This window comes from Pseudomonas sp. O230 (assembly GCF_045447035.1).
Classification (GTDB): domain Bacteria; phylum Pseudomonadota; class Gammaproteobacteria; order Pseudomonadales; family Pseudomonadaceae; genus Aquipseudomonas.
Map to the genome: position 1 here is coordinate 230,685 of NZ_JBJGXN010000009.1, position 57,671 is coordinate 288,355.

At 59.6% G+C, this 57,671-nt stretch carries 52 protein-coding genes (2 of these 52 cut by a window edge); 26 read left to right on the forward strand and 26 right to left on the reverse strand.

The window, feature by feature from the left end:
• Window positions 1–548, forward strand: partial view of a helix-turn-helix domain-containing protein gene (locus tag ACI77H_RS20800; protein ID WP_407013598.1) — the 3' portion only. Its footprint begins 286 nt before the window's first position; 548 of the gene's 834 nt are visible here — the last part of the coding sequence; the start codon falls outside the window, past its left edge; it ends in the stop codon at window positions 546–548.
• An 8-nt stretch (window positions 549–556) separates the two neighbouring features.
• On the opposite strand, the gene ACI77H_RS20805 is transcribed toward ACI77H_RS20800, so the two are convergent.
• The gene (locus tag ACI77H_RS20805; RefSeq protein WP_407013599.1) at window positions 557–1,144 is read right to left on the reverse strand and encodes a LysE family translocator; all 588 of its coding nucleotides are present in this window, start codon (window positions 1,142–1,144) and stop codon (window positions 557–559) included.
• 85 nt (window positions 1,145–1,229) lie between these two features.
• The gene (locus ACI77H_RS20810) at window positions 1,230–2,561 is read right to left on the reverse strand and encodes a PLP-dependent aminotransferase family protein (RefSeq protein ID WP_407013600.1); all 1,332 of its coding nucleotides are present in this window, start codon (window positions 2,559–2,561) and stop codon (window positions 1,230–1,232) included.
• A gap of 102 nt (window positions 2,562–2,663) precedes the next feature.
• Between ACI77H_RS20810 and ACI77H_RS20815 the strand changes: the two genes are divergently transcribed.
• A complete protein-coding gene (locus ACI77H_RS20815) occupies window positions 2,664–3,560 on the forward strand; it encodes a DMT family transporter (protein WP_407013601.1) in 897 nt (298 codons plus the stop codon).
• A gap of 45 nt (window positions 3,561–3,605) precedes the next feature.
• On the opposite strand, the gene ACI77H_RS20820 is transcribed toward ACI77H_RS20815, so the two are convergent.
• The gene (locus ACI77H_RS20820; protein ID WP_407013602.1) at window positions 3,606–5,006 is read right to left on the reverse strand and encodes an O-antigen ligase family protein; all 1,401 of its coding nucleotides are present in this window, start codon (window positions 5,004–5,006) and stop codon (window positions 3,606–3,608) included.
• Between the two features lie 337 nt (window positions 5,007–5,343).
• Here ACI77H_RS20820 and ACI77H_RS20825 point away from each other — a divergent pair, with 337 nt between their 5' ends.
• From ACI77H_RS20825 to ACI77H_RS20840, 4 genes are all read left to right on the forward strand, one after another.
• Window positions 5,344–6,426: a bifunctional transcriptional activator/DNA repair enzyme AdaA gene (locus ACI77H_RS20825; RefSeq protein WP_407013603.1), complete on the forward strand. Its 1,083-nt coding sequence runs from the start codon at window positions 5,344–5,346 to the stop codon at window positions 6,424–6,426.
• Window positions 6,427–6,459: 33 nt separating this feature from the next.
• On the forward strand, window positions 6,460–7,272 hold the full coding sequence (locus tag ACI77H_RS20830; RefSeq protein ID WP_407013604.1) for an isocitrate lyase/phosphoenolpyruvate mutase family protein: 813 nt from the start codon (window positions 6,460–6,462) through the stop codon (window positions 7,270–7,272).
• A 5-nt stretch (window positions 7,273–7,277) separates the two neighbouring features.
• Window positions 7,278–7,895: a DNA-3-methyladenine glycosylase family protein gene (locus tag ACI77H_RS20835; RefSeq protein ID WP_407013605.1), complete on the forward strand. Its 618-nt coding sequence runs from the start codon at window positions 7,278–7,280 to the stop codon at window positions 7,893–7,895.
• A gap of 245 nt (window positions 7,896–8,140) precedes the next feature.
• Window positions 8,141–9,730 (forward strand): lactate dehydrogenase, encoded by a 1,590-nt coding sequence (locus tag ACI77H_RS20840; protein ID WP_407013606.1) that lies wholly within the window; start codon window positions 8,141–8,143, stop codon window positions 9,728–9,730.
• Window positions 9,731–9,890: 160 nt separating this feature from the next.
• On the opposite strand, the gene ACI77H_RS20845 is transcribed toward ACI77H_RS20840, so the two are convergent.
• The 3 genes from ACI77H_RS20845 to ACI77H_RS20855 form a co-directional block, all read right to left on the reverse strand.
• Window positions 9,891–10,988, reverse strand: coding sequence for an extracellular solute-binding protein (locus tag ACI77H_RS20845; protein WP_407013607.1), 1,098 nt, complete (start codon window positions 10,986–10,988; stop codon window positions 9,891–9,893).
• 2 nt (window positions 10,989–10,990) lie between these two features.
• The gene (gene aguA / locus ACI77H_RS20850) at window positions 10,991–12,100 is read right to left on the reverse strand and encodes an agmatine deiminase (protein ID WP_407013608.1); all 1,110 of its coding nucleotides are present in this window, start codon (window positions 12,098–12,100) and stop codon (window positions 10,991–10,993) included.
• A 100-nt stretch (window positions 12,101–12,200) separates the two neighbouring features.
• The gene (locus ACI77H_RS20855; RefSeq protein ID WP_407013609.1) at window positions 12,201–13,085 is read right to left on the reverse strand and encodes a LysR substrate-binding domain-containing protein; all 885 of its coding nucleotides are present in this window, start codon (window positions 13,083–13,085) and stop codon (window positions 12,201–12,203) included.
• A 259-nt stretch (window positions 13,086–13,344) separates the two neighbouring features.
• On the opposite strand from ACI77H_RS20855, the gene ACI77H_RS20860 reads away from it, so the two are divergent.
• The 4 genes from ACI77H_RS20860 to ACI77H_RS20875 all read left to right on the forward strand — a co-directional run bounded on the left by ACI77H_RS20860 (window position 13,345) and on the right by ACI77H_RS20875 (window position 17,595).
• Window positions 13,345–13,776 carry a PaaI family thioesterase gene (locus tag ACI77H_RS20860; protein WP_407013610.1) on the forward strand — a complete coding sequence of 144 codons (432 nt, stop codon included), beginning with the start codon at window positions 13,345–13,347 and terminating at the stop codon, window positions 13,774–13,776.
• Between the two features lie 25 nt (window positions 13,777–13,801).
• Window positions 13,802–14,290, forward strand: coding sequence for a GFA family protein (locus tag ACI77H_RS20865; RefSeq protein ID WP_407013611.1), 489 nt, complete (start codon window positions 13,802–13,804; stop codon window positions 14,288–14,290).
• A 108-nt stretch (window positions 14,291–14,398) separates the two neighbouring features.
• Window positions 14,399–16,648 carry a TonB-dependent siderophore receptor gene (locus ACI77H_RS20870; protein WP_407013612.1) on the forward strand — a complete coding sequence of 750 codons (2,250 nt, stop codon included), beginning with the start codon at window positions 14,399–14,401 and terminating at the stop codon, window positions 16,646–16,648.
• Between the two features lie 158 nt (window positions 16,649–16,806).
• On the forward strand, window positions 16,807–17,595 hold the full coding sequence (locus tag ACI77H_RS20875) for a MipA/OmpV family protein (RefSeq protein ID WP_407013613.1): 789 nt from the start codon (window positions 16,807–16,809) through the stop codon (window positions 17,593–17,595).
• Window positions 17,596–17,728: 133 nt separating this feature from the next.
• Here ACI77H_RS20875 and ACI77H_RS20880 read toward each other — a convergent pair whose 3' ends face one another.
• The 3 genes from ACI77H_RS20880 to ACI77H_RS20890 form a co-directional block, all read right to left on the reverse strand.
• Window positions 17,729–19,015 carry an ATP-binding protein gene (locus ACI77H_RS20880; RefSeq protein ID WP_407013614.1) on the reverse strand — a complete coding sequence of 429 codons (1,287 nt, stop codon included), beginning with the start codon at window positions 19,013–19,015 and terminating at the stop codon, window positions 17,729–17,731.
• Entirely contained in the window at window positions 19,016–19,723 is a 708-nt protein-coding gene (locus ACI77H_RS20885) for a winged helix-turn-helix domain-containing protein (RefSeq protein WP_407013615.1), read from the reverse strand.
• A gap of 229 nt (window positions 19,724–19,952) precedes the next feature.
• The gene (locus tag ACI77H_RS20890) at window positions 19,953–20,561 is read right to left on the reverse strand and encodes a tRNA-(ms[2]io[6]A)-hydroxylase (protein WP_407013616.1); all 609 of its coding nucleotides are present in this window, start codon (window positions 20,559–20,561) and stop codon (window positions 19,953–19,955) included.
• A gap of 159 nt (window positions 20,562–20,720) precedes the next feature.
• Between ACI77H_RS20890 and ACI77H_RS20895 the strand changes: the two genes are divergently transcribed.
• Complete coding sequence (locus ACI77H_RS20895) at window positions 20,721–21,584, forward strand: universal stress protein (RefSeq protein ID WP_407013617.1); 864 nt, start codon at window positions 20,721–20,723, stop codon at window positions 21,582–21,584.
• A 100-nt stretch (window positions 21,585–21,684) separates the two neighbouring features.
• Here the strand turns inward: ACI77H_RS20895 and ACI77H_RS20900 are convergent, their stop codons facing one another.
• Window positions 21,685–22,155, reverse strand: coding sequence for a DUF1289 domain-containing protein (locus ACI77H_RS20900; RefSeq protein ID WP_407013618.1), 471 nt, complete (start codon window positions 22,153–22,155; stop codon window positions 21,685–21,687).
• A 408-nt stretch (window positions 22,156–22,563) separates the two neighbouring features.
• On the opposite strand from ACI77H_RS20900, the gene acnB reads away from it, so the two are divergent.
• On the forward strand, window positions 22,564–25,173 hold the full coding sequence (gene acnB / locus ACI77H_RS20905) for a bifunctional aconitate hydratase 2/2-methylisocitrate dehydratase (protein ID WP_407013729.1): 2,610 nt from the start codon (window positions 22,564–22,566) through the stop codon (window positions 25,171–25,173).
• Between the two features lie 83 nt (window positions 25,174–25,256).
• On the opposite strand, the gene ACI77H_RS20910 is transcribed toward acnB, so the two are convergent.
• Together ACI77H_RS20910 and ACI77H_RS20915 are read right to left on the reverse strand one after the other, a co-directional pair.
• Window positions 25,257–26,918, reverse strand: coding sequence for a SulP family inorganic anion transporter (locus tag ACI77H_RS20910; RefSeq protein ID WP_407013619.1), 1,662 nt, complete (start codon window positions 26,916–26,918; stop codon window positions 25,257–25,259).
• A gap of 314 nt (window positions 26,919–27,232) precedes the next feature.
• Entirely contained in the window at window positions 27,233–28,513 is a 1,281-nt protein-coding gene (locus ACI77H_RS20915) for a serine/threonine transporter (protein WP_407013620.1), read from the reverse strand.
• Between the two features lie 370 nt (window positions 28,514–28,883).
• On the opposite strand from ACI77H_RS20915, the gene ACI77H_RS20920 reads away from it, so the two are divergent.
• From ACI77H_RS20920 to ACI77H_RS20940, 5 genes are all read left to right on the forward strand, one after another.
• On the forward strand, window positions 28,884–29,267 hold the full coding sequence (locus ACI77H_RS20920; protein ID WP_407013621.1) for a tautomerase family protein: 384 nt from the start codon (window positions 28,884–28,886) through the stop codon (window positions 29,265–29,267).
• A 28-nt stretch (window positions 29,268–29,295) separates the two neighbouring features.
• Entirely contained in the window at window positions 29,296–29,868 is a 573-nt protein-coding gene (locus ACI77H_RS20925) for a TetR/AcrR family transcriptional regulator (protein WP_407013622.1), read from the forward strand.
• A gap of 112 nt (window positions 29,869–29,980) precedes the next feature.
• Complete coding sequence (locus ACI77H_RS20930; protein ID WP_407013623.1) at window positions 29,981–30,946, forward strand: 2-hydroxyacid dehydrogenase; 966 nt, start codon at window positions 29,981–29,983, stop codon at window positions 30,944–30,946.
• A gap of 143 nt (window positions 30,947–31,089) precedes the next feature.
• Entirely contained in the window at window positions 31,090–32,157 is a 1,068-nt protein-coding gene (locus tag ACI77H_RS20935) for a phosphotransferase family protein (RefSeq protein WP_407013624.1), read from the forward strand.
• Window positions 32,158–32,195: 38 nt separating this feature from the next.
• Entirely contained in the window at window positions 32,196–32,963 is a 768-nt protein-coding gene (locus ACI77H_RS20940) for an SDR family oxidoreductase (protein ID WP_253427666.1), read from the forward strand.
• 91 nt (window positions 32,964–33,054) lie between these two features.
• Here the strand turns inward: ACI77H_RS20940 and ACI77H_RS20945 are convergent, their stop codons facing one another.
• The 5 genes from ACI77H_RS20945 to ACI77H_RS20965 all read right to left on the reverse strand — a co-directional run bounded on the left by ACI77H_RS20945 (window position 33,055) and on the right by ACI77H_RS20965 (window position 39,514).
• A complete protein-coding gene (locus ACI77H_RS20945; RefSeq protein WP_407013625.1) occupies window positions 33,055–34,071 on the reverse strand; it encodes a hypothetical protein in 1,017 nt (338 codons plus the stop codon).
• Between the two features lie 465 nt (window positions 34,072–34,536).
• Window positions 34,537–34,788, reverse strand: coding sequence for a DUF1652 domain-containing protein (locus tag ACI77H_RS20950; RefSeq protein WP_407013626.1), 252 nt, complete (start codon window positions 34,786–34,788; stop codon window positions 34,537–34,539).
• Between the two features lie 188 nt (window positions 34,789–34,976).
• Window positions 34,977–36,473 (reverse strand): PAS domain S-box protein, encoded by a 1,497-nt coding sequence (locus ACI77H_RS20955; protein WP_407013627.1) that lies wholly within the window; start codon window positions 36,471–36,473, stop codon window positions 34,977–34,979.
• A 131-nt stretch (window positions 36,474–36,604) separates the two neighbouring features.
• Window positions 36,605–37,888 (reverse strand): Zn-dependent hydrolase, encoded by a 1,284-nt coding sequence (locus ACI77H_RS20960; RefSeq protein WP_407013628.1) that lies wholly within the window; start codon window positions 37,886–37,888, stop codon window positions 36,605–36,607.
• A 141-nt stretch (window positions 37,889–38,029) separates the two neighbouring features.
• Window positions 38,030–39,514 carry an NCS1 family nucleobase:cation symporter-1 gene (locus ACI77H_RS20965; protein ID WP_407013629.1) on the reverse strand — a complete coding sequence of 495 codons (1,485 nt, stop codon included), beginning with the start codon at window positions 39,512–39,514 and terminating at the stop codon, window positions 38,030–38,032.
• 550 nt (window positions 39,515–40,064) lie between these two features.
• Here ACI77H_RS20965 and hydA point away from each other — a divergent pair.
• From hydA to preA, 3 genes are all read left to right on the forward strand, one after another.
• A complete protein-coding gene (gene hydA, locus ACI77H_RS20970) occupies window positions 40,065–41,504 on the forward strand; it encodes a dihydropyrimidinase (protein ID WP_407013630.1) in 1,440 nt (479 codons plus the stop codon).
• A 161-nt stretch (window positions 41,505–41,665) separates the two neighbouring features.
• On the forward strand, window positions 41,666–43,033 hold the full coding sequence (locus ACI77H_RS20975; RefSeq protein WP_407013631.1) for an NAD(P)-dependent oxidoreductase: 1,368 nt from the start codon (window positions 41,666–41,668) through the stop codon (window positions 43,031–43,033).
• The gene (gene preA / locus ACI77H_RS20980) at window positions 43,034–44,308 is read left to right on the forward strand and encodes an NAD-dependent dihydropyrimidine dehydrogenase subunit PreA (RefSeq protein WP_407013632.1); all 1,275 of its coding nucleotides are present in this window, start codon (window positions 43,034–43,036) and stop codon (window positions 44,306–44,308) included.
• Window positions 44,309–44,423: 115 nt separating this feature from the next.
• Here the strand turns inward: preA and ACI77H_RS20985 are convergent, their stop codons facing one another.
• Window positions 44,424–45,044 carry a TetR/AcrR family transcriptional regulator gene (locus tag ACI77H_RS20985; RefSeq protein WP_017339437.1) on the reverse strand — a complete coding sequence of 207 codons (621 nt, stop codon included), beginning with the start codon at window positions 45,042–45,044 and terminating at the stop codon, window positions 44,424–44,426.
• A gap of 146 nt (window positions 45,045–45,190) precedes the next feature.
• Here ACI77H_RS20985 and copC point away from each other — a divergent pair, with 146 nt between their 5' ends.
• The 6 genes from copC to ACI77H_RS21015 all read left to right on the forward strand — a co-directional run bounded on the left by copC (window position 45,191) and on the right by ACI77H_RS21015 (window position 50,987).
• Complete coding sequence (gene copC, locus ACI77H_RS20990; protein WP_407013633.1) at window positions 45,191–45,556, forward strand: copper homeostasis periplasmic binding protein CopC; 366 nt, start codon at window positions 45,191–45,193, stop codon at window positions 45,554–45,556.
• A gap of 3 nt (window positions 45,557–45,559) precedes the next feature.
• Complete coding sequence (gene copD, locus ACI77H_RS20995) at window positions 45,560–46,417, forward strand: copper homeostasis membrane protein CopD (protein ID WP_407013634.1); 858 nt, start codon at window positions 45,560–45,562, stop codon at window positions 46,415–46,417.
• A gap of 259 nt (window positions 46,418–46,676) precedes the next feature.
• Window positions 46,677–47,975, forward strand: a complete 1,299-nt coding sequence (locus ACI77H_RS21000) for an OprD family porin (protein ID WP_407013635.1) — start codon at window positions 46,677–46,679, stop codon at window positions 47,973–47,975.
• A gap of 271 nt (window positions 47,976–48,246) precedes the next feature.
• Window positions 48,247–49,065, forward strand: a complete 819-nt coding sequence (locus ACI77H_RS21005) for an NAD-dependent epimerase/dehydratase family protein (RefSeq protein ID WP_407013636.1) — start codon at window positions 48,247–48,249, stop codon at window positions 49,063–49,065.
• Between the two features lie 53 nt (window positions 49,066–49,118).
• Window positions 49,119–50,012, forward strand: coding sequence for an SMP-30/gluconolactonase/LRE family protein (locus ACI77H_RS21010; protein ID WP_407013637.1), 894 nt, complete (start codon window positions 49,119–49,121; stop codon window positions 50,010–50,012).
• Window positions 50,013–50,108: 96 nt separating this feature from the next.
• A complete protein-coding gene (locus ACI77H_RS21015; RefSeq protein ID WP_407013638.1) occupies window positions 50,109–50,987 on the forward strand; it encodes an aldose 1-epimerase in 879 nt (292 codons plus the stop codon).
• Here ACI77H_RS21015 and ACI77H_RS21020 read toward each other — a convergent pair.
• From ACI77H_RS21020 to ACI77H_RS21055, 8 genes are all read right to left on the reverse strand, one after another.
• Entirely contained in the window at window positions 50,972–52,699 is a 1,728-nt protein-coding gene (locus ACI77H_RS21020) for a NahK/ErcS family hybrid sensor histidine kinase/response regulator (protein WP_407013639.1), read from the reverse strand. The genes ACI77H_RS21015 and ACI77H_RS21020 overlap by 16 nt on opposite strands.
• On the reverse strand, window positions 52,683–53,846 hold the full coding sequence (gene ercA, locus ACI77H_RS21025; protein ID WP_407013640.1) for an alcohol dehydrogenase-like regulatory protein ErcA: 1,164 nt from the start codon (window positions 53,844–53,846) through the stop codon (window positions 52,683–52,685). The genes ACI77H_RS21020 and ercA overlap by 17 nt, the downstream gene beginning before the upstream one ends.
• Window positions 53,847–54,046: 200 nt before the next feature.
• A complete protein-coding gene (pqqE, locus tag ACI77H_RS21030; RefSeq protein ID WP_407013641.1) occupies window positions 54,047–55,189 on the reverse strand; it encodes a pyrroloquinoline quinone biosynthesis protein PqqE in 1,143 nt (380 codons plus the stop codon).
• Window positions 55,167–55,439, reverse strand: coding sequence for a pyrroloquinoline quinone biosynthesis peptide chaperone PqqD (gene pqqD / locus ACI77H_RS21035; RefSeq protein ID WP_407013642.1), 273 nt, complete (start codon window positions 55,437–55,439; stop codon window positions 55,167–55,169). Before pqqD ends, pqqE begins: the two co-directional genes overlap by 23 nt.
• Window positions 55,436–56,188: a pyrroloquinoline-quinone synthase PqqC gene (gene pqqC, locus ACI77H_RS21040; RefSeq protein WP_407013643.1), complete on the reverse strand. Its 753-nt coding sequence runs from the start codon at window positions 56,186–56,188 to the stop codon at window positions 55,436–55,438. Before pqqC ends, pqqD begins: the two co-directional genes overlap by 4 nt.
• Window positions 56,189–56,312: 124 nt before the next feature.
• Window positions 56,313–57,227 (reverse strand): pyrroloquinoline quinone biosynthesis protein PqqB, encoded by a 915-nt coding sequence (pqqB, locus tag ACI77H_RS21045; protein ID WP_407013644.1) that lies wholly within the window; start codon window positions 57,225–57,227, stop codon window positions 56,313–56,315.
• Window positions 57,228–57,282: 55 nt separating this feature from the next.
• Entirely contained in the window at window positions 57,283–57,354 is a 72-nt protein-coding gene (gene pqqA, locus ACI77H_RS21050; RefSeq protein WP_003253598.1) for a pyrroloquinoline quinone precursor peptide PqqA, read from the reverse strand.
• 260 nt (window positions 57,355–57,614) lie between these two features.
• A protein-coding gene (locus tag ACI77H_RS21055) for an aldehyde dehydrogenase family protein (RefSeq protein ID WP_407013645.1) crosses the window boundary here: on the reverse strand, window positions 57,615–57,671 show its end. The gene runs 1,464 nt beyond the window's last position; the window shows 57 of its 1,521 coding nt (coding positions 1,465–1,521); its start codon lies off the right edge, out of view; its stop codon occupies window positions 57,615–57,617.

The window sequence follows — 57,671 nt, forward strand, 5'->3', positions numbered from 1 at the left end:
ACGTCGCGACGCCGTGGCTCACCGACTTGCAGCATCAACTGGGGTTCAGCAGCGACTTGGCGTTTCGACGGTTTTCCATCACCCATACGTCTGACGCCAGCCTGTTTGTCGGCCTGAAGGCGTTGTACGAAATACTGGTCGACAGCGAGCAGGACGTACTGAGCAAACACAGCGCGGCGGTCGAGTTCTTCACTGAAGTGCAGCAACGACTCAACCCCGGCGATCACCCCCTGCGCGAGCCCAATTTCAAACTGGAGCGCGCCGCTGACTACATCCGCGACAACTGCACGCAACTGCTCAAACTCGAAGACATTTGCGACGCCGCGCAACTGTCGCCGTCCTATCTGATCCGCGCCTTTAAACAGCATTACGGCATGACGCCCCATGCGTTCCTGGTCAATCGACGCATCCAGTTTGCCCAGGATCGATTGCGCAGCGGCAAGCTGATCGCCGACGTGGCACTGGAAGCAGGGTTTGCCGATCAGGCGCATTTTCAGCGGGCGTTCAAACAGCATCTGGCGGCGACACCGGGGCAGTATCGCGGCTGAATGTTCGATCAAGGCAGTAACAGATACATCGCGCTCATCGCCAGCAAGAACGCCATGACCCGGTTGAACACGCGCATCCCCGCCGGGTTGTTCAGATAGCCGCGCAAAAAAGTCCCGGCGTACGCCCAGCAGCCGACGGACAGGTAGCAGATCACCAGATACACCGCGGCAAACTGCCAGACCAGCCGCGCCTCGCCGTCCGCGACAAACGCGCCCATGCCGGCCACGCAGGCCAGCCAGGCTTTCGGGTTGAGCCATTGCATTACGGCGCCATACAGCATCGACGGCGCCCGCGCTGAATCCTTGGCGTCGAGTTGCCCGTTGTCCGCTGCCAGTTTCCACGCCATGAACAACAGAAACGCCACACCGGCCAGTTGCACCACCCGCGTCAGCGCCGGCCATGCCTGCAACACTTCATGCAGCCCCAACCCCATCAATATCAGTAGTAACACAAAGCCCAGTGTTGCGCCGGCCACGTGGCGCTGACTGGCGCGAAAACCGAATTGCGCGCCGGAACTCAACGCGACAATGTTCACCGGTCCCGGTGTAATCGAGGCCACCAGGGCAAACGCTGCCATCGAAATAATCAGACTCATTGCATACCTTCTTCAATTCAGTTGAACCAGGCCTCAAGGTAAGGTGCGAGTTGGTCCACGTATTGAAGAAAACTGCCCACCCGTTCTAGGAATAAGCGCCGACCACCCGTTTGACCTTGATCAGCGCAGATCGAAGCGAATCCATGTCCACCGACCCTAGCGCCAACCGGATTGCATGCGGGACGTGGACAGAGGTCGCAAAAGGTTCGGCGGTGGAGACGGCGACTTGCTCGTGCATCAACTCCATTGCGATCTGATCCGCTCTGGCGTCTTCCGCCAGTGGCAACCACAGAAAGTACGAATTGGGATGAGTCATGCAGCGCAGTCCTTTCAGCAGATCGGCGGCCATGGCTTGTCGGGCCTGCGCGTCCGCACGCTTTTGTGCTTCCAGTTGGCTCACGGTTCCATCGTCGAGCCATGCGCAGGCAATCGCCGTCATCACGCCGGGGGTGTTCCAGGTGGTGGCCCTGATTGCACGCTCAAGCGCAGGCACTTTCTCGACGGGCGCAGCGACGAAGCCCACGCGCAGACCCGTGGCGACATTCTTGGAGAACCCCGACACATAGACAGTCCGTTCCGATGCCAATTCAGCTACCGGTGCCGGGGCGTCTTCGACCAGAAAGGCGTACGCGGCATCTTCAATAATCAACAGGTCATGCTGGCGCGCAATCGACACGAACCGGTTGCGCCACTGAGCGTCCATAACCCAGCCCAGCGGATTATGCAGCGTCGGCATGGTGTAGACGGCCCGCACCGAGCGGCGCCGGCAAAGTGCTTGCAATGCATCGAGATCAGGCCCGGTCTCCGTGGCGGGAATGGGCACGATTTCCAGGTGCAGCGATTCGGCCAGCACTTTGAAACCGGTGTAGGTCAACGCATCCGCCGCGATCACATCACCCGGTTTGAGCAACGCCATCATCGTCACCGCCAAGCCATGCTGGGCACCGCTGACGATCAATACCTGTTCGGCCTGGACGTTCAACCCGCGTGAGACCAGATGGTTCGCAATCGATGCGCGCTCATGCAGGCGCCCGGCATGGGGTTGATAGCGCAAATGAGATTCCAGGTCGCCGGACAACGCGAGTTGACGCAAGGCCGTTCGCAACAGATCCGCCTGACCGGGTAATGACGGGTAGTTGAAGTTGAGATCGGCCATACCCACGGCAACCACGTGCTGGCTGACGCCTTGGCCGGGGGGAAGCGATGTCTCCCTGACGAACGTGCCCCGCCCGGTTTCACCACTGACCAGGCCCATCGCCTCAAGCTCTGCGTAAACGCGGCTGGCGGTCACCAGGGCCAACCCGTGCTCAGCGGCGAGCTTGCGATGGGTTGGCAGGCGCGCACCGGGCGGCAAATGTCCTGAGCGGATGTCTGCGGCAAAGGTGTCGACGAGCGACTTGTAGCGCAAGCGAGGCATAGGGCGATGTATCCATGACAATTTTTTGATTGTCTTTATAGTCGGCCATACGATGCGCTCAAGGCAACCCGCCACTTTAACCCTCTGTCGAGTGTGACCTCAATGGAACGCGTATCGAACCTGCACAGCCAGCCCCAGGAAAAGACCACCAACGGGTGGATCAACGGATTGATCGGCGTAGTGATTTTCAGCGGCTCGCTACCGGCCACGCGCGTGGCGGTGCTGGAATTCGACCCGGTGTTCCTGACCGTCGCACGGGCAACCATCGCCGGCGTTCTGGCGCTGTGCATGCTGTGGCTGTTCAAGGAAAAGCGTCCTGCAAGGAACCAGCTGTTGCCGTTGTTCATCGTGGCCATGGGCGTGGTAGTCGGCTTCCCTCTGTTGACGGCGCTGGCGCTGCAATACGTGACGTCGGCGCACTCGATCGTCTTCGTGGGTTTGTTGCCACTCGCGACCGCCGTGTTTGGCGTGCTCCGCGGTGGTGAGCGGCCACGGCCGGTGTTCTGGTTTTTCTCGGTCCTGGGCAGTCTGCTGGTGGTGGGATTCGCCGTGTCCCAAGGACTGACTGCCTCACCTGAAGGCGACCTCCTGATGCTGGCGGCGATCCTAGCCTGCGGCCTCGGTTATGCCGAAGGGGCGAAACTGTCCCGGACACTGGGTGGCTGGCAGGTGATTTGCTGGGCATTGGTGCTGTCGCTGCCGGTTATGGCGCTGTTGACGTGGTGGCTCGCACCCGCATCATTCTCGGGTATCAGCACACCGGCCTGGTTCAGCCTGGGATACGTGTCGCTGTTCAGCATGCTGATCGGTTTTGTTTTCTGGTATCGCGGGCTGGCGCAGGGCGGGATTGCCGCGGTCGGGCAGCTTCAACTCTTGCAGCCGTTTTTGGGCTTGGCGCTGGCGGCGACCTTGCTTCGCGAGCAGGTCAGCATCGGCATGCTGGCGGTTACCGTGGCCGTGATCCTGTGTGTTGCCGGGGCAAAAAAATTCGCGAAGTAATGGCTATGAATGGTGGAACCGCACACGTCTTTAACGATGTGGACGTCACTGACGTGATGTATTTATCAGAACAAAAAAACGTTTTTCTATCGCCACCGCGGTGATGACGAGATACATCATAAAAACCGGCTGGCGAAGTATGAAATGCGCGCCGGAAAACACGATCAACGCGAGGAGCAACATGAGTGAAAACGGATCTTTGGCTTTAATTGCACCTATAACCAACCATAATAAAGTCGCCGCAAACAAAGCAACCCCGACAACACCTACTTGAGTAAGCATATCTAACAACAAATTGTGAGCCTCATGCTTTTGGCCGGGCATATCCAGATAGGAAAACGCCCCTGGCCCATGACCAAATATGGGCGACAACTTCCAAACATCCACTGCGTGTATCCACAACATTTTCCGCACGCCTACTTTATTTGGATCAAGCCCTACTCCAAACACGGAATCAGATCGCCCAAAAGCGGGCGCTACTGAGTCTGTTTGACTTACTTGCTTGCTATCACATTCACAATCAAATTGATCGAGGTGGATTTGCGTTGGTATCGCCTGTTCAAACACGTCCGTATTGACGTCCTCAACGCTGACAACCGGATCGGAAGACAACGATTTCATTTGTGCCTGAACGGCGTCGAAAAATGGCTGACCCACGCCGTCAAAAAAACATTTGAAAACAACAAATGCAAGCAGGAAAGCCAGGAGCATGGTGGTGAAAAATCTCCAATTAATATTTTTCAACCAGCACGAGACCAACACTGTCAGCAGAGGAATTCCGATGCACCAAGCCAGCAGCAGTGCATCGCTTCTGACACAAAAACCTAAAAAAAATAGAAACCAGAGAAAGACGAACGTCTTTACGATCCGCACTTTTGAACAGTACTGGCCTTGAGAAATTGCCGCCAGCCAGAACGGAATCGGGAGCAGAAAAAGTGCAAGCTGGTTAGGGTTAACCGACCATGCCGCTACTCGTGAGGGATAAAAATCCGTATTCACTCCCAATCTATCTGACAGCCAGATATCCCCTGAAAAAAACAACGACAGTGGGATAAACAGTAGAAAAACAGGAATGGTAATTATTGCCCGAAGGTATCTGTGAAATTCAAATCTTTCCAAATCGGCAGCATAGCCCAACACCACCACTGTAAAACAGGCCACATAAAAATAAGCAGCACCCGTGTAAATCCGACCTTCGCCGCGCTCAGAGCCTGTTATATAACCCGCCACAGCAGTCACAATAAAAAAAGCCCAAAACAAAATTAGTGGGTGTTTAAAGTGCGACAGGAATTTGTTTTTAACAATCAGCACAATCGCCAAAAATAAAACAAAAAGTTCCGAGACGCCGACAGGCAGACCCGGAACGCGAAGCATCGTTGAAACCGATAAAAACGCGACCAGCGCCGCAACCACCGGAGCAACCGAAACTAACTTTTCATTAAACATGGAAGGATGATTCTCATTGACTAGTCACAGCAAATTATTCTGCATACACAAAATGTCATATTCTTAATGCGTTAGGATTTAGGTCTGATCCTAAAAATTGGTGGGATTTTTCTTTAACAGTTGTAGGAGTTTTCTCCGAAGAAAATGCAACTGCCCGATATTTGCAGTAAGGCTGCGAAAAGCATTACCGATTGGGAGAGGCTCAGCTCTTTGCACTTGCCACTCGGATGCGCGCTGGAAACCGAACTGAACCGCATCGAAGGGTGATGATGATTGACCGCAATTCTCTGTCGATTTTCCGGTGGAGCCCCCGGCCAACGCGCCTTATGCTCAGCCCATGAACCTACAGAACGCTGTGCTTCCGCCCCACGCCGAGATGGTCCGCGCCATGCTCGAACGAGACACTACCTACGAGGGGGTGTTTTTTACTGCGGTCAAAACCACCGGCATCTTCTGCCGCCCCAGCTGCACGGCGCGCAAACCGAAACCGGAGAACGTCGAGTTCTTCGCCCATGCCGATGACTGCCTGTCCGCCGGCTACCGCGCCTGCCTGCGTTGCAAACCGCTGGACGCGGCCGCCATCGCGCCGGACTGGGTACAGAAGCTGCTCCAGTCGGTGGACGCCGATTCCGAGCTGCGCTGGACCGATGCCCAGTTGCTGGCCGAAGGCATCGAGCCACTGAAACTGCGACGCTGGTTCAAGCAACATTTCGGCATGACCTTCCATGCATGGTTGCGCACCCGACGCCTCGGCATGGCGCTGGGCGGGATCAAACAGGGCGATTCCATCGACAGCGCAGCGTTCGATTCCGGCTACGAATCCCTGAGCGGGTTTCGCGACGCCTTCCAGAAATCTTTTCACATCACTCCCGGTCGTGCGGCCAACAGCGAGCCCTTGCTGTTCACGCGCCTGACCACGCCGCTGGGGCCGATGATCGCCATGGCCGAACGGCGCGGGCTGGTGCTGCTGGAGTTTCTCGACCGTCCGGCGCTGACCCGGGAAGTCGAAGCGTTGCAGAACCGTCATGGCTATGCGGTCGCGCCCGGGCACAACGTTCACTTACAGCAGATCGAAACAGAGCTGGCGCTGTATTTCGCCGGCAAACTGACCGAATTCAAGGTGCCGCTGCACTTGCCAGGCACCGAATTCTCCCGGCAGGTCTGGGCCGAACTGGCGAAAATCCCCTACGGCCAGACCAGCACCTACGGCACCATCGCCGCGCGGTTGGGCAAACCCGGTGCCAGCCGCGCCGTGGGCCTGGCCAACGGGCACAACCGCCTTTCGATTGTCGTGCCCTGCCACCGGGTGATCGGCGCGGACGGCTCCTTGACGGGCTATGGTGGAGGACAACCGCGCAAGGCGTTTCTGCTCAGACTGGAAAACGCTGCGGTGCAGGTCACGCGACAACTCGCGTTCTGACTCATGGCTGTTTTTCATAAGGAAGGAAATTCGATGAACACGCTCGACCAGCAATTCCACAGGCTGCATCAGGACGGTCTGCTGATTCTCACCAACGTCGCCGATGCCGCCGGGGCGCGCATCGTCGAGCAACTGGGCTGCAAAGCCGTGGCCACCAGCAGTGCGGCAGTTGCCTGGTCTCACGGTTACGCGGACGGCAATGCCCTGCCCCTCGAACGCCTGGTCTCGACCATCGAATCCATCGCCCGCGTGATTTCCCTGCCGCTGACCGTGGACATCGAGGCCGGCTATTCCGATGACCTGACGCGGGTTGCCGAGGTGATTGATGCGGTGATCGCTGCCGGTGCCGTCGGGATCAATATCGAAGACGGTGCATCCCCGCCCGAGCTGCTGGCCCGCAAGATCGAAATCGCCCGTCAGGTTGCCGAGCGCCGCGAGGTGAAGCTGTTCATCAACGCCCGCACCGATGTGTACCTCAAGAGCCTTGTGCCGGCCGAAGACCGCGTCGCGGAAACGCTCAAACGCGCGGCGCTGTATCAGGCGGCGGGTGCTGACGGGCTGTTCGCGGCAGGTGTTTCGGCGGAGTACGAGATTGCCGCGCTGTGCAACGGCACCTCGCTGCCGGTGAACATACTCGCGTTGCCGGGCTTACCCGCCCCGCACACGTTGAAAGCCCTGGGTGTGCGGCGTTTGAGCGCGGGTTCCGCCATCGCCGAGTTTCTGTACGGCGCCATGGCAGGCCTGGCCAAGGGTTTTCTGGAGACCGGCAAACTCGACAGCAGCCAACTCAAGGCCTTTACGTACGGGGAAGTCAACGCCCTGCTGAAATCAGTCGGAAACGCTTGATCGTCATGCCCGATCGCTATCGGCCCGCGACCCGGTTTCTGGCATCCATTGACGAAGACTGGGCGCGCCACATCAAAGCCATCGGCCCTTGCCTGCATCAACCTCATGCGGCTCGCGACCCGTATGAGTCGCTGGTGCGGGCCATTGCCTATCAGCAACTGCACGCCAAGGCCGGGGATGCGATTGTCGGGCGACTCCTGGCGTTGTTTCCTGCGGCCACGTTTCCGCGGCCCGAACAGATTCTGGCGAGCGGGTTTGATCAGCTGCGCAGCTGCGGCTTTTCCGCCAGTAAAATCGCGACCATTGAGGGCATCGCTCAAGCGGCGCTGGACGGCGTGGTGCCGGACTACGAAACGGCGCTGGCCATGGACGATGAAGCGCTGATCGAGCAGTTGATTACCTTGCGCGGCGTTGGCCGCTGGACGGTGGAAATGCTGCTGATTTACAGCTTGGAGCGCCCGGACATTCTGCCAGCGGATGATTTTGGGGTGCGCGAGGGCTATCGGCGGTTGAAAGGCCTGGAGATGCAACGGACGCGCAAGCAGATGATCGAGATCGGCGCGGCGTGGCGCCCGTATCGGACGGTGGCGGCGTGGTATTTGTGGCGGGTGCCGGCCAAATAGTCCGCGTTATCGTTCTTCGTCGGAACGCCGCCCGGAGCAAGCCTGCTCCCACAGAGATCTGGGTGTACGCAATAACTGTACTCGCACATAACCTGTGGGAGCGGCGGTACGACGATTCGACTTGCTCGCGAAGGGGCCCGCCCATTCACCACACATCCAGACCCACCGGCACTCGCACCTCAAGTTGTGAAACCCCTTGCCGATAAGTGCTGTAGGAAACTACTGGCACTCAGCATGGAGCAGCAATGACCGTCATCTCTTCAATCTCTTCCTTGCCGCCACTGGCGGTCGCCAGGCTTGCTGCCACCCAGCCCGCCGTTGGCGCTACCACCGAATCAACAGCCGCCCTGTCCTCCCCCGCATCGATTGTCACCTTGCATCAAGATAACAACACCATCAATGCGCAGACTTACACCTCCCGGGGTGTCATTGTGGAGCCTGATGCTCCGCTTGCCTGGGAATACACGCAGCCTGACAAAGTGTCGTTTCGGATGGGTGGCAACTTCGCAAGCGCTTCAGCCAGCAGCCGGTTCCGGGGGCTGGGTGAGACACTGCTACTGCAGCTGGCGCAGTCCAACCAGAACATCTCCCAGTTGGTCATTCGCTCACCGACCGGGCGGGCGCTCGAGCCTGCAGAGTTGGCGGCAGCCCAAGCCAGGATCCACAGTGGCGTTGCCGACAACAGCATCAACCTGACCCTGAAAACAGCCAGCGGCAAAACCGTCCAGATCACCCTGTCCAGTCAGGATAACGCGCTGGCGGTGCAGGCTCAGGTCCAGGGCGGCGAACTCAGCCAGGAAGAACTTACTGCGCTTGGCGCCATGGCCGAAGGATTTGAATCGGCCATTCAAGGCCTCACCGCCGTTCCACCGCAACTCAAGCTGGAGGCGCTGGCTCAGTTCGACACTGACGTGTTTTCCTCGGTCGACCTGACCACACGGTTCAAGCTCGACGATGACAGTACGCAGAGCTTTGAGCTGCATGCCGACGCAAGCCAGCGCCAGGTACGCATGAGCGGCGCGGCGGGCGATTTCGACATGTCCGTGGACCTGAAAAACGCCGCCATCCTCGGCGACAGCAATCAGCAATCCAAGGCGCTCGCAGGATACCTGCGTCAAATAGAAGCGGCGCGCGTACGAGGCGACGGCGACCAAAATCTGCTGTCGATGTTCGAGAGTGCATTCAAGACTGTGCACAGCAACTACCCGGAAAGCCGCGCGGCTACCGGACTGCAGGCGCTGACGGCAATCAAACTGACAGACACCGACCGCCGCGTGCTCACCGGCCTCGCCGACTTCAGCGCGACGGTCACCGAGAAGACAGTGAACAGTAATCCTGCACGGCCTCTCGAACTCGACTCGTTCACCTATGGCTTATCGCAGGCCACGCAATCCAAAGGTCAGGATCAGTTAAATCGCAAGGTCGTCCAGCATCAGCAATCGCATCTGACAGCCCAATACCATAAGCCACTGTATGCCGGCCAAAAGCTGGATCTGACGGATGACCCACAATCTCAGAACTATCAGTACTACCAGATCGACGATCAGGCCAGCAGCACGAGCAGCATCGGCTATGTCAAAGGTAAGTTGGTCGAAGCATCCGTCAGCCATTCGGCAAGCCAGTCCATGCGTATTTCCAAATATGTAATGGGGCGTCTGGATGAAGATACCGTGACGCCTGTCTCGTCCTCGAAGACGCAAAATCTCCTCGGTCTTCTGCAACAGGCACTGCAAGAAGACAAACTGGCGAAACAGGGACGGGGTACGTCAAACGCCTTCGCCGCTCTTCAGGACAAGGTGATGTTGGTAAGCAGCCCGATGGAGATTAAGGGCTGACCCGAAAATCCGGGTATCGGTGGCGTTCAGTGGGACCGCGTTATCGTTCATCGCTAGCAGCCCAGCTCCCACAGGGGTCTCATGAACGCTGGAGATCCACTGTGGGAGCTAGCCTGCTAGCGATGGCGCCGGCACATTCACCACACATTGAAAATGCCAGTCACAACCCGGACTTCAACCGACTGAACGCCCGAATCAACGCCCGATTGAACGCCTTGCCATTGTCATTCTTGCTATACAACGAAGCCCTGACGGCCGCCGACGGATACGTGCCCGGATCATTACGAATCGCCGGATCGATCAAGTCATCCGCCGCCGTGATCGCATTGGCGTAATGGATGGTGTCGGTGATCCGCGCAATCACTTCCGGCGTCATCAGGTAATCCATCAACGCCAGACCGGCCTCGGGATGCGGCGCATCCTTGGGAATGACCATGGCATCGAACCAGATCAGCGTCCCTTCCTTCGGTATCCGGTAAGTCAACGTGAACGGTTTTTTCGCGGCCTCTGCCTGGCCTGCCGCGATGGCCACGTTGCCGTTCCACGACATCGCCACGCAGGTGTTGCCGTTGGCGAGATCACTGATGTTGAGATCATTGTCGAAATAGCGGATGTAAGGCCGGATCTTCGCCAATTGCTGCTCGGCCAGCTTCAGGTCATCGAGGTTCTGGCGGTTGATGTCCAGCCCCATGTACTTCATCACTGCAGCGAACACTTCGTTGGGATCGTTGAGCAAACTCACGCCACAATCGGCGAATTTCGATACCACTGCCGGGTCGAACAGCATCGCCCAGCTGTCGGTTGGGGCGTCTGGCAAACGCTTTCTGATCGCCTCTTGCTGATAGCCCACGCCAGTGGTGCCCCAGGCGTAAATCCCGGCGTAACGATTGCCCGGATCGAACACCGCCATGTGCTGGCGGAACTCATCACCGACGCCGGCAAAGTGCGGCAACCGTTGCGGGTTCAACGTTTGAATCGCCCCGCTCTGGATAGCCCTGGACAAATGCTGACCCGCCGTCAGCACCAGGTCATAGCCACTGCGGCCGGTGAGCAGTTTGGTTTCGACGGTCTCCAGGGAATCGAAATGATCGGCGACCACGTGAATGCCGGTCTTCTTCTCGAAATTGGTCAGGGTATCCGGGGCCAGGTACTCGCCCCAGATGTACAGGTTCACCACCGGTCTGGCGCTGTCGGCGGCCTGCACACACAAGGGTGCAAGCACCAGCAATAACGCTTGAGCCAGTTTGTGCAGGCCCATGATCACACTCCTTTGCCGGCGTATTGCGGCATGGTGATGCACGCGACGTTACCGCCGCCGAGGAGGATTTCCCGGGAGTTTTCGATGCCGACGATCTTGTGCTGCGGGAACAGCTCGGCCAGTGTCGCCAACGCCACCTGATCGTTCCGATCGCCAAACAGCGGCACCACGATCGAGGTGTTGCCAGCGTAGTAGTTGATGTACGACGCGCAGATTTTGGTCCCGGCCTGACGGGTGTGGGTGCTGTCTTGCCGGTCCAGGCCTTCGGCTTCTTCCGCGGTCCATTCCAGCACGTCGGGTTGTGGCAGTTTGTGTACGCTCAACTCGCGGCCACGGCTGTCACGGGTGCTGCGCAGGACGTCGTAGGCTTCCTGATAGATTTCCCATTGCGGGTCATCGCGATTGTCGGTCCATTGCAAAACCACCTCACCGGGACGCACGAAGCACGCGAGGTCATCGACGTGACCGTCGGTTTCGTCGAACTTGCAACCACGCGGCAGCCAAATCACTTGCTCGGCGCCGAGGTAGTCCGTCAGCCGCCGGGTGACTTCTTCCTTGCCCAGGTGCTGGTTGCGATTACGGTTGAGCAGGCATTGTTCGGTGGTGAGGACGCTGCCCTGGCCGTCGCTCTGGATACCACCGAGTTCGGCGATCAGCGGTGCGCGGTAGCGGTCGAAACGTTCGATTTCGAGGATTTTGCTGGCGATCTGGTCGTCCTTGTCCCATGGGTAGTACAAACCACCGTCGAGGCCGCCATAGGCGTTGAATTCGAAGTCGACGCCGCGCACTTCGCCGCTGGCGTCATTCACCACAAAGCACGGGCCGCTGTCGCGGAACCAGGTGTCGTTGCAGGTCATTTCCACCACGCGCACTTGCGGCGGCAACTGACGGCGCGCCGTGGCGAATTGCGCGGCGGAGGCACACACGGTGACCGGTTCACTTTGAGAGATGGCGGTGACGATCTGCACCCAGACTTTCTGCGCCGGCTTGGCCCCGTTGCGCCAGACATCGGTGCGCTCCGGCCAGCCGAGCCAGCAACCGGCCTTGGTTTCAAACTCGCCGGGCAGGCGGAAGCCGTCTTGTTTGGGGGTGGATTCGAGCAAACGTGCCATGGTCAAACCTCATCAGCAGGGATTGGAATGACCACAGGCTAAGGTCGTCGGCGCCCTCCTCGCCAACGATGATTATTTCGGAATACTTGAATTCAACTCATCAATCGATCAACTGATCGTTGAACCATTCAAGCATCTGCGCCACGGCCGGACGCTCCAGGCGCACTCGTTCACACACCAGCGCGTATTGGCCCAGCGCGGTCATGCTTGAAGTAAACGGCCGGACCAGCCGACCGCTGAGCAGATCTTCCTGCGCCGTCAGGTTATCGCCCATCGCCACACCCTGACCCTGGGCCGCAGCCTCTAGCGCCAGCCCGGCATGGGCGAAATACAACTGTCGTTCGGGGCGTTGATCGCCGGCATGACTGGTGAGCCACGCGGTCCAGGTCTTGCCGTCCTGATCGTCGTGCAGCAGGCAGTGGCGCGCCAGGTCTTTCGGGGTTTTCAAAGTGCCCTGATTGAACAGGCCGGGGCTGCACACCGGGAAGAATTGCAAGGCCGGCAACGGCTTGACGAAGTACGTGCTGCTGTCCACCGGGCCGGTGCCGTAGGTGATCGCCAGGTCGATGTCTTCGCCAGGCGCGGTGGCATCGATCGGTTGTTCGTACAGGTGCAAGGTGATGTGCGGGTAGCGCGCGTAGAAATCCGTGAGGCGACGCATCAACCACTTTTGCGCCAACTCCGCCGTCACCGCCAGGCGCAACACCGCCAGCGACGACGGATCGCGCAGTTCCTCGCAGGCCTCGCCGATCAGTTCGAAGGCTTGCTGCAGGCTTTGCATCAGGCGCCCGGCGGCCATGGTCGGACGGATTTGCCGGCCTTCGCGGATGAACAGAGACACGCCCAGTTGCTCTTCGAGCTGGCGGATCTGATGGCTGACGGCGCTGTCGGTGACGCACAACTCTGCGGCGGCCCGGCCGAAGTGGGCGTGGCGGGCGGCGCATTCGAAGGTTTTCAGTGCGGCCAGTGAAGGTAATCGGCGCATGTGTTTGATCCTGTTTGCGAGGTGTTCATGCTGACCCGGCCATCGGTGGGCGTCCAGTCAGACCGCGTTATCGTTCTTCGCGAGCAAGCCCGCTCCCACATTTGATCTCCAGTGTTCACGAAATCTTTATGGGAGCGGGCTTGCTCGCGAAGAGGCCTGAATATTCACCATAAATCCACCCGCCCATCACCCTCCTTTATCCACCATGACATCCCCCCGAGCCCGGCGCATGTTGATGCCTCAACCGGAGGGATTGGCCATGCTTGATGAACTCAAAAAGATCAATTCAACGTCCGCCTTCAACCGCTGGGCCGGTTTCGACGTCACTCGCACCGAGCCGGGCGTGGTTGAACTGACCATGGCTTTTCGCGAGGCGGACATGGCGCAATACGCAGGCTTCCTGCATGCCGGCCTGATTGGTGCGCTGCTCGATACCGCCTGTGGGTTTGCGGCCGGAACGGTCGCTGGCAATGTCCTGGCGTCGCATTTTTCGGTGAATTGCCTGGCACCCGCCGTCGGTGAAGTGTTCATTGCGCGCGGCCAGGTGGTGAAGGCCGGCAAGAAGCAGGTGTTTGCCCGCCGAACTGTTCGCACAAACCGGGGATCAGTTGAAGCGGGTGGCAACCGGCGATGCGATCCTGGTGCCGATCCAGCAGTGAACCACCGGTTTTCGGGGCGGTCAGGGAAGTAACAGCCAATCATTTGGAGGTTCTGCCATGCGACTCGAAGGCTCCTGCCACTGCGGCGCCGTGTCGTTCAGTCTGATCAGCGCCCACCCCTACCCGTACCAACGTTGCTATTGCTCGATCTGCCGCAAGACCCAGAGCGGTGGCGGTTACTCGGTCAACATCGCGGGCGATGCCGCCAGCCTCAAGGTGCACGGTCGCCAATCCATCGCGATCTATCACGCGCGACTCAAGGACGAAAGCGACAAACGCGCCCACCGCAGCACGGCAGAGCGGCACTTCTGCTCGGTGTGTGGCTCGGGCTTGTGGCTATTCAGCCCTGAATGGCCGGAACTGATTCACCCGTTCGCCTCGGCCATTGATACGGCGCTGCCGGTGCCACCCGAGTACACGCAGATGATGCTCAATTCGAAAGCGCCGTGGGTGGAGGTCCCGGCGCATGCCGGTGATCGGCAGTGCGAGATCTGGCCCGAGGAGTCCATCGCACAGTGGCACGAGCGACTGGGGCTGACTCGCTAATCAAAACCGCGATTTTTTTTGCACACGGCAGTTCCCCTTTGCGTTTTTCGTTCGGTTAACCCTCAGAAGCCTTTCACTTACCGATCGATTCGATACAAAGGGATCTCCATGTCGCACCCACTTGCCGCGCGTTTCCGTTTTGCTCTGTGCCCCTTGGCTCTGGCCCTTCCGGCCGCTCTGCTGAGCCTGGCCTCCACCGCCCATGCCGCCGAAACGGCCACCGGAAAAACGGCAGCCAAGGACGATGGCGTGCTGCAACTGGGGGCGACGAACATCGAGGGCGTCGCCTTGGGCGCGACCACCGAGGACACCCATTCCTACACCACCGGCTCAACGTCTTCGGCCACGGGCCTGCCTTTGTCGATCCGCGAAACACCGCAATCGGTCACGGTGATTACCCGTCAGCAGATGGACGATCGCGGCGTGCAAAGCATCAGCGACGCGTTGCGTAATACCCCCGGTGTTTCGACGCAGAAGTACGACAGCGACCGTACCGAGTTTGCCGCCCGCGGCTTTGCCATCACCAACTTCCAGTACGACGGGGTCAACCAGCCTTACGACGGTGTTTATGGGGAAAACCCGAACAACAGCGACGACTCGGCCAGCCTTGACCGCATCGAGGTGATCAAGGGCGCAACCGGCTTGATGACCGGCTCGGGCGACCCCTCCGCCAGCGTCAACCTGATCCGCAAGAAGCCGACCAAAGAGTTCAAGGCTTCGATCAGCGGCACTGTCGGTTCGTGGGACAGCTACCGCACCACGGGCGATGTTTCCGGTTCACTGACTGACTCGGGCAACGTGCGCGGGCGCTTTGTCGGCGTGTACCAGGACAAGGATTCCTACATTGACCATTACAGCCAGAAGAAAGACCTGTACTACGGCATCCTCGAAGCCGACCTGACCGACGATACCCTGCTGACGTTCGGCATCGACAAATCCAGTGCCACCCCTCGCGGCAGCTCCTGGACCGGTAACACGACGTACTTCTCCGACGGCGGCCGTACCGATTTCTCGCGCAGCTTCAACCCGGCAGCTGATTGGAGCCGTCGCGATTTCGACGAAATCAGCTACTTTGCCTCGCTGGAACAAGCATTGGCCAACGACTGGAAGTTCAAAGCCAGCCTCAGCGAGAAAACCACCGATCACGATACCCAACTGGCCTCGGCCAGCTATGGCAATCCGGACCGCGCGACCGGCGAAGGCATGTCCTTCTTCTGGGGGCGTTTCGAAGGTCATCGCGTGCAGGACACGGCCGACGTGAACGTCTCCGGCCCCTTCACGCTGGGCGGTCGCGAGCATGAACTGGTGGCCGGCGTCATGACGTCCCACTCCCGCCAGACCGGTTCCACCTACGACATCAGCGCCTTCGAAAGTGTCCCGGGGAGCCTATACGACTGGGAAGGTCGTCTGCCGAAACAGGAATTCCCGGTAAACGGCAAGTACGAACGCACCCAGAGCCAGAACGGTGTTTACCTCGCCACCCGCTTGCGCCCGACCGATGATCTGTCGGTCATCCTCGGCAGCCGCCTGAGCACCTTCAAGTACAACGAAGACTACCGCTACATCGCGGCCTCACCGCTGGACGACACCCACGCGAGCTACAAGGAGCACGGCATCGTCACGCCGTATGCGGGCGTGGTCTACGACCTGAACGATGTGTACTCGGTGTACGCCAGCTACACCTCGATCTATCAGCCTCAGACCTACAAGGATGCCAGTGGCATGACCCTGACACCGGTTGAAGGCGACAGCTATGAAACCGGGTTGAAAGCCGCTTACTTCGATGGCCGGTTAAATGCCAGCCTGGCGTTGTTCCGCATCGAGCAGGACGGCGTCGCCGAGCAGACCGGCACCAACGCGATCACCAACGAAGGCATCTTCAAAGCCGTCGACGGCACCACCACCAAAGGTGTGGAACTGGAGTTGGCCGGCGAACTGGCCGAGGGCTGGAACCTGACGGCCGGTTATACCTACGCACGCACCCGTGATAAAGACGAACAGCGGATCTTTGGCTTCCCGCTGTCCACCAGCAAGCCAGATCACGTGGTACGGACGTTCACTACCTACCGCCTGCCTGGCGCCCTGGAAAAAGTCACCGTCGGCGGCGGCATCAGTTGGCAAAGCGCCTTATACGGCAAAATCTACAGCGCCCCCGCGGGCGACTACACCTGGATCAAACAGGGCGGCTACACCCTCGTGGACCTGATGACCCGTTACCAGTACAACGAACACCTGAGCTTCACCGCCAACGCCAACAACGTCTTCGACAAGAAGTACCTGTCCGGCCTGGGCAACTACGACACCACGTTCTACGGCGAGCCGCGCAACCTGATGCTGACCACCCGGTGGGACTTCTAAGCTGAACCTGTGGCGAGGGGGTTTACGCCTTCGCCACAGGCTGCTCACCGCTCACCAACCCGTTCACAGTCTTTGACAGTTTTGCGACAAAGCTGCCAAAGATTGCCGGGCGTCACCCGTCTAGCATGGGCGCATCCAATCTCCCTCAGGGTGCTTCCATGCTTCGCTCGCTATCTCTGCCGTTGACTTCATTCTGCCTGTTCCTCCCCTCCACCGCCTTGCACGCCGAAGACTGGCATTACAGCCTGCACGCCGGTGCTGCCAGTGCGCCGCGTTACAGCGGCAGCGATGAACGCGTGGTGGCGCCGCTGCTGAGTGGCGAAATCGTCAGCCCTTATGGTTTTTTTCTCGACACGCAAAAAGGCCTTGGCTGGGCGTTTGACGAAGACGACTTCGGCCTCAGCGTGTACGTCGGCGCGAGCGATGTGCGCAAGGACCGTAAAAGCGGATTCAAGGGTTCGGATGAGCTGAACGGCATGGGCTCGATCAAGTCACGCCCTGTGTTGGGGCTGGACGGGACTTATCACATGGGGCCGATCATTCTCGGCGCCAGCTTTGAACATGCGCTGGAAGAAGACGACGACGAACACGACACCGGCTCAGCCTGGAACCGCTTGAAACTGAGCATCAGCGCGCCGTTCTACGAAGGTGACTATGGCAAGCTCGTCGGCAGCCTCAACAGTCAGTTCGGCGACAGCAATTACCTGCGTACCTGGTATGGCGTCAGTACGGGTCAGGCGGCGCGCAGTCAATTCCGAGCGTATGACGCTCATGGCGGGCTGGTGAGTCGGGGGGCGGACTTGACTTGGTCGTTGCCGATCAATGATCAATGGAATGTGTCGACGGTGCTGGCGGTGCAGTATCTGGCCAAGGAGGCGGCGGACAGTCCGATTGTCGAGCGGCGGATGCAGACTTCGCTGGCTGGGCAGGTGGTGTACAGCTTTTGATTTGAGGTGATGCGGGACGCCATCGCGGGCAAGCCCGCTCACACAGGGTGTTATGTCGTACACAAATCCTGTGCACACCAAGAAACCTGTGGGAGCGGGCTTGCCCGCGAAGGGGTCCGCAAGGGCACCAATGCTAATCCTGATGCGCCCACGTCATACGAAACGACGCCCCACCCCACGGCGAATCCGCTACTTGCACCTGCCCGCCATGGGACTGTGACACCCGCCGCACCAAGGCCAGGCCCAGGCCGAAGCCACCGGTGCGGCGATCTCGACTGGCGTCCAGGCGAGAGAACGGCTCAAAGATCTTCTCCCGACCGGCCACCGGCACGCCCGGCCCATCATCGTTGACCTGGACCTCGTAATAATCACCGGTGCGTACCAACGACAGCTCCACGCGCTCATCGGCATAGCGAATGGCATTGCGCAGCAGATTGATCACCGCACGCGCCATGAAACGCGGCTCGATGCGCACCTCATCGACCTGACACTCGACAATCAGCAATTGCACCCCGGCCGCCTCGGCCTCCAGCGCCACGCTGCCGACCACGCTGTCGAGCCAACTGTTGGCCTGGATATTTTCCCGCGTGATCACCGTAGCGCCACGCTCAAGGCTGGCATAGGTCAGCAGCTCCGAGACCATTTCTTCCAGCTCGCCAAGGTCGGCGTACATGTCGGCAATCAGTTCACGGCGCTGGGTCGGATCGGTTTGTTGCTTGAGCTGATCGAGTTCGAACGACAGCCGTGCAATCGGCGTGCGCAATTCGTGGGACACCGCGTTGGTCAGCTCACGCTGATTGCCGATCAGGCCTTCGATTCGCGCGGCCATCAGGTTGAAATGTTCGGACAGGTCACGAATGTTCGAGCGTTTGGACAACTGGATCCGCGCCGACAGGTTGTTGTCGCCAAAGCGTTCGGCGGCCAGGCGCAGCTTCTCCAGATCTCGCCAGTGTGGGCGCACCCAGAAAAACAACACGAAACCGATCATCACCGCGATCATCAGATAGGCCGTGGCAATGTAGAACGGCATCAGACTCGGCTCGGCCGGCAGCTTGATGCTGAGCAACTGCGGACCGTCGTCAATGCGCGAAATGAATTGCGTGTACTTGTCACGAAGCACCAGCAGGCCTTGGGCCAACTCGGTTTGTTCCTGCTCGGTCAGGGCCAACTGATCGGTCTCGACCAGGCTCAAGCCCAAACCATAGTGGGGACGCACGGCGGCCAATTGGCGCTCCCGGGCCGCACCGTCCAGGCCACGCAACTGCTCCACCAGCGACCAGGCCTGGCCACGCACCGCCTCGCGGTTGTAGCTCTGCATTTGCCCGGCGAGCAGCGCATCGAACGTGCGCTCGACGGTTTGCAGTCCCAGGACCAGGCCAACCGTCATCATCAGAAACAGCCCGAGAAATAACCGCAGCATTTACAGCTCCCACGCAAACGGATTGAACAGGTAACCCTTGCCCCAGATGGTCTTGATGCACACCGGTTCACGCGGGTTGTCCTTGAGCTTGCCGCGTAATTTGCTGATGTAGACGTCGACGCTGCGGTTGAGGCCGTCGAAGGCGATCCCGCGCATGCGGTTGAGGATGTCGTCGCGGGACAGAATCTTGCCCGCCGCGCTGGCCAGCAACCACAGCAGCTCGAACTCCATGGTGGTCAGTTCGATGCCCTCGCCCGCCAGGCGCACTTCGCGACAGCTGCGGTCGATGCTCAGGTGACCGAATTCCAGCGAGCTGCAGACACTGCTGTCCGGCGTTTGCCGGCGTTGCAACGCACGCAGACGAGCCAGCAGCACCGGGGGTTTGATCGGTTTGATCACATAGTCATCGGCGCCGGATTCCAGCCCGAGAATGTGATCGAGATCATCTTCCTTGGCGGTGAGGATGACGATCGGTGTGTCGGACACGCTGCGAATTTCGCGACACACGTGCAGGCCACTCTGGCCCGGCAGCATCAGGTCGAGTACCACTATTTTCGGCTTGAAGTCGAGGAACGCGGGCAACGCGAGGTCGCCGCGGTGCACCTGCAACACCTCAAAGCCATGTTGGGACAGGAAGTGCGCGATCAGCCCGGCGAGCTTTTCGTCGTCCTCCACCAGCAGTACTTTGCCAAAACCCAGGTTTTCCATAACGAACGCGTGCCAACCCTTGTGAAGTGGGCGGCATTATGGCGCCAATCGCGGTCGGGACGGCTATCACAGGCAGCAAAAACCGGCCGCTGGGGCCGGTTTTCAGTGATCTTTCATACTCTTAAGAGTTTTTAACAATTCAGGCGCGAAAGATCACACCTGTAGGCGCCCGCTTGCCGGCGATAGCGATCTCAGGGCCACCATCGCCAGCAAGCCGGGCGCCAACCGGTTATGCGGCGGCAGGAACGCCGCTGTGGAAACGGAATTCCACGTCCGGCGATTCGATCAGCTCCTGCTCGGCAGCGCGGACCCGGTCGATCACCTGAGCGATGTCCTTGGCGTCACCGTACTGGTAGGCCAGTTTCAGGTAACCCTGAAAATGCCGGGCCTCGCTTTTCAGCAGGCCGAAGTAGAACTTGCCCAGCTCTTCGTCCAGGTGCGGCACCAGGGCCTCGAATCGCTCGCAACTGCGGGCTTCGATAAACGCGCCGACGACCAGTGTATCCACCAGTTTCACCGGTTCGTGGCTGCGCACCACTTTGCGCAGGCCTGAGGCATAACGCCCGGCCGAGAGCTGACGCAGCCCGATCTTGCGCTTCTTCATCAGGCGCATGACCTGTTCGTGGTGCACCAGCTCCTCCCGGGCCAGCCGCGACATCAGGTTGATCAGATCGACGTGGGAGTGATACTTGGCGATCAGGCTCAATGCCGTGCTGGCCGCCTTGAATTCGCAGTTCTTGTGGTCGATCAGCAAGGTTTCCTGATCGGCCAGCGCGGCCTGGACCCAGCCGTCCGGGGTGCGGCAACCGAGGAATTCGTGAATTTCGGGAAGGATCATGGGGCTCACGGGTAAAAGGTTCAAAACGAAGGGCGCCGATTATACCGGCCCGCCGCCAGACCACCAGCCGCGACCGTTGATATGCATCAAGTCCCGAATGCGCGACCAGCAACTATAGTTGTCCCACGCAGTATTCTTTACTTCCTGGAGATCCCGATCATGCAAGCCATTCGCAGCATTCTGGTGGTCATCGAACCCGAGCACTCGGAAAGCCTGGCGCTGAAACGAGCCAAACTGATTGCTGGCGTGACTCAGGCGCATTTGCATTTGCTGGTCTGCGACCGCAAGCATGACCACAGCGGCATGCTCGGCGTACTCAAGGCTGCGCTGCTTGAAGACGGCTATAGCGTCACCACCGAACAAGCCTGGAACGAAAGCCTGCACGAAACCATCGTCGATGTGCAGCAAGCCGAAGGTTGCGGGCTGGTGATCAAGCAGCATTACCCCGACAGCCCATTGAAAAAGGCGCTGCTGACCCCGGCAGACTGGAAACTGCTGCGCTACTGCCCGACGCCGGTATTGCTGGTGAAAACCTCGAAGCCCTGGACGGGCGGCGTGATTCTGGCGGCCATCGACGTCGGCAATACCGACGGCGAACATCGCACGTTGCATGCGTGCATTGTCGATCACGGCTATGACATCGCCAGCCTGGCCAAGGCGCACTTGCACGTAATCAGCGCCCATCCGTCACCGATGCTGTCGGCAGCGGACCCTACGTTGCAGCTCAGCGAAACCATCGAGGCGCGCTATCGCGAGCAGTGCAAGGCATTTCAGGCCGAGTTCGACATTGATGACGACCACCTGCATATCGCCGAAGGTCCGGCGGATGTGTTGATTCCGTACATGGTCCACAAGCTGCAGGCGGCGGTAACGGTTATCGGCACCGTGGCGCGGTCCGGGTTGTCGGGGGCGTTGATCGGCAATACGGCAGAAGTGGTGCTGGATGCGGTGGAGAGTGATGTGCTGGTGCTGAAGCCGGATACGATCATTGATCATCTGGAGGAGATCGTGACGCAACATTGAGCTGTGCGGTGCCGGTTGCAGCGCTATCGCCGGCAAGCCGACTCCTGCAGGGGTACGCGGTCACCTGCAGGAGCCGGCTTGCCGGCGATGCTTTTGAGGGTTAATCGCCGAATGCGTCCTTGAGGAATCCGGGCGCGATGTACCGCTGGTAATGCGCCTCGGAGAGCAAAAAGAACTCCCGATCAATCGCATCCCGCAGCTCCGGCAGGTTCCACTCGCGAAACTCCGGCATCAACACCATCCCGTAGGCCTCCAGATTGTTGATCACTCGCGCGCCACGGGCGATCAGCTGATAGGCCCAGCAATATTCCGACTGATGCGGCACAAAGCGAATCTTGCGCTGCTCCAGCTGCAGGCGCAGGCGCTGGGGATCGAAAACCTCCAGTTTACTGACCATCACCTGGGACAACAGCTGCTCAAGACGCAGCCAGACCGCGCGTTTCTCCTCCTCGTTGTAACCGTTCCAGTTGATTACTTCATGGTGGAATCGCTTGCAGCCACGGCAGACCAGATCACCGTAAACAGTGGAGCAAAGGCCGACGCAGGGGGTCTTGATGGTCTGATTGGGCATAGGTTAGAAGAACACGGGAAAGCAGAACAGGCCGGCATGTTAGCCCTTTGTCTAAGATTGATCACCCCTCAAAGTTCCCGAGCCAACTTACCTTTAATTTTTTTTTGCCGTAGAATCAGCCAGCCTTTTAAGGCGCCAATGTCCGTTAGAAGCTGTTTTCAAAGCGTCACGAGCACAGTCGTTCCTTCAGAGCGGTGTTGGCGAAGGGTTTTTCCAGCGGGGAAAAACCCTTCGCCAACCCTCATCAGCTCCCCGTTCTGCAGGCGTAAAACTTTGAAAGCAGCTTCTGTAAGGAATTGTCGGTAATTCTGGCTAAGTGGCCCACAACGCCACGCAGCGCATGAGTACGGCAATTTCGGGATGAGCGTCCCGGACACCCATTTGGGACCACTGATGAGGGTAATAACTGTGCTTGAAGCCTACCGCAAACATATCGAAGAGCGTGCAGCACTGGGTATCGTTCCCCAGCCGCTTAACGCCGAACAAACTGCAGGCCTGGTCGAGCTGCTGAAGAATCCCCCGGCTGGCGAAGAAGCTTTCCTCGTTGACCTGATCACCAATCGCATTCCACCTGGCGTGGACGAAGCGGCCTATGTAAAGGCTGGTTTCCTGTCTGCCCTGGCCAAAGGCGAAGCAACTTCCCCTCTGATCGACAAGAAACGCGCTGTAGAACTGCTCGGCACCATGCAGGGCGGCTACAACATCGTGACCCTGGTTGACCTGCTCGACAGCGCCGAACTGGCTCCTGTCGCTGCCGCTCAACTCAAGCACACCCTGTTGATGTTCGATGCGTTCCACGATGTCGCGGAAAAAGCCCGCAACGGCAACGAACACGCCAAAGGCGTGATCCAGTCCTGGGCCGACGGCGAGTGGTTCCGCAACCGCCCTGTCCTGGCCGACAAGATCAGCCTGCGCGTATTCAAGGTCACCGGCGAAACCAACACCGACGACCTGTCCCCTGCTCCGGACGCCTGGTCCCGCCCGGACATCCCGCTGCACGCCCTCGCCATGCTGAAAATGGCCCGCGAAGGCATCGTGCCTGACGCCCAAGGCGTTACCGGCCCGATGAAGCAGATCGAAGAAATGCGCGGTCAAGGCTTCCCGATCGCCTACGTCGGTGACGTGGTCGGTACCGGTTCGTCGCGTAAATCGGCAACCAACTCGGTACTGTGGTTCTTCGGCGACGACGTTCCCAACGTGCCGAACAAGCGCGCTGGTGGTTTCTGCTTCGGCAGCAAGATCGCTCCGATCTTCTACAACACCATGGAAGATGCCGGCGCACTGCCGATCGAATTCGACGTTACCAACATGAACATGGGCGACGTGATCGACCTGTATCCGCATGCTGGCAAAGTCTGCAAACACGGCACCGACGAAGTCCTGACCACCTTCGAAATGAAGACCCCGGTTCTGTTGGACGAAGTTCGTGCTGGCGGCCGTATTCCGCTGATCATTGGTCGCGGTCTGACCGACAAGGCGCGTGCCGAGCTGGGCCTGGGTCCTACCGATCTGTTCAAACTGCCAGAAGCACCTGTCGACACCGGCAAGGGCTTCACCCTGGCACAGAAAATGGTCGGCAAGGCGTGCGGTCTGCCAGAAGGCAAAGGCGTTCGTCCAGGTACTTACTGCGAACCGAAAATGACCACCGTCGGCTCCCAGGACACCACCGGTCCTATGACCCGTGATGAACTGAAAGACCTGGCATGCCTGGGCTTCTCGACCGATCTGGTCATGCAGTCCTTCTGCCATACCGCGGCTTACCCTAAGCCGATCGACGTGACCACCCACCACACCCTGCCAGACTTCATCATGACCCGCGGCGGCGTTTCCCTGCGTCCGGGCGACGGCATCATCCACTCGTGGTTGAACCGCATGCTGCTGCCGGACACCGTCGGTACTGGCGGTGACTCGCACACCCGTTTCCCGATGGGCATTTCGTTCCCGGCCGGTTCCGGTCTGGTAGCGTTTGCTGCGGCCACTGGCGTTATGCCGCTGGACATGCCGGAATCGATCCTGGTGCGCTTCAAAGGCAAAATGCAACCGGGCGTCACCCTGCGTGACCTGGTTCATGCCATTCCTTACTTCGCGATTCAGGCTGGCCTGCTGACCGTCGAGAAGAAAGGCAAGAAGAACGCCTTCTCCGGCCGCATCCTGGAAATCGAAGGCCTGGACAACCTGAGCATCGAGCAAGCTTTCGAGCTGTCCGACGCTTCGGCTGAACGTTCGGCTGCCGGTTGCACCATCAAGCTGTCGAAAGAGTCGATCACCGAGTACCTGAACTCCAACATCACCCTGCTGCGCTGGATGATCGGCGAAGGCTACGGCGATGCACGTACTCTGGAACGTCGCGCTCAAGCGATGGAAGCCTGGGTTGCCAACCCTGAGTTGATGGTTGCCGATGCTGACGCCGAATACGCTGAAATCATCGAAATCGACCTGGCCGACATCAAAGAGCCTGTGCTCTGCGCGCCAAACGATCCGGACGACGCCCGTCTGCTGTCCAGCGTTGCTGGCGAGAAGATCGACGAAGTGTTCATCGGTTCGTGCATGACCAACATCGGTCACTTCCGCGCTGCCGGTAAACTGCTGGATCAGGTCAAGGGTCAGCTGCCAACCCGTCTGTGGCTGTCGCCGCCGACCAAAATGGACGCTCACCAACTGACCGAAGAAGGCTACTACGGCATCTACGGCAAGGCCGGCGCACGCATGGAAATGCCGGGCTGCTCGCTGTGCATGGGTAACCAGGCACGTGTAGAGCCGAACTCGACTGTGGTGTCGACTTCGACCCGTAACTTCCCGAACCGTCTGGGTGACGGCGCGAACGTTTACCTGGCTTCGGCTGAGTTGGCGTCCGTTGCTTCGATCCTGGGTCGCCTGCCGACCGTCGAGGAGTACATGGAATACGCTGGCAAGATCGACAGCATGGCGGCCGATGTTTACCGCTACCTGTCCTTCGACCAGATCGCCGAGTTCCGTGAAGCTGCTGCGAACGCCAATATCCCGGTCGTTCAAGCCTAACGTTACAACGCAGTAAAAAACGCCGCCCATCGTGAGATGAGCGGCGTTTTTTTATGCCTGCACGGTTTGAAATGCAGACCGGGTTATGTGGATAGCTTGAGTGCTTGTTGCACCGCACCATCAACACTCAGGCCGCTGAGAATAACCTGCTCGCGTTCCTGCGCCGGTAACTTTGACAGCACCGCTTTTGCCTGATGCTTGAGCCGCGCCAGAATCAGCAGTTTGTCCTCGGCGCGCACCTGCAAAAAGAACGCCTCCAGTGCTTCGATGCTGGTGCCGTCCAGATCGGGCGATTCTTCGAGACTGAGAATAACCGTATGCACCGGCGGCTCCGCGTGCCGCGCCAAGTGCAATGCACCGCCGAGAATGCGCTCCACGTTGGCGAAAAACAGCACCTCGCTGGGCCGCACGATCAGCACACCGGGGATTTCCTTCGCGTCGGGATGTCGATGCAGGTCAACAAAATCGTGACCTCCCGCCATTTGCCCCAACACCTGAATGTCCGCCGACGACATCTGCTTGAGCATCAGCACCACGCTGATCGCCACCGCCAGCAGCAAACCGTCCAGCACGCCCAGCACCAGCACCGCAGCCACCGCGCAGATCACCAACAGGCGGTCGCGGCGCCAGATGAAATAACGGCCCAACGGTTGAAGGCTCAAGCCACGGGCCAAGGCATGAATGACGATCGCCGCCAGCACCGGCTCGGGAGTCAGGGCGATCCACGGCAACACCGTCAGCACAATGAGCAACACCACCCCCGCCGCCACTACCCCGGCCAGTCGCGAACCCGCTCCCGCCGCTTCATTGGCCGACGTCGCCGAGTAACCGGCGCCTGCGGGCATGCCGTGAAACAGTCCCGATAAAAGATTGGCCGCACCGAGGGCCAGCAGATCGCGGTTGGAAGAGACGCGGTCGCCGTGCTTGAGCGCAAACGAGCTGATCGAGCCGTAAGACTCTGCATACAGAATCATCACCATGGCGAACGCCAGTTCACCCAGGCGCAACCAGTCAGTGAACGGCAGCACCGGGAGCTGCGGCACCTCAAGACTCAAATCGATAACGCCGATCAGCTTGACCCCGTAGGCCGGCAGGTTCAGCCATTGGCCCGCCGCGATGCCGAGCGCCACCACCAGCAAGCCGCCGGGCAAACGCTTGACCCGCGCGCACAGCCACAACAACAGCAATGCCACCGCCGCGACCAATGCCCCGACTTTATTCCACTGCGGCCACTGCTCCAGCAGTTGCGGCAGGAAGCGGATCACGTTGCCGGTGCTCAAGTGAACGTCGACGATGCTCGCCACTTGCTTGAGGATGATGGTCACGGCCAGCCCCAATGCAAAGCCGCGCAGCACCGGTTTGGCGATAAATGAAGTGACGCTGCCGAGTTTGAATAACCCGGCCAACAGGAAGTAACCACCGGCCACCAGTACCAGACCGATCGCCAGGGTCATGCGCAAGGCCGAATCGCCATTGGCCAGCGTTGCGGTGGCGGCAGCCAGAACGGCCGCTGAGGACGAAGTTGCGGAAACGATGGCAAACCGGCTGGTGCCGAACAGCCCGTAACACAGCAGACCGGCAAACAAGGCAATCACCCCGGCCTGTGGCGGCAACGCGGCAATGCTTGAATAGGCGACCGCTTCGGGCAGCAACAAACCGGCAATCGACAGGCCGGCCAATACGTCCAGCCAACGGTCAGGTGTAGCGGCACGAGGTTGTGCCGATGCGCCAGGGGCACGAGCCATGAAGCGTCTCCAGAGACAGCGCTCTACGCCGCGCCGATGCAGCCGCAGCTTAGCCGTTTATCCCGAGGGACAGGTGTTCTGGATCAGGTCAAATCATCCCCGACTGTACGCATTGCCCCTGTAGGAGCGGACTTGCCGTCGATAGTGATGAGTTAGCCGGCTTATTTATTGCCTGAGCGGACGCTATCGCCGGCAAGCCAGCTCCTACAGCTCAGTTACGTACAACCGCACTGCACCAGTGTGCCAAACAAAAAAAACGGCCCACCCGCAACGCGGATCAGCCGTAATTTCTTCAATCAAGCAAACAGCAGCCATCAAGCACTCAGCGAATAAATCAACGCCGAAATAGCCACCAGACCCACCGCCGTCACAAACACATTGGACGCTTGACCACGGAAGCGTGCCATCGCCGGCACCTTGCGGATTGCATACATCGGCATCAGGAACAGAATCGCCGCAATGATCGGGCCACCGAGGGTCTCGATCATCCCCAGAATGCTCGGGTTCAGCGTCGCTACCATCCAGCACACCACCAGCATGAACGCCGCCGTCATACGGTCCAGCGTCTTCGGCGCCGGACGCTTGCCGCTCTTCACGATCAGGCCTTTCAGACCTTCACTGGCACCGATGTAGTGCCCCAGGAACGACTTGGAAATCGCCACAAAGGCAATCAACGGCGCCGCAAACGCGATGGTCGGGTTGCTGAAGTGGTTGGCCAGGTACGACAGAATCGACAGGTTCTGCGCCTTCGCTTCCGCCAATTGCGCCGGCGACAGGGTCAGCACGCAGCTGAACACGAAGAACAGCACCATCACCACCATCAACACGTGCGCGCGGGACAGGATCTGCGAGCTGCGCTCTTCGGCGTGCTCGCCGTAGCGCCGCTTCTGGTCCACCGCGAACGCCGAGATGATCGGCGAGTGGTTGAACGAGAACACCATCACCGGAATCGCCAGCCACAAGGTGTGCAGCAGCGCCGACGGCTCAGGCAGCGTCGATGCCGTGGTGAGAATGCCGCCGTTCCAGTGTGGAACCAGGAACACCGCCAGAAACAGCAACGCCACGATGAACGGATAGACCATCAGGCTCATCGCCTTGACGATCACCTGCTCGCCGCAACGCACCACCGCCAGCAGGCCGAGGATCAGCACGAACGACAGCACGGCGCGCGGTGGCGGCATGATGTGCAGTTGATGCTCGAGGAAACTGCCCACGGTGTTGGTCAGGGCCACGCTGTAAATCAGCAGGATCGGGAAGATCGCGAAGAAATACAGCAAGGTGATCAGCGCACCGGCCTTGATGCCGAAATGCTCTTCCACCACTTCAGTGATGTCTGCGCCTTCACGACCGGACAACACGAAGCGGGTCAGGCCTCGGTGCGCGTAAAACGTCATGGGGAACGCCAGCAGTGCCAGGATCAACAACGGCCAGAAACCGCCCAGACCCGCGTTGATCGGCAAAAACAGAGTGCCGGCCCCGATGGCCGTGCCAAACAGGCCGAGCATCCAGGTGGTGTCATGGCGATTCCAGCCCTCAAGGCTGACGGGGTTCGCCGCTACATAGCGTTCGTTGACGCTATTGGCCTGATCATTCATCCGGTGGGATCTCCGCATTCCGGTCAGTTGCTACCCGGTCAGGACGAGTCAGAAAAATCCGACAGGCAGCGCCCTGGCCGAAACAGGGGCGCGATTGTCCGGGATTAATGAGCAGAAGCAAAGACTTAGCTGAGGAATGGTTATGCGGATCAGATCGTTGGGGACGACATAAATCCCTGTAGGAGTGAGCTTGCTCGCGATGGCGGCAGCAGATTCAGCATCACAGTGACCGGTAGCTCGCTCCTGCAGGGATTCGGGCTGTCTTCAGGATCTGCGTCACGACGTTTCATCGCCAGACCCAAAATCTTTCTTGATAAAGGTTATCCGTCATGTATTTTGATCAAACCTGCTTTCCTTCCGGAGACCTCCCATGCCACTGGTTCGCGTCGACATCAAAAAGCATCAGGACCCCACCCACGCCAAACGCATCGGCCAGTTGATCTACGCCGCCATGCACAGCGCAATCGGTGTACCGGAAAACGATAATTTCCAGATCCTCGCCGAACACGACGAGCAGCACTTCATCTTTGACCCGCAATACCTGGGGATCAACCGCAGCGACCAGTTGGTGGTAATTCAGATCACCCTGAGCGAAGGCCGCACCGTCGACCAGAAGAAACTGCTCTACAAAACCATCGCCGAGAGCCTCAACACTGAACTGGCGGTGCGCCTCGAGGACATTTTCATTAATCTGGTCGAAGTGAAAAAAGACAACTGGTCGTTCGGCAATGGCATTGCCCAGTACGCCCTCTGACCTCCATCCTTAATTATGTGAGCCGCCAATGCCCCGTGTTTCCCGCAAGCAAGCCGAACTCAACCGCGAGATTATCGTCGAGGCGGCTACGCGGCTGTTTCGCGAACGGGGCGTGCACGGCATCAGCGTTATCGATGTCATGGCGGCAGCGGGCCTGACCCATGGTGGCTTCTATGGGCATTTCGAGTCCAAGGAAGCCTTGGCTCAGGAGGCCAGTAGCCGCGCGTTCCAGCAATCGACAGATCGCTGGAAAGACTGGATCGCCGCCAATAAAGACAAGAACACAGCCCGGCAGGCCTTGATCAAATCCTATCTGTCGGCTGCCAGCCGCGACAATCCGGGCGACAGCTGCCCGGTGGCGGCGTTTGCCGGGGACATGTGCCACGAAGCCGCCGAAAGCGGCCTGCGCCAAACGTTCATGGAAGGACTCGACTCATTGCTCGGCACGTTCGCCCCCCTGATGGACACCGGCGATCGCCAACAGGCGCTGGTGCAATTCTCGCTGATGGTCGGCGCACTGACGCTGTCCCGCGCCACCCGTGGCGAGCCGTTGTCCGATGAAATTCTCGACGCGGCGCGCGGCTTTCTGACAGCACCATAGCCTCTCTCTCCTGTTCCGCTATGATCATCTGGCAGTGTGACGATCCTTGGTCGTTGCCAATGCGTTTTGAAGCCAGCAATCTCTAGGGATTTTGAAGTCACAGGAGCCCAGCATGCCTGCAACCGTTCTGGTACTGGTTGAAACGATCAATGATTACTTGCCGATTCTGGAGCATCAGGGTTTTCACCTGATTCTGGCACCGACCCCCGCCGAGCGCGCCGAGGCCATTGCCATCCACGGCGCCCGGATCGATGCAGTGCTGACCCGTGGCCCACTGGGTTTGTACGCCGACGAAATCGCTGAACTGCCCGCACTGAAAATCATCTGCGTGATCGGTGCCGGCTACGAACACGTCGACCTTCAAGCCGCCACCGACCGCGGCATCACGGTGACCAATGGCGCCGGCGTCAACGCATCCTCGGTCGCCGACCACGCTATGGCGATGCTGCTTTCGCTGGTGCGTGATATCCCGCGTTGCGACGCCGCCGTAAGACGGGGCGAGTGGCCGAAAATAATGCGCCCTTCCCTCGCCGGCAAACGCCTGGGAGTCCTCGGCCTCGGTGCCGTCGGCATGGCCATCGCCAAGCGCGCGGCCAATGGCTTCGACATGACGGTCAGCTACCATAACCGCCAGCATCGCAGCGATGTGCCGTACAGCTTCTGTTCGACGCCCACCGAACTGGCCCGCGCCTCGGATTTCCTGGTGGTGGCCACGCCCGGCGGGCTCGGCACCAGAAACCTGATCAATCGCCCGGTGCTGGACGCTTTGGGTACCAACGGCTTCATCATCAACATCGCTCGGGCCAGTGTCGTGGTGACCGCCGATTTGATCAGCGCACTGGAGCAGCGACGCATTGCCGGCGCGGCACTGGACGTCTTCGATCACGAACCTCAGGTGCCGGACGCCTTGAAAGCCTTGGGCAACGTCATCCTCACACCACACGTCGCGGGACTGTCTCCGGAAGCGACCCAAGGCACGGTCGAACTGGTCGGGCGCAACCTCATGGCGTTCTTTTCCGGCGAAGCGGTGCTCACCCCTGTCGCCCTGCCGACCACTGCGAATCAGGCCGCGCTGTGAGCACATTCAAACAGGTGTATCAAAAGCAATGATTGCCCGGCAACACGCTCACCTATAAGGGCTGATCGTAGTTGTCCGTGCCGGGTGTGCGCATTAGATTAGCCAATAGTCTCAGGCCTCCAGAATAAGCAGAAGGGATAAGCATGGCGCTTACTGACCAGTCCACCCGTATCCGCTCCGGCGAAGAACTCGATGCCAGCCTGATCGATCCATACCTCAAGGCGCACATTCCGGGCCTCAGTGGCTTGCCGCAAATCAGCCAGTTCCCCGGCGGTGCGTCGAACCTCACCTACTTGCTGGAATACCCCGAGCAGGAATTTGTCCTGCGTCGGCCACCGTTTGGCCACAAGGCCAAGTCAGCCCACGACATGGGTCGCGAATTCCGCATCCTCAATCAACTGCGCGACGGCTTTCCGTACTGCCCAAAAGCCTACGTGCACTGCACCGACGAGTCGGTGATCGGTGCCGAGTTCTATGTGATGGAGCGGGTCAACGGGATCATCCTGCGCTCTGAACTGCCGCCGGAATTGGGCCTCGATTCAACGAAAACCGAAGCCCTGTGCAAGAGCTTCATCGACAAGTTCGTTGAGTTGCATCAGGTCGATTACCAGGCCTATGGCCTCGGCGACCTCGGTAAACCCGAAGGTTATGTGGCGCGGCAGATCAAAGGCTGGAGCGATCGCTACGAAAAAGCCCTGACCCCGGACGCGCCGCAGTGGGAAGCGGTGAAAGCCTGGCTCAACGACAAGATGCCGGCCGATCACCCGACGTCGAGCATCGTCCACAACGACTACCGCTTCGATAACGTGATTCTTGACCCGAACAACCCGATGCAGATCATCGGCGTGCTCGACTGGGAACTCACCACGCTTGGCGATCCGCTGATGGACCTGGGCAACACCCTCGCCTACTGGATCGAAGCTGGCGACCCGGCGCCGGTGCAACTGATGCGCCGCCAGCCGAGCCACGCACCGGGCATGCTGACCCGCCGTCAGTTCGTCGATTACTACGCCCAGCGTTCGGGCATCCAGATCGACAACTTCGACTTCTACTACACCTACGGCCTGTTCCGCCTGGCCGGCATCGTGCAGCAGATCTACTACCGCTTCTTCCATGGTCAGACCCAGGACAAACGCTTCGCGCAGTTCATTCAGATGAACAAACTGCTGGAGCAGATGAGCTTGCAGGTCATTCAGAAATCCAGCCTTTGATCCAGGCCCTCTAATAAGACTTTCCACAAGGGAATCCCATGTCCAAGACTCAGTTGTTCGACCTCGACGGCAAGATCGCTTTCGTCTCCGGTGCCAGCCGTGGCATCGGTGAAGCCATCGCCAAACTCCTGGCCCAGCAAGGCGCCCACGTCATCGTTTCGAGCCGTAAACTCGAGGGCTGCCAGCACGTCGCCGATGCGATCATCGCCGCCGGCGGCAAAGCCACTGCTGTCGCCTGCCACATCGGTGAAATGGAACAGATCAGCCAGGTCTTCGCCGGCATCCGCGAACAATTCGGCCGCCTGGACATCCTGGTCAACAACGCCGCGACCAATCCGCAGTTCTGTAACGTCCTGGACACCGACCTCAGCGCCTTCCAGAAAACCGTCGACGTGAACATTCGCGGCTACTTCTTCATGTCGGTTGAAGCGGGCAAGCTGATGCGCGACAACGGCGGCGGCAGCATCATCAACGTTGCGTCCATCAATGGCATCTCGCCGGGGATTTTCCAGGGCATCTATTCGGTGACCAAGGCTGCGGTGATCAACATGACCAAGGTGTTTGCCAAGGAATGTGCGCAGTTCGGGATTCGCTGTAATGCCCTGCTGCCAGGCCTGACCGACACCAAGTTTGCTTCTGCGCTGGTGAAGAACGAGGCGATCCTGAACACGGCATTAGCGCAGATTCCGCTGAAGCGCGTGGCAGATCCGAGCGAAATGGCGGGTGCTGTGTTGTATCTGGCGAGTGATGCGTCGAGTTACACAACTGGGGTTTCGCTGAATGTGGATGGTGGTTTTCTTTCCTGAGAAAGTCCGTCAATTGTAGGAGCCCGGCTTGCCGGCGATGGCAATCTCGAGATTGCCATCGCCGGCAAGCCGGGCTTATCGGAATGTAAAATTACGTGTTTTGAGCCGGGACAATTTTCACCCACAATTCTGCCAATCCTTGCCCTTTGGGTAGTTCAGCCATTGCAAGCACTTTGAAAGTATGGCCGACGCTATTTTCGCTGTTAGCAATAAAATACGGCACCTTCCCTCTTTGGTCAGTTGTTTTAATCCAATCTGGATTATCTGGCTGAGAGATAGTTATCGATATACCCTGCAACGGGGAGCCCTCTGAGTCCTTGAGTATCAACGCACAAGGCCTGGAAAAATAGTTAGCAGGATACAGATACTCTTCCGGTGGGATCGGCAAAGGGGCGTCACCGACAAGTTCTACGAAGTTGAAACTAACACTCTCCAATGCCTGTTCAACACGAACAATTGGAGTCAGAAGCACAGCCTTCTCTTGTTCGCTAAACAGCTTCAGCTTGAATGTTCCATCCTTGCCAGGCCAGGTAACTTCCCACTCATGCGGCGTAGTCAGCTCGCGAAGGGCGGGTTCGCCAGTGATCTCACCTGGTAGAAACCCTGTCTCAAGAACCGCATCCAGAGCCAGAGGAACGTTTTTCAATAGCTCGCCGTTCAAGTAGTCCAAGGTGAGTGTCTGGGTCCCCTCCCCACTGTAGGTTGCCCCGCCAGGCGGTATCGCAACACCGCCCAGCAACACCCGCAGCTCGCTGTCAAGGTCGCTCGCAATCACCGAGCAACTGAGCATCAATGGCAATTGAATTTCGGCACTGTATAACACCAAGACGACAGGACCACTGCGGCCTTCATCTGGTTTGATTGTCCAACTAAACGTGTCTTTGACGTCGCGATTGAAAGGTGGGGTCGCCTCTAGGTTCAAGCCCTCTTCGTTAATCCCCACACCAAGACGTGCTGCGCTCACGATCGGAGACGGAAATTCAACGGTAAGAACGTTTTCCTGCCCGCGAAACAAAAGATTTTTATCACTTAGTTGAATCTGCATACCGTTGAGTTTCAATGTAGCCTGGTCCCAACCGGATACGACGGATTCGCGATTATGGGTCATGGTATTGCCTCGATAAACGACAGTGGCGATTAAAGCTGACCATTCAACTATCGAGGCAATGCATACAGCGGGGAACTGTCAGAGTTGACAGTTCACATAGAACTAATTGCGATACAAAGACTATTTATCAGAACCGGTACAGCCGCTATTGGATCACGCACCGAGTCGACGTTGTCACCCGTGTCACCTCGCCCTCCGCCCTCACATCACCCAGGACATCCGTTTTCTCAGACGTATCACATGTGCGTTGAGGTACTGGAGGTGGGGCGGCGGGCGGGGGCGGCGGAGGACTGGCGCATCCGGCGAGTATCGTTATGCAAAAAGCAAGCGACAAAGGCGCTAACGCGCATTTCCCAAAACTGTTCATAAGCTGACCCACGTTAAGTGATCGACATATCCGCGACAAACAGCAAACACTACAAAAGTGTGGACCGGTCATGGGAAACAAACGTTCACTTTTCCTGCCTACCGGACAGGGTCGCGGCGATCCAGCGTGTTGCTCTCAAGTTCGTAACGCAGTTCTTCAATCAGCGCCTCTAACGCTTGAGGGGTCCTGAGGGGGGCCACGCTCAACCCGCTGACCACCAGGTCAACCTGACCGGAAACCGGATGATAGAGCTTTACTGTCAGCGATTGATCTCCGGTGAGCGTGCACTCACACGCCAACGGCGAAAAGCTGCGCTCCAGTTGCAGACGTAATTGCGCCAGAAAAATCACTGCGACTCTCCTCGGCAAAGGCGCGAAAAACTGCGCGCGATGTACGTGATCATGTGGCTGTTCCTATGGCAATTTTCAAAAAGGACGTGGTACTCAATCGAAGACTCGTATCGCACCCTTACAGCCTAAGAACCGCCAAGCCCGATCAGAACATCCATTTGCACTGCCTCAACTAGTGCATTTGCACCTTACCTTTGCCCCTTAGGTCGATATTCGCTGGAGAACAATCCACGCTCACGCGCCCAGACAATCGCTTCACTGCGACTGTGCACATCCAGTTTGGAATACACGGTCGATACGTGATTACGCACGGTGTTCGGGGCCAGTTTCAGACGCGCAGCGATTTCCTTGTCGGCCAGGCCTTCGCAGATCAGACCGAGCACATCGCGCTCCCGGGCTGTCAGGTCGGTGAACGACACACTGGGCAATTTCGGCGAGTTGACGCTTTTCACATTGGCGAGTTTTTCGATCAGTGTGCGGCTGAACCAGGACGCGTCTTTCATCACTTCTTCGATGGCCGCCACCAACTCCAGTTCGGTGCGTTTGCGCTCGGTAATGTCCATCAACACCAGCAGGTAACAAGGGTTGCCCTGAATGTTCACCGTGTCGGCGGAAATCGCGCAATCGATCAGATCAGTGTCTTTTTTACGGATACGCACATCGATGCGATCCAGACTGCCGGTTTTCTCCAGCGCCGCAAACAGCCGTGTACGGGCAGCCTTGTCATGGATGAAATCGATTTCCGCGAGGGTCTTGCCCAACACTTCTTCGCTGGGGTATGCGAGCGTATCGAGGAAGGCTTCGTTGACGTCGATCACCACCTGATCGCCAGCACCACACACAAGGGTGGGCACCGGGGTCAGTCGAAAAGCCTTGGCGAAACGCTCCTCGCTTTGGCGCAGGGCGACTTCAGCCTTGTGCCGAGGCTCCATGTCGACGAAAGAAAACAGCATGCAGTCTTCGGCGTTGAGCTCCAGCGGCTGACCCGCGACGATCACCTGTTTGCTGCTGCCGTCGGGCAACTTCAGCTCGGCCTGCATTTGCGGAATGGTGGTGTGTTCGCGCAAACGCTCGATCGCCAGGTCTTTCTTCTCGGCGCCTTCAAGGATGTCCAGCTCATAGGTCGAAACGCCGATGACTTGATCGCGGGCATACCCGGTCATTTCCAGAAAACCCGCATTGACCTTGATATAACGCAAATCGCTGAGGCGGCAGATCACCGCCGGGGCCGGGTTGGCGTTGAAGGTCCTTTCAAAGCGCTGCTCGGCACTGGCCCACTCGGTGACATCGTTAATGATCAGCACCAGCGACTCCGGCGCCCCACGGCTGTCGGCCAACACCATGCTGCGCACGTTGTGGACCCAGGTGCGGTCCTCGTCGGCGGTCGGCGTCACCTCCACCAACACATCGCTGAAGGTCTCGCCACGCGCAACCCGGTTGATCGGGTAATTGTCAGCCGTCACCGGGTGGTTATTGCGATAGCGCAAAGCGAAACGCCGGGCATATTCCGTGGCGTCCGCGCCCAACTCGCTGATCTGGCTGACGCCGTGCATGGCGAGTGCAGCGTCATTGGCCCACAAAATGGTCTGGTCGAGTTCCAGCAGAATCACCCCATCGGACAAACCGGCGATGATCTGCTGCAACTGACGGCGATTGGTTTCGGTGGTCAGGACGTCCTGGCTCATTGGATCTCCACAATGACGGGAGCGCCAACGGGTGGCGCTCTGTGAAGATTACGACCGCGAGGGGTCGGGATCGTGCGGCGCACATTGCCCCTTGCTCGCTCCTGCAGGGTTAGCAATCATCGGCCTGATCATCATGCGGCAAGCTGCCCCCCGGCAATCGCCGCCGACGCCGCCAGCATCGCGCGCAACAACACCGCGCACCCGGCCGCCAGGTCATCCGGCGCGGCATTTTCGATTTCGTTGTGGCTGATGCCGCCTTCGCATGGCACGAAAATCATCCCGGCCGGGCCGAGTTCTGCGAGGAAGATTGCGTCGTGCCCGGCTCCGCTAACGATGTCCATGTGCGACAAGCCCAGCCCTTGCGCGGCGCCGCGGACTGCTTCGACGCACCCCTTGTCGAAGTACAGCGGCGGGAAATCGGCGGTGGGGGTCAGTTCGAAAGTCAGGCCGTGCTCCTCGCAGGTGGTTTCGATCACTTCGCGGACTTCGGCGATCATCGAGTCGAGTCTCGCCGGTTCCAGATGACGGAAGTCCAGGGTCATGCGCACTTCGCCAGGGATGACGTTGCGTGAGCCAGGATAGGCTTGCAGGCAGCCGACGGTGCCACACGCGTGAGGTTGATGGCCGAGGGCGGCGCGGTTGACCGCACCGACGATCACCGCGGCGCCGACCAGTGCATCCTTGCGCAGGTGCATCGGGGTCGGGCCGGCATGGGCTTCGACGCCGCGCAGTTTAAGGTCGAACCATTTCTGCCCGAGGGCGCCCATCACCACGCCGATGGTTTTGTGTTCGTCCTCAAGGATCGGGCCTTGCTCGATGTGGGCTTCGAAATAGGCGCCGACCGCGTGACCGCTGACTTTGCGTGGCCCGGCATAACCGATGGCGTTCAGCGCTGCACCGACGGTAATGCCTTCGGCGTCGACCTTGGCCAGGGTTTCTTCGAGGGTGAATTTTTCCGCAAACACGCCAGAGCCCATCATGCACGGGGCGAATCGCGAGCCTTCTTCGTTGGTCCAGACCACCACTTCCAGCGGCGCTTCGGTTTCCACACCCAGGTCGTTGAGGGTGCGCAGCACTTCGACCCCGGCCAGTACGCCGAAGCAGCCGTCGAATTTGCCGCCGGTGGGTTGGGTGTCGATGTGGCTGCCGGTCATCACCGGCGGCAGGTTCGGGTTGCGACCGGGACGACGGGCGAAGATGTTGCCGACGGCGTCGATGCTGACGGTGCAACCGGCCTGCTCGCACCACCCGACGAAAATGTCCCGGGCCTGGCGATCGAGATCGGTCAGGGCCAGGCGACAGACGCCGCCCTTGACCGTGGCGCCAAGTTTGGCCAGGTCCATGAGCGACTGCCACAGGCGGTCGCGGTTGATGTGCTGATGGGTGGATTGCAGAACGTCTACGGCCGCGTTCATGGTGATCTCCTCAGGCTGTTGTTATAGGTTTCTTCAGGTGTTTACCGGGTGTATCTGAGGCCTCATCGCCGGCAAGCCGGCGCCTACAATGGATATGCGTTCCCCCTGTCGGAGCCGGCTTGCCGGCGATGAGGCCATCCGTTACGCCGCCGATTTCGCGACAGACAGATCAGGCCGCATCGAGCACAACCCGTAATAAATCAACCCGCCCAGCGCCGAGCCCGTGAACCAGCCATAGCTGTAAAACCAGCTGAAGGCATCACTGCCCAGCGACAGCAGCGTCAACGCCACCGGCACGCCGAACGCGATGAAACCGAACCAGTTCCACGCCGGATACACGTCATCACGATACAACCCGGCCAGATCCAGTTGCTGTTTCTTGATCAGGAAATAGTCCACCACCATGATCCCGGCGATCGGCCCGAGCAGGCTCGAATAACCCAGCAGCCAGTTCGAGTAGACCGTTTCCAGACTCAGGTCCGAGACAATCAGCCCAAGTTTCTTCAGCAATTCATGCGCCATCAGCAACAACCCCACCAGCCCGGTGAGCAACACCGCTTTGGTGCGGTTGATCACCTTCGGCGCGATGTTCTGGAAGTCGTTGGTCGGGGACACAATGTTGGCCGCGGTGTTGGTGGACAGCGTGGCGATAATGATCAACGCCATGGCCAGCGCCACCCAGACCGGGCTCTGGATATGGCCGATCAAGGTGACCGGATCGGAGACGGTCACGCCCACCAGTTTCACCGACGCGGCGGTCATCACTACGCCCAGCGAGGCGAACAGGAACATAGTCAGCGGCAAACCGATAATCTGCCCGACAATCTGATCTTTCTGGCTCCTCGCATAGCGGCTGAAGTCGGGAATGTTCAGCGACAACGTCGCCCAGAACCCGACCATTGCGGTCAGCCCGGCAGCGAAATAGCTGACCACGCTGGCACCTTCCGGGCGCTTGGCCGGGATTGCCAGCAATTCGCTCATCGACACGTTCGGCATGGCCCACACCAACAAGCCGACACCCACCAGTATCAGCAACGGTGCCGAGAGCGTTTCCAACCATTTGATCGACTCGGCGCCGCGAATCACCACCCACAGGTTCAGCGCCCAGAAGATCATGAAACCGATGACTTCGCCGGTGCCACCGAGGGATTTCCAGCCCTCGAACACCGAGCCCAGAAACAGGTGAATCGCCAGCCCGCCAAACATCGTCTGGATGCCGAACCAGCCACACGCCACCAACGCACGAATCAGGCAGGGAATGTTGGAACCGAGGATGCCGAAGGAAGAACGCAGCAACACCGGAAACGGAATGCCGTACTTGGTGCCGGGGAAAGCATTCAGTGTCAGCGGGATCAACACAATGATGTTGGCGAACAGAATCGCCAGCAGCGCCTCACCGACGCTCAGGCCGAAATAGGCGGTCAGCACCCCGCCGAGGGTGTAGGTCGGCACGCAGATCGCCATACCGACCCACAGCGCGGTGATGTGCCATTTGTTCCAGGTTCGTTCGTGCACCTTGGTCGGTGCCATGTCGTGGTTGTATCGGGGACTGTCGAGGACATCGCTGCCGGCTTCTAACTCGAACAAGCCGTCGCGCTCGGTCACTTGTGATCTGATCTGTTGCATGGCCGCTCCACTGTTCTTTGAATTATTTTTTGCTCATCAGGGGCTGGTGGCATCAATAAACGTGCCGGGCACCCCGATTGCGCATCGGGCAGTTCCATAAAAACTTTGCAAGCAACTGATGTTTATCAGTTTTATATCTAACTGCGATGAGTAATCGGTCACTTGTCTGTGCATTCAGGCTAAAGGCCAGGCAAGTTGTCCGAACCGTCAGGACTCAATCTGGTGCGTTGATCTTTTTTTCAAAGTTGCGAATCAACCATAGACCATTCTCAAGCGGCTGATTTCACATAAGAAATCTCGTCTATTTTTGGAACCTGTCAAGTGCGTCAAATTGGTGAGCGGCCTCACCATTTTGGTGATTAATCGTTTTAGTGCTTATTTATCAATGATTTAAAACACATATAAGCTTATAAAAAATAATCTTGCTCAATCCATGAACTCATACTAGCTTCTAATCCTGACAGTGCTGACAGGAATGCCCCTGATGGCGCCCGCACCTATAAAACATTTAGAACCGGCACAAGTCGGTCATGCCTGCGAGGAACTCGGAATGTCTCTGTTGATCCGTGGCGCCACCGTTATTACCCATGATGAAAGTTATCGCGCCGACGTCTATTGCGCCGACGGCGTGATCAAAGCCATCGGCGACAATCTTGATATTCCAGCGGGTGCCGAAGTGCTCGATGGCACTGGCCAATACCTGATGCCCGGCGGCATCGACCCACACACCCACATGCAACTGCCTTTCATGGGCACCGTGGCCAGTGAAGACTTTTTCAGTGGCACGGCGGCGGGACTTGCCGGTGGCACCACGTCGATCATCGACTTCGTGATTCCCAATCCGCAGCAGTCGTTGATGGAAGCCTTTCATCAGTGGCGCGGCTGGGCCGAGAAGTCGGCCTCCGATTATGGTTTCCACGTTGCGATCACCTGGTGGAGCGAGCAGGTCCGCGAGGAGATGGCCGAGCTGGTCAGTCAACACGGGGTCAACAGCTTCAAGCATTTCATGGCTTACAAAAACGCGATCATGGCGGCCGATGACACTCTGGTCGCGAGTTTTGAGCGCTGCCTGGAGCTGGGCGCGGTACCGACGGTGCATGCGGAAAACGGCGAATTGGTTTATCACCTGCAGCGCAAACTGATGGCCCAAGGCATCACCGGCCCTGAAGCACATCCGCTGTCGCGACCGTCGCAGGTCGAAGGTGAAGCGGCGAGCCGCGCCATCCGCATTGCCGAGACCCTGGGCACGCCGCTGTACCTGGTTCACGTCTCGACCAAGGAAGCCCTCGACGAAATCACTTACGCCCGCAGCAAGGGTCAGCAAGTCTACGGCGAAGTGCTGGCCGGGCATCTGCTGCTGGACGACAGCGTTTATCAACACCCGGACTGGCAGACCGCCGCCGGTTACGTGATGAGCCCGCCGTTCCGTCCTCGCGGCCATCAGGAAGCGCTTTGGCATGGCCTGCAATCCGGCAACCTGCACACCACCGCCACCGACCACTGCTGTTTCTGCGCCGAGCAAAAAGCCGCGGGGCGTGACGACTTCAGCAAGATCCCGAATGGCACCGCCGGTATCGAAGACCGTATGGCCGTGCTGTGGGATGAAGGAGTGAACACCGGGCGTTTTTCGATGCAGCAATTTGTCGCGCTGACCTCCACCAACACCGCAAAGATTTTCAACCTCTACCCACGTAAAGGTGCGATTCGCGTGGGTGCCGATGCGGATCTGGTGCTGTGGGATCCCGAGGGCACACGGACGATTTCGGCGAAGACGCATCATCAGCAAGTCGACTTCAACATCTTCGAAGGCAAGACCGTGCGCGGAGTGCCGAGCCATACGATCAGCCAGGGCCGTGTGGTCTGGGCCAATGGGGATTTACGTGCCGAGCGGGGGGCCGGGCGGTATGTCGAACGGCCGGCGTACCCGGCGGTGTTTGATTTGCTGAGCAAGCGGGCGGAGTTGAATCAGCCTGTGGCAGTGAAACGCTGAGAGCGGCCTTCGGCCTATCGCTGGCAAGCCAGCTCCCACAGGTTTTGCAAACACCCAAGATCCCTGTGGGAGCGGGCTTGCCCGCGAAGGGGCCGGCACAGACAACACAAAAAACCAATGCCCACCAGAGGCAGCACCTCAATAACCGTGAGGCCAACACCGTGATCAAGACCCTGACCCACCTCCCGCATCCCTATGAGAATGCGGCCGCCCTCGCCGGCCATTTCACTGATCTGGCGCCGCCGCTCAACGACCGTCAGGCGCACCTGGAAGCCTCGCGCTGCCTGTATTGCTACGACGCGCCGTGCGTGAATGCCTGTCCGAGTGAGATCGACATTCCCTCGTTCATCCGCAATATCCATCAGGACAACGTGCAAGGCGCCGCACAGAAAATCCTCTCGGCGAACATCCTCGGCGGCAGTTGCGCCCGGGTCTGTCCCACGGAAATCCTTTGCCAGCAAGCCTGCGTGCGCAACAACGCCCATGAATGCGCGCCGGTGCTGATCGGCCTGTTGCAGCGCTACGCCGTGGACAACGCGCAGTTTCGCGAACACCCCTTCCGTCGCGCCGCAGCCACCGGCAAGCGCATCGCGGTGGTGGGGGCCGGGCCGGCCGGTTTGTCCTGCGCTCATCGCAGCGCCATGCACGGGCATGACGTGGTGATTTTCGAGGCCCGGGAAAAGGCTGGCGGTCTCAACGAGTACGGGATCGCCAAGTACAAACTGGTGGACGATTACGCACAGAAGGAGCTGGACTTCCTGTTGCAGATCGGTGGTATCGAAATCCGTCACGGGCAGAAACTCGGTGGAAACCTGACCTTGAGCGAACTGCATCAGCAATTCGACGCGGTGTTCCTCGGTCTCGGTCTTAATGCCAGCAAACAGCTTGGGCTGAATCATGAAGAGGCCCCCGGCCTGCTCGCCGCCACCGAGTACATCCGCGAATTGCGCCAGGCCGATGACTTGAGCCAACTGCCCCTCGCGGATCACTGCATCGTCCTCGGCGCCGGTAACACCGCCATCGACATGGCCGTGCAAATGGCCCGCCTCGGCGCGCATGACGTCAATCTGGTGTACCGCCGTGGCGTCGAGGACATGGGCGCCACTCACCACGAACAGGACATCGCCAAAGCCAATCAGGTGCGCTTGCTGACGTGGGCGCAACCCGAAGAAGTGCTGCTCGACGATCACGGCAACGTGCGCGGCATGCGTTTCGCTCGCACACATTTGGTGGAAGGTCGCCTGCAAACCACCGGTGAAACCTTCGAACTGGTCGCCGATGCGATTTTCAAAGCCATCGGCCAGGCCTTCGACTCAAGCGCCCTCAGCGACCCGCTGGCCCGTGAACTCAAGCGTCAGGGCGACAGGATTCAAGTCGATGAACAGCTGCGCACCAGCATTCCCGGCGTGTATGCCGGCGGCGACTGCACCAGCCTCGATCAGGACCTCACCGTGCAAGCCGTGCAGCACGGCAAGCTGGCTGCCGAGGCGATCAACGCTCAATTGATGCTCAACGTGGAGGCTGCGTAAATGGCCGATCTTTCGATTGTCTTCGCTGGCATCAAATCCCCCAACCCGTTCTGGCTGGCCTCTGCGCCGCCGACCGACAAGGCCTACAACGTGGTCCGCGCCTTCGAGGCCGGTTGGGGTGGCGTGGTCTGGAAAACCCTGGGTGAAGACCCGGCGGCGGTCAATGTGTCGTCGCGTTACTCGGCGCATTTCGGCGCCAACCGTGAAGTGCTGGGCTTCAACAATATCGAGCTGATCACCGACCGTTCGCTGGAGATCAACCTGCGGGAAATCACCCAGGTGAAAAAGGACTGGCCGGACCGCGCGCTGATCGTGTCACTGATGGTGCCCTGCGTCGAAGAATCGTGGAAACACATCCTGCCACTGGTGGAGGCCACCGGCGCCGACGGCATCGAACTGAACTTCGGCTGCCCTCACGGCATGCCGGAACGGGGCATGGGCGCGGCGGTCGGCCAAGTGCCGGAATACGTCGAGCAGGTCACGCGCTGGTGCAAGACGTATTGCTCGCTGCCGGTCATCGTCAAGCTGACGCCGAACATCACCGACATCCGCGTCGCCGCCCGTGCGGCCTATCGTGGGGGTGCCGATGCGGTGTCGCTGATCAACACGATCAACTCGATCACCAGCGTCAACCTGGAGCGCATGGTCGCCAACCCCACCGTCGGCAGCCAAAGCACCCACGGCGGTTATTGTGGTTCGGCGGTGAAGCCGATTGCGCTGAACATGGTCGCCGAGATCGCTCGCGATCCGCAGACGCAAGGCTTGCCGATCTCTGGCATCGGCGGCATCGGCAACTGGCGCGACGCTGCGGAATTCATCGCGCTGGGCAGCGGCTCGGTGCAGGTGTGCACGGCGGCGATGCTGCACGGTTTCCGGATTGTCGAGGAAATGAAGGATGGTTTGTCACGCTGGATGGACAGTCAGGGTTACGCCAGCGTGTCGGAATTTTCCGGGCGGGCGGTGGGCAATACCACGGACTGGAAGTACCTGGACATCAACTATCAGGTGATCGCGAAGATTGATCAGGAGGCGTGTATCGGTTGCGGTCGCTGCCATATCGCCTGCGAAGACACCTCGCACCAGGCGGTGGCCAGTCTCAAGCAGGCAGACGGCACGCATAAATACGAAGTGATCGATGACGAATGCGTGGGCTGCAATTTGTGCCAGATCACCTGCCCGGTGCAGGATTGCATCGAGATGGTGCCGATTGAAAACGGCAAGGCGTTTCTGGACTGGAATCATGATCCGAGGAATCCGTATCACGTTGCGGTCTGAAATCTTCGGCGCCTGAACTGACGCCATCGCGGGCAAGCCCGCTCCCACATTTGAAATGCATTCCAATGTGGGAGCGGGCTTGCCCGCGAAGAGGCCAGCAGCAAAACTGAAACCCTCAAGGCTCCAGACCGATCCCGCGCAAAATAACACTCGTCACCGTCTGCACCGCCCGCTCGAACTGCATGTCCGACAGCGGCTGGTGATCATTCAGGATATTCACCTGATGATCAAAGTCAGCGTAATGCTGAGTCGACGCCCAGATCATGTACAGCAGGCTGGAAGGCTCTACCGGCAGGATGCGCTTGTCGTCCACCCACTGGCGAATTTTCGCTTCTTTCATCTTGGCCCAGTCGTACAGGCTGACGTCGAGTTTCTCACCCAGCGTCGGCGCGCCGTGGATGATTTCGTTGGCCCAGACTTTCGAACCGTAAGGCCGGCTGCGCGAGTGGTTCATCTTGGCGCGGATGTAGCTGCTGAGCACCACGCGCGGGTCATCGAACATCTCGAAACACAGGGCGTCCTGCTTCCAGACCTCCAGCAAATCGAACAGCACGGCGCTGTAGAGCTCGGTCTTGGTGCTGAAGTAGTAATGCAGATTGGAGCGCGGCAGCTGCACTTCGGCGGCGATGTCGGCCATGGCGGTGCCGCCGAAACCTTTTTCGGCGAAGACCTTTTCGGCCCCGAGCAGAATTTTTTCGACGTTACTGCGGCGTATCTCGATCTTGTGATTGCCCATGAGGGCTCCCTGACAACAGCGTTGCTCAAGACTAGCATTCACCCTACATCGCGGCGACAGCCTAAACCGAAACTTCGTACACCCGCCCGACAGCGCTCGAAGTTAAACTGTCCGCCTTCTTCGAACCTGCCTCTGAGGTACCCACGATGCTTTTCAAGAAAACCCTGACCGCCGCCGCCCTGCTCGGCTCGCTGCTCGCCGCCTCGTCGGTCTTTGCCCACGCCCATCTGAAAGGGCAGACCCCGGCGGCCGACAGCACCGTCAGCGCGCCCTCGGAACTGCGTCTGGTATTTTCCGAAGGCGTCGAAGCGACGTTCAGCAAAGTCACCCTCAGCAAGGATGGCGCCGACGTACCGGTGAAAAGCCTGGCCACCGAAGGCAGCGATAAAAAGACCTTGATCGTGACACCGGCAGCGCCACTGGCGGCAGGTGCTTACAAAGTGGAATGGCATGCGGTGTCGGTCGACACCCATAAAAGCGAAGGTGCTTACAGCTTCAAGGTTGGCCAGTAATTCATGACGAGCGCGATGGTGCTGTGCCGTTTCCTGCATTTCACCGTGGTGCTGATGCTGTTCGGGGTCTGGGTCTTCAGGCCGTTGTTGTTGGGTCGTGAGACGTTGCTGGACAAACCCCTGGTGCGAGTCAGCCGCTGGCTCGCGTCATTCGCATTGATCAGCGGCATCGCCTGGCTGCTGCTGATCACCGCCAGCATGGCCGGTGCGTGGGAGGCGGCGTTCGATCCGTCGACCTTGCGCCTGGTGCTGAGCAATACGTTTTTTGGTCAGGTCTGGCGCTGGCATCTGCTGCTCAATGGTGTGCTGGTGGTTGTGCTGCTGACGCCGTTTCATTCAAGCCAGTCCTTGCGCCTGGCCCTTGGCGGCCTGCTGCTGGCGACGTTGGCGCCGGTCGGTCACGGCGCGATGTTCGATGGCCTCAGCAGCCAGTTGCTGATCCTCAATCAAATCATTCACCTGACCTGCGTCGGGGCCTGGCTCGGGGGGTTGTTGTTGCTGGTGATGATCCTGCGGCAACCGGCTGGCCATGCTGTCCGCCAAATATTGCAACGCTTCAGCGGTGTCGGTTATGCGCTGGTGGCGGGACTGGTGATCACCGGGCTGATCAATGTGCGGGTACTGACCGGGCAATTCTGGCCGACCCCGTTGTTCTCCGGTTTTGCGTTGATTCTGCTGATCAAGGTGGTGCTGGTCATCGCCATGTTGGGTCTGGCGCTGTTCAATCGGCTGCGGATCAAGGATTGCGAAGAACGCCTGGCGACGCTCAAAACCAGCGTGATTCTGGAATGGCTACTGGGCATTGGCGCTGTGGCGGCAGTTTCGCTTTTGGGCACCATGCCCCCGATGATCATGGGATAACCCCCCTTTCCGGGATGGCTTCCTCTCGGGCCATGCCTCGATGCTTACCGGTAAAACACGCTCCTACCGGGGCGCCAGTGAAATGGCCTTTGGCAACCAATCGCCTGCCTGCGAATGCATCACCCGCCCGTCGAATTGCCCCAAGTCATCGTATAACTTCTGATTGACATTCCCTGAAACACTCACAAATAATTGCCTCAATGTTGTACGACGACGTATGACAAAAATAAAAACAACAAGAACCCCAGGGAACGTCTCAGTGAGCAAACTCGCCCGCAATTCCTCCATCTGCAACCCTCGTCCTGCCTTCGCACGCCGTCATACCCTGAGCCTGATCGGTTGCAGCAGCCTGGCCGTACTCGCCATGCCTGTGACCGGCCACGCCGAAGGTTTCGTCGATGACGCCAAGGCCACGCTGAACCTGCGCAACGCCTACTTCAATCGCAACTACACCAACCCGACCTACCCACAGGGCAAGGCTGAAGAGTGGACGCAAAACTTCATCCTCGACGCCAAGTCCGGGTTCACGCCAGGCCCGGTCGGTTTTGGTGTGGATGTGCTGGGCCTGTACTCGCAGAAACTCGACGGCGGCAAAGGCACCGGCGGCACGCAACTGCTGCCGATTCACGATGACGGTCGCCCTGCGGACAACTTCGGCCGGATGGGCGTCGCGCTCAAAGGCAAAATCTCGAAGACCGAATTGAAAGTCGGCGAATGGATGCCGGTGCTGCCCATCCTGCGCTCGGATGACGGTCGCTCCCTGCCGCAAACCTTCCGCGGTGGTCAGGTGACCTCTACCGAAATCAGCGGCCTGACGCTCTACGGCGGCCAGTTCCGCCAGAACAGCCCGCGCAATGATGCGAGCATGGAAGACATGTCCATGAACGGCAAAGCCGCATTCACCTCGGACCGTTTCAACTTCGGTGGTGGTGAATACCAGTTCAACGAGAAGCGCACGCAGGTCGGCGTCTGGTACTCGGAACTCAGCGACATTTATCAGCAGCAGTACTTCAACCTCAGCCATAGCCAACCCATCGGCGACTGGACCCTTGGCGCCAACCTTGGCTTTTTCAACGGCAAGGAAGATGGCAGTGCCCTGGCGGGCAACCTGGACAACAAAACCACGTTCGCCATGCTGTCCGCCAAATACGGCGGCAACACCTTTTACGTCGGCCTGCAAAAGCTGACCGGTGACAATCCCTGGATGCGCGTCAACGGCACCAGCGGCGGGACCCTGGCCAACGACAGCTACAACTCCAGCTACGACAACGCCAAGGAAAAATCCTGGCAGTTGCGTCACGACTACAACTTCGTCGCCCTCGGCATTCCCGGCCTGACCCTGATGAACCGCTACATCAGCGGTGATAACGTGCACACCGGCGCCATCACCGACGGCAAGGAATGGGGCCGTGAATCGGAGCTGGCCTACACCGTGCAGAGCGGCGCGCTGAAGAACCTCAACGTCAAATGGCGCAACGCGACCATTCGCAAAGACTTCAGCAACAACGAGTTCGATGAAAACCGCATTTTCATCAGCTACCCGATTTCGTTGTTGTAAGAGGTTTCCCGGCTGATCCAAAACCTGTAGGAGCCAGCTTGCTGGCATGGAGGTAAACGATGACGCGTACTAACTGGATAAACGCGTCGATCGTAAGTCCATCGCCCGCAAGCAGGCTCCTATACTTGATGGCGTTCGTGACGGTTAACCCTCCGTCAATCTGCACAAAAGTCACGTTGACAGGACCCGGAAACCCTAACGATACTCCGACATAGTCGTACGACAACTTACAACGAATTCAACAACAATAATTTCGCGCCCAGGATTTTCCATGACCAGCACTTCCCAAGCCCCTTTCAATCGCCTGCTGCTGACCGGTGCCGCCGGTGGCCTCGGTAAAGTGCTGCGCGAAAGCCTGCGGCCTTACGCCAAGGTGATTCGCCTGTCGGACATCGCCGACATCGCCCCGGCCGTCGATGACCGCGAAGAAGTCGTGACCTGCGACCTCGCGGACAAGCAAGCCGTGCATCATCTGGTCGAGGGCGTGGACGCCATCCTGCACTTTGGCGGCGTCTCGACGGAGCATTCGTTTGAAGACATCCTCGGCGCCAACATCTGCGGTGTGTTCCACATCTACGAAGCCGCACGCCGTCATGGCGTCAAGCGCGTGATTTTCGCCAGCTCCAATCACGTCATCGGTTTCTACAAACAGGATGAAGTGATCGACGCCCACTCCCCTCGCCGCCCGGACAGTTACTACGGCTTGTCAAAGTGCTACGGCGAAGACGTGGCCAGTTTCTACTTCGACCGCTACGGCATCGAGACCGTCAGCATCCGCATTGGCTCCTCGTTCCCGGAACCGCAAAACCGTCGGATGATGAGCACCTGGCTGAGCTTCGGCGATCTGACCCAATTGATCGAACGCTCCCTGTACGCTCCGAATGTCGGCCACACCGTGGTCTACGGCGCTTCCGATAACAAGAACGTCTGGTGGGACAACCGCTACGCGACCGCGCTGGGTTATGCACCACGGGACACGTCTGAAGTGTTCCGCGAAAAAGTCGAAGCCCAACCGATGCCGGCTGCGGATGACCCAGCCATGGTTTATCAGGGGGGTGCCTTTGTCGCGTCCGGCCCGTTCGGTGACTGAAGCCCCTTGTTTCACTTGATCCCCACAACAAAAAGCCCAGGGAATGAGTTGCCATGCAAGCGGAATTGATTGTCGATGCCCGAAACGGGGTCGGTGAAAGCCCGGTCTGGGTCCCTGAGGAAAATGCCCTGTACTGGGTTGATATTCCCGCCGGGGGCCTGCAACGCTGGAGTGCCGAAACCGGCCATGTCGAGGCCTGGACGGCACCGGAAATGCTCGCCTGCATCGCGCGTCACCGCGATGGCAGCTGGGTCGCCGGGATGGAAAGCGGATTCTTCCGCCTCCAGCCGCACAACGACGGCAGCCTCGACAGCGAGCTGCTGGCGCACGTCAATCACCCCCGCACCGACATGCGCCTCAACGACGGTCGCTGCGACCGTCAGGGGCGTTTCTGGGCCGGCAGCATGGTGCTGAACATGGGCGCCAACGCGGCCGAGGGCGCATTGTATCGCTACGCCAAAGGTCAACGCGGGCCGCTCAACGCCCTACTCTCCGGCTTCATCGTCCCCAACGGCCTGGGTTTCAGCCCGGACGGGCGCACGATGTACCTGTCTGACTCGCATCCCTTGGCCCAGCAAATCTGGGCCTTCGATTACGACATCGACAGCGGCACACCGACAAACCGTCGGCTGTTCGTCGACATGAATCACTTCTGCGGTCGCCCCGATGGCGCCGCCGTGGACGCCGAAGGTTGCTATTGGATTTGCGCCAACGACGCCGGGCTGATTCACCGTTTCACCCCCGACGGACGCCTGGACCGCTCCCTTGTCGTACCGGTGAAAAAACCGACCATGTGCGCCTTCGGCGGCAGTCGGCTGGACACCCTGTTCGTGACCTCGATTCGCCCCGGTGACGACCATGATGATCAGTCATTGGCGGGCGGCGTGTTCGCCCTTGACCCGGGTGTGAGAGGCCTGCCGGAGCCATGCTTTAACGATCACTTGTAGGCGCCGGCTTGCCGGCGACGGCGCCCTTGAGATCGCCATCGCCGGCAAGCCGCCTCCTACAGGTACTCCACGCATTCACTGATCTCGCGGGTCAACATGACGCCAACACTGCTCGAACTCGAAGACGACCTGACCCACCTCACCCTCGCCCCCGAACTCGGCGGCAGCCTCGTCAACTGGACCGTGCGCAGCACCGGTCAGCCGCTGTTGCGCCACACTGACGCTCACGCGCTGCACACCGGTCTGCCCGGCAAACTCGGCTGTTTTCCCCTGGTGCCATGGTCCAACCGCATTTCCGACGGTGGTTTCGATCGTCCGGACGGCTGGCTTGCGCTCGAGCCCAACAGCCTCACCGATCCTCTGCCGATTCACGGCAGCGCCTGGCAGCAGCCATGGCAGGTGGTTTCGCAAACGCGTGATGAAGTGGTTCTGCAACTCGACAGCACCACGCCGTTCGCCTATCGCGCCCGACAGCGGTTTCATTTGAGCGCGGGCAAACTGACTATCGAGTTGCACGTCACCCATCTGGCCGAGCGTGCCGCGTGGCATGGTTTGGGGTTGCATCCGTACCTGCCGCGCACCGCCGGCACACGGCTACAGGCCAAGGCTGAGCAAGTCTGGTTGTGCGACGCATCGAAACTGCCGACCCGACTCGATTCGTTGCCTGCCGAATGGGATTTTCGCGAACTCAAGACTCTGCCCGACACGCTGGTCGACAACGGTTTCTGCCAATGGGATGGGCATTGCCTGATCCAGCAACCCGACCTCGGTTATGAACTGGAATGCCAGGCCAGCGGCAGCGATTACTACCTGCTCTACTGCCCGGTGGACCTGGCGTTTTTCTGCATCGAACCGGTGAGCCATCCGGTCAATGCGCACCACTTGCCCGGTCGGCCGGGATTGGTGTTGCTGGAGCAGGGTCAAACCGCCGAGCTGGGTTTCAGCCTGCAATACCGCGCCTACCCCAATAACTGACTCAGTACAGCGCGCAACTTGCCGGGTTTGACCGGTTTGTTCAGCAACGGCGCATCCAGTCGCTGCAAGGAGCGCCGGCACTGATCGGTGCGGTCCGCAGTGATGATCACCGCCGGAATGGTCTGGCTGAAATGCTCGCGTAAATGCCGCACCACCTCACACCCCACCACCCCGTGATCGAGGTGATAGTCCGCCAGAATCAGTTCCGGCGCCTGGCCCTGCAACGCGGCCAGTGCCGAGGTTTCGTCGGTGGCGACGACCACTTCGCAGCCCCACTGCCCGAGCAACGCGCTCATGCTTTGCAGAATGCTGACCTCGTTGTCCAGCACCAGCAAACGCCGGCCCGGCAACGGATTGCCGGTGCCCGGCAGGGGCGCTGCGAGGCTGATGGGTAACGGCACCTCACGGGAAATCGGCACCTCAATGCTGAACATTGAGCCGCGACCCGGCAACGAATGCACCTGGATCCGGTAGTCGAGGATCTTCGCGATGCGCTCGACGATCGCCAGCCCCAGTCCCACGCCTTTTCGGTCGGCGGCACGGCCGACGTCCAGTTGATTGAACTCGAGGAAGATCGAGTCGAGGCGATCCGCCGGGATCCCGCGCCCGGTGTCCCAGACTTCCAGACGCAGCCAGTCGCCGCGCCGCCGGGCGCCGAGCAAAATGCTGCCCTGATCGGTGTAGCGGCAGGCATTGCTGAGGAAGTTGCGCAGGATCCGCGTCATCAGCCGCAAGTCGGTGCGTATGGCGAAATCGCCCATGTGCACGCGCAAACGCAAGCCGGCCGCGTCGGCCACTGACCGGAACTCGGACACCAGCGGCCCGAGCAATTCATCGAGGCGATACAACGCGACATCCGGTTTGACCGCAGCCTGATCGAGCCGGGAGATGTCCAGCAAATCGGTGAGCAAATCTTCCGCCCCTTCCAGGGCCTGATGTGTGCGTTCGACCAGCACCTGTTCGACGTCCGGCAGTTTGCGTTCACGCAAGGTCGAAATCAGCAAACGTGCGGCGTTGAGCGGTTGCAGCAGGTCATGACTGGCGGCGGCGAGGTATTTGTCCTTGCTGCGATTGGCGGCCTCGGCGGCGTCACGGGCATCGCGCAAGGCCTCAGTGATCTGTTTGCGCTGGGTGATCTGTTGCTGCAGGTTGCGGTTGGCTTCGAGCAATTCGTCGGTGCGCGCAGTGACACGTTGTTCCAGCTCGTCGTTGAGCTGTTGCAGCCGTTGCTGGGCCTGTTTGCGTTCAGTGATGTCAGCGACAAAACCCTCCACCAGCGCCTCTTGATCGGGCTTGAGCAGCAGGTTCATCAGCACGTCGAGGCTGCTGCCGTCCTTGCGCCGCAACTGGGTTTCATAGCCGTTCAGACTGCCCTGATGCCTGAGCATCTCACCGATGTTTTCCAGTTCCCGGGCACCACCGACAAACAGGTTGCTCGCCAGATCCGCCAGGGAAAACAGCACGTCCTGAGGACTTTCATAACCCAGCATCCGCGCCAGCGCCGGGTTGGCGGCGCGCATGCCTTCGAGCAGGCTGGCCTGGAAGATCCCGTGCACCGCATTTTCGAACAGCCACTTGTAGCGATTGCGCTCGGCTTCGAGCTCGTCGAGGCGCGCGGCAAGTTCCGGGTAATGGCTCTTGCGCGCCGAGTGACTGCCTAATCCGAGTAACCCGGCCAGCGCACGTTGTTGTTCGTCAGAGGGCTTCGCCATAGACGACCTCGACATCACGCTGACTGGATTCGCGAGGGTTGGTCAGGATGCACGGATCGTGCATGGCATGTTGCGACAGGAACGGGATGTCCGCCGTGCTGACGCCGTGCAAGCCAAGGGTTTCATGGAAGCCGATCGCATGTTTCAACGCGATCAGATGCTCCACCAGACGCCCGCAAATCTGACGGTGATTGAGGCCACGGCAATCGATGCCGAACGTCTCGGCAATCACCTTGAACCGTTCCGGCGCGGAGCTGTAATTGAACGCCACCACGTGCTCCACCAGCACCGCGTTGCACAGGCCATGGGGCAAATCGAGGAAGCCACCGAGGCTGTGGGACATGGCGTGCACCGCGCCGAGGATCGCGTTGGAGAACGCCAGCCCGGCCTGCATGCTGCCGAGCATGATTTTCTCGCGCAGGGCGATGTCGCTCGGGTTGGCGATCATCTGCACCAGGTTGCCGTTGATCAGGCGCATGGCTTCCAGCGCATGCGGGTCGGTCAATGGCCCGTGGCCGGTGGCCACGAAGGCTTCGATGGCATGCACCAACGCGTCGATACCGGTACAGGCCGAGAGGAACGGGTCCATGCTCAGGGTGGTTTCCGGGTCGATCAGCGACACGTCCGGCACCACCGCTTTGCTGACGATGGAGAACTTCATGCGTTCTTGCTGGTTGGAGATGATCACGAATTGCGAGACGTCCGCCGAGGTGCCGGCGGTGGTCGGGATCAGGATCAGCGGCGGGCTGGGCACGCGGATGGTGTCCACCCCTTCGAACTCGAGGATGCTGCGCCCGTGAGCGACGACAATGCCGATGCCCTTGCCGCAATCCATCGGGCTGCCGCCACCGACGGCGACGATTACGTCGCAGTGGTTTTCCCGGTACAACTCGGCACCGAGCATGACTTCCTCGACCCGTGGGTTGGGTGAAACGTCGCTGTACAGGAAGTAATCGATGCCCTGGGCTTGCAGGCTGGCCTCGACATCGGCGACCCAACCGGCGGCGATCACACCGGGATCGCTGACCACCAGGACCTTACGCGCACCAAAGGTCTTGGCATAGTTGCCGACGTTGTGCCGGCAACCGGCACCAAAGATGATTTCAGGCGAAACGAATTTACGTAGCTGGCTGAGACTATGGCTCATTGGAAAGCCTGTTTTTTATTGTTTTGAAAGGTAAAGCCACACTAACCCATCTCGCTGCGAATGCAATCAGACCTATGGGTACACCGCAGATCCTCTGTAGGAGCCGGCTTGCCGGCGATGGCGGCCGCAGCAGCGACGCATGGCTCACGGGCCTCATCGCCAGCAAGCTGGCTCCTACAAGGCGATGTGTGCAGGGTGGGCTATCCGCGATAAATCAATCGCGAGGCCTTTTCATTGCGCAGCGTCAGGTGCTCCATGCCCTGCCCCGGTGCATCGGCTTCTTCGCGGGCCTTGAGGATCACGCCGTGGTGCGGGGACTTGCTGCACACCGGGTCGGCATTGGCGGCATCGCCGGTGAGCATGAACGCCTGGCAGCGGCAGCCACCGAGATCTTTGTGCTTTTCATCGCAGGAGCGGCACGGCTCCTTCATCCAGTCGTCGCCGCGGAAACGGTTGAAACCGAAGGAGTCGGTCCAGATGTGTTCGATGCTGTGCTCGCGCACATTCGGGAACGTCACCGGCAATTGCCGGGCGCTGTGGCAGGGCAACGCCGTGCCGTCCGGGGTGATGTCGAGAAACAGATTGGCCCAGCCGTTCATGCAGGTCTTGGGGCGTTCTTCGTAGTAATCCGGGGTGACGAAAATCAGCTTGCACGGATGGCCCTGCGCCTCAAGCCGTTCACGGTATTCATTGGTGATGCGTTCGGCGCGCTGCAATTGCTCGCGGGTCGGCAACAGGCCCACGCGGTTGAGCTCGGCCCACCCATAGAACTGACACGTCGCCAGTTCGACGAAATCCGCTTCCAGCTCCAGGCACAACTCGATGATGCGGTCGATGCGGTCAATGTTGTGCCGATGGGTGACGAAGTTCAGCACCATCGGGTAACCCTGGGCTTTCACTGCGCGGGCCATGGCGAGCTTCTGTGCGAATGCCTTGCGCGAGCCGGCGAGCATGTTGTTGACCGCTTCGTCGGCGGCCTGAAAGCTGATCTGGATATGGTCGAGCCCGGCGACCTTGAAATCATGGACTTTCTGTTCGGTCAGGCCGATGCCCGAGGTGATCAGGTTGGTGTAGTAACCCATGTCTCGTGCGGCTTTGATCAACTCCGCCAAATCCTGGCGCACCAACGGTTCACCACCGGAAAAGCCCAGTTGCGCGGCGCCCATTTCACGCGCCTCACGGAACACGCGAATCCATTCTTCGGTACTCAACTCCGCGCCTTGCTGGGCGAAATCCAGTGGATTGGAGCAATACGGGCATTGCAACGGACAACGATAAGTCAGCTCCGCCAACAGCCACAACGGCGGCCCCGGCGGCGACTCATTCGATCCAGAATTGAGCATAGGCCACCTCCAGAAACGCCAGCACATCCTCGTCGATCCCCGGCACACCGGGGGAACTCGCGGAGAGTAAATCAATGATCGCCGCCACACTGCGCTGACCGTCCAGCAGATCGAGAATCTGCCCGGCACTGGCGTTGAGTTTGATCATGCCTTCGGGATACAACAGCACATGGCAGTCCTGACGCGGTTCCCACTGCAAGCGAAAGCCTTGGCGCAACGCGGGTGACTGCGCACGCTTGATCAGGCTCACAGGGCGATCCCCCGATGCCAGACGCGATGGGTCGTCACCGTGTGATACGGCGGGCGTTGCAGCTCGTAGGCCATGCTCATGGCGTCGAGCATGCTCCACAGCACGTCGAGCTTGAACTGGAGGATTTCCAGCATTCGCTGCTGGCCTTCGACGGTGACGTAATGCGCCAGGGTAATGCGCAAACCGTGCTCGACATCACGCCGCGCCTGACTCAGGCGCGTGCGGAAATAGTCGTAACCGGCGACGTCGATCCATGGGTAATGCGTTGGCCAGGCGTCGAGCCGCGATTGGTGGATCTGCGGGGCGAACAGCTCGGTCAGCGAACTGCTGGCCGCTTCCTGCCAGCAGGCGCGCCGGGCGAAATTGACGTAGGCGTCCACGGCGAAACGGACGCCGGGCAATACCAGCTCCTGGGACAGAATCTGTTCGCGATCCAGGCCCACCGCTTCACCGAGACGCAGCCAGGCTTCGATGCCGCCTTCGCTGCCGGGCACACCGTCGTGGTCGAGAATCCTTTGCAACCATTCGCGGCGCACGTCACGGTCCGGGCAATTGGCCAGGATGGCGGCATCCTTGAGCGGAATGTTGATCTGGTAGTAGAAACGGTTGGCGACCCAGCCTTGAATCTGCTCGCGGGTAGCGCGACCGGCGTACATGGCTTGGTGGAACGGGTGATGGATGTGGTAGTACGCGCCTTTGGCGCGCAGGGCGGCTTCGAATTCGCTGGGGGTCAGCGGGGTGTCGGTCATTGCGGGGCTCCGGGAAAGCTGCTGTGTCTGGTCTGGCCTCATCGCTGGCAAGCCAGCTCCCACAGGTTTTTGTGTACACCGCAGAACCTTGTGGGAGCTGGCTTGCCAGCGATGGGGCCCGCGGCTACAACTCAATACTCATGCCGTCATAGGCCACTTCGATCCCGCGCCGCTCCAGCAACGCCCGCTCAGCCGAGTCCTCATCGAGGATCGGATTGGTGTTGTTGATGTGGATCAGCACCTTGCGCTGGCGGCTGAAACCCTCCAGCACTTCAAGCATGCCGCCCGGTCCGCTTTGCGGCAGGTGGCCCATTTCACTGCCCAGGCTCTGGCCGACTTCACACACGCGCATTTCGTCATCGCGCCACAAGGTGCCATCGAGTAACAGGCAATCGGCACGTTGCATCCAGCTCAACACCTCGTCGTCGATTTGCCCAAGGCCCGGCGCATAGAACAGCGACGCGCCAGTGCGCAGGTCTTCGATGAACAGACCAATGGTGTCACCCGGTTGCGGATTGCCACGATTGGGCGAATACGGCGGCGCGTTGCTGACCAACGGAATCGCCCGAAACTGCAAATGGCTGCACGCCGCGATACTGAACGGCTCGCGGTCCAGCCCCACGGGTTGCCACTGCAAGCCGCCGTTCCAATGCTTGAGCATGGTGAACAACGGGAAACCGCTGCTCAGGTCGTCATGAACCCGCTCGGTGCACCACACCGAATGCGGGCAGCCTTCGCGCAGGCTCAGCAGGCCGGTGCAGTGGTCGATCTGGCTGTCCATCAGGACCACGCCGGTAATCGCCGTGTCGCGCAAGCGGCGGGCCGGTTGTAGCGGCGCGAAACTCTCGAGTTGCGCGCGGATGTCCGGGGAAGCATTGCACAGCACCCAGTCCACACCGTTGTCGCTCAGGGCAATTGAGGACTGCGTGCGCCGTTGCGCGCGCAGGCTGCCATTGCGCATACCGGCGCACTGGCGGCAGTTGCAGTTCCATTGCGGAAAACCACCGCCAGCGGCGGAACCGAGAACGCGGATGTGCATGGGCGATGCTCCAGAAGGCAGGCCCGGCCAACTCAGCGGCTGGCCGGGTGGACGATCAACGGTTGGCGAAATACATCGTCACTTCGAAGCCAATGCGCAGATCGGTAAACGCGGGTTTAGTCCACATGGGTCATTCCTCTTCTTGTGCCGGACGATTCCGGTAAAGCCATTAATGCACGAGGCGGCAGGCGTCCGAATGCTACTTTCGAAGGAGGTTGTGGGGTGCGTTGGTAGGGGGGGTTGCGCCGTCTTCAAATACACACAAAACCAATGTGGGAGCGAGCCTGCTCGCGATGAAGCCAGCACATTCAACATGGATGTTGGATGTCAGACCGCTATCGCGAGCAGGCTCGCTCCCACAAGGTTTTACGTTGACTTTCCGGGGGCTTAGAAGAAGCCCAGCGGATTGATGTCGTAGCTCACCAGCAGGTTTTTGGTCTGCTG

Coding starts and splice junctions, on each gene's coding strand:
- ACI77H_RS20835 (WP_407013605.1), top strand. CDS start 7,278: ATGCCCGATCGCTATCGGCCCGCGACCCGGTTTCTGGCATCCATTGAC.
- ACI77H_RS21015 (WP_407013638.1), top strand. CDS start 50,109: ATGACGCCAACACTGCTCGAACTCGAAGACGACCTGACCCACCTCACC.
- hydA (WP_407013630.1), top strand. CDS start 40,065: ATGTCTCTGTTGATCCGTGGCGCCACCGTTATTACCCATGATGAAAGT.
- pqqB (WP_407013644.1), bottom strand. CDS start 57,227: ATGCACATCCGCGTTCTCGGTTCCGCCGCTGGCGGTGGTTTTCCGCAA.
- pqqE (WP_407013641.1), bottom strand. CDS start 55,189: ATGCTCAATTCTGGATCGAATGAGTCGCCGCCGGGGCCGCCGTTGTGG.
- ACI77H_RS20845 (WP_407013607.1), bottom strand. CDS start 10,988: ATGGGCCTGCACAAACTGGCTCAAGCGTTATTGCTGGTGCTTGCACCC.
- ACI77H_RS20865 (WP_407013611.1), top strand. CDS start 13,802: ATGCGACTCGAAGGCTCCTGCCACTGCGGCGCCGTGTCGTTCAGTCTG.
- ACI77H_RS20935 (WP_407013624.1), top strand. CDS start 31,090: ATGGCGCTTACTGACCAGTCCACCCGTATCCGCTCCGGCGAAGAACTC.
- ACI77H_RS20925 (WP_407013622.1), top strand. CDS start 29,296: ATGCCCCGTGTTTCCCGCAAGCAAGCCGAACTCAACCGCGAGATTATC.
- ACI77H_RS20860 (WP_407013610.1), top strand. CDS start 13,345: ATGCTTGATGAACTCAAAAAGATCAATTCAACGTCCGCCTTCAACCGC.
- copD (WP_407013634.1), top strand. CDS start 45,560: ATGACGAGCGCGATGGTGCTGTGCCGTTTCCTGCATTTCACCGTGGTG.
- ACI77H_RS20940 (WP_253427666.1), top strand. CDS start 32,196: ATGTCCAAGACTCAGTTGTTCGACCTCGACGGCAAGATCGCTTTCGTC.
- ACI77H_RS20820 (WP_407013602.1), bottom strand. CDS start 5,006: ATGTTTAATGAAAAGTTAGTTTCGGTTGCTCCGGTGGTTGCGGCGCTG.
- preA (WP_407013632.1), top strand. CDS start 43,034: ATGGCCGATCTTTCGATTGTCTTCGCTGGCATCAAATCCCCCAACCCG.
- ACI77H_RS20960 (WP_407013628.1), bottom strand. CDS start 37,888: ATGAACGCGGCCGTAGACGTTCTGCAATCCACCCATCAGCACATCAAC.
- ACI77H_RS20915 (WP_407013620.1), bottom strand. CDS start 28,513: ATGAATGATCAGGCCAATAGCGTCAACGAACGCTATGTAGCGGCGAAC.
- ACI77H_RS21010 (WP_407013637.1), top strand. CDS start 49,119: ATGCAAGCGGAATTGATTGTCGATGCCCGAAACGGGGTCGGTGAAAGC.
- ACI77H_RS20815 (WP_407013601.1), top strand. CDS start 2,664: ATGGAACGCGTATCGAACCTGCACAGCCAGCCCCAGGAAAAGACCACC.
- ACI77H_RS20805 (WP_407013599.1), bottom strand. CDS start 1,144: ATGAGTCTGATTATTTCGATGGCAGCGTTTGCCCTGGTGGCCTCGATT.
- ACI77H_RS20930 (WP_407013623.1), top strand. CDS start 29,981: ATGCCTGCAACCGTTCTGGTACTGGTTGAAACGATCAATGATTACTTG.
- ACI77H_RS20870 (WP_407013612.1), top strand. CDS start 14,399: ATGTCGCACCCACTTGCCGCGCGTTTCCGTTTTGCTCTGTGCCCCTTG.
- ACI77H_RS20810 (WP_407013600.1), bottom strand. CDS start 2,561: ATGCCTCGCTTGCGCTACAAGTCGCTCGTCGACACCTTTGCCGCAGAC.
- ACI77H_RS20830 (WP_407013604.1), top strand. CDS start 6,460: ATGAACACGCTCGACCAGCAATTCCACAGGCTGCATCAGGACGGTCTG.
- ACI77H_RS20855 (WP_407013609.1), bottom strand. CDS start 13,085: ATGCGCCGATTACCTTCACTGGCCGCACTGAAAACCTTCGAATGCGCC.
- ACI77H_RS20945 (WP_407013625.1), bottom strand. CDS start 34,071: ATGACCCATAATCGCGAATCCGTCGTATCCGGTTGGGACCAGGCTACA.
- ACI77H_RS20825 (WP_407013603.1), top strand. CDS start 5,344: ATGAACCTACAGAACGCTGTGCTTCCGCCCCACGCCGAGATGGTCCGC.
- ercA (WP_407013640.1), bottom strand. CDS start 53,846: ATGAGCCATAGTCTCAGCCAGCTACGTAAATTCGTTTCGCCTGAAATC.
- ACI77H_RS20900 (WP_407013618.1), bottom strand. CDS start 22,155: ATGCCCAATCAGACCATCAAGACCCCCTGCGTCGGCCTTTGCTCCACT.
- ACI77H_RS20840 (WP_407013606.1), top strand. CDS start 8,141: ATGACCGTCATCTCTTCAATCTCTTCCTTGCCGCCACTGGCGGTCGCC.
- ACI77H_RS20920 (WP_407013621.1), top strand. CDS start 28,884: ATGCCACTGGTTCGCGTCGACATCAAAAAGCATCAGGACCCCACCCAC.
- aguA (WP_407013608.1), bottom strand. CDS start 12,100: ATGGCACGTTTGCTCGAATCCACCCCCAAACAAGACGGCTTCCGCCTG.
- ACI77H_RS20875 (WP_407013613.1), top strand. CDS start 16,807: ATGCTTCGCTCGCTATCTCTGCCGTTGACTTCATTCTGCCTGTTCCTC.
- pqqC (WP_407013643.1), bottom strand. CDS start 56,188: ATGACCGACACCCCGCTGACCCCCAGCGAATTCGAAGCCGCCCTGCGC.
- ACI77H_RS21005 (WP_407013636.1), top strand. CDS start 48,247: ATGACCAGCACTTCCCAAGCCCCTTTCAATCGCCTGCTGCTGACCGGT.
- ACI77H_RS20890 (WP_407013616.1), bottom strand. CDS start 20,561: ATGATCCTTCCCGAAATTCACGAATTCCTCGGTTGCCGCACCCCGGAC.
- ACI77H_RS20955 (WP_407013627.1), bottom strand. CDS start 36,473: ATGAGCCAGGACGTCCTGACCACCGAAACCAATCGCCGTCAGTTGCAG.
- ACI77H_RS20985 (WP_017339437.1), bottom strand. CDS start 45,044: ATGGGCAATCACAAGATCGAGATACGCCGCAGTAACGTCGAAAAAATT.
- ACI77H_RS20910 (WP_407013619.1), bottom strand. CDS start 26,918: ATGGCTCGTGCCCCTGGCGCATCGGCACAACCTCGTGCCGCTACACCT.
- copC (WP_407013633.1), top strand. CDS start 45,191: ATGCTTTTCAAGAAAACCCTGACCGCCGCCGCCCTGCTCGGCTCGCTG.
- ACI77H_RS21020 (WP_407013639.1), bottom strand. CDS start 52,699: ATGGCGAAGCCCTCTGACGAACAACAACGTGCGCTGGCCGGGTTACTC.
- ACI77H_RS20895 (WP_407013617.1), top strand. CDS start 20,721: ATGCAAGCCATTCGCAGCATTCTGGTGGTCATCGAACCCGAGCACTCG.
- ACI77H_RS20965 (WP_407013629.1), bottom strand. CDS start 39,514: ATGCAACAGATCAGATCACAAGTGACCGAGCGCGACGGCTTGTTCGAG.
- ACI77H_RS20880 (WP_407013614.1), bottom strand. CDS start 19,015: ATGCTGCGGTTATTTCTCGGGCTGTTTCTGATGATGACGGTTGGCCTG.
- ACI77H_RS20885 (WP_407013615.1), bottom strand. CDS start 19,723: ATGGAAAACCTGGGTTTTGGCAAAGTACTGCTGGTGGAGGACGACGAA.